General features: G+C 63.8%; 49 protein-coding genes (2 of these 49 running past the window's edge). 18 read left to right on the top strand and 31 right to left on the bottom strand.

Features of this window, described 5'->3' with window-relative positions:
• From ACF8ML_RS03685 to ACF8ML_RS03725, 9 genes are all read right to left on the bottom strand, one after another.
• Positions 1–973, bottom strand: the start of a protein-coding gene (locus ACF8ML_RS03685; protein WP_047326511.1) for a cytochrome c biogenesis protein ResB. Its footprint begins 1,211 nt before the window's first position; the window shows 973 of its 2,184 coding nt (coding positions 1–973); the start codon lies at positions 971–973; its stop codon lies off the left edge, out of view.
• A gap of 139 nt (positions 974–1,112) precedes the next feature.
• Positions 1,113–1,763: a cytochrome c gene (locus ACF8ML_RS03690; protein ID WP_016445530.1), complete on the bottom strand. Its 651-nt coding sequence runs from the start codon at positions 1,761–1,763 to the stop codon at positions 1,113–1,115.
• Between the two features lie 279 nt (positions 1,764–2,042).
• A complete protein-coding gene (locus tag ACF8ML_RS03695; protein ID WP_338499757.1) occupies positions 2,043–2,975 on the bottom strand; it encodes an AraC family transcriptional regulator in 933 nt (310 codons plus the stop codon).
• Positions 2,976–3,037: 62 nt separating this feature from the next.
• The gene (locus ACF8ML_RS03700; RefSeq protein ID WP_392406304.1) at positions 3,038–4,006 is read right to left on the bottom strand and encodes a carbohydrate kinase; all 969 of its coding nucleotides are present in this window, start codon (positions 4,004–4,006) and stop codon (positions 3,038–3,040) included.
• 1 nt (position 4,007) lies between these two features.
• A complete protein-coding gene (gene dalD / locus ACF8ML_RS03705; RefSeq protein WP_047326509.1) occupies positions 4,008–5,447 on the bottom strand; it encodes a D-arabinitol 4-dehydrogenase in 1,440 nt (479 codons plus the stop codon).
• 62 nt (positions 5,448–5,509) lie between these two features.
• On the bottom strand, positions 5,510–6,562 hold the full coding sequence (locus tag ACF8ML_RS03710; protein WP_017403962.1) for an ABC transporter ATP-binding protein: 1,053 nt from the start codon (positions 6,560–6,562) through the stop codon (positions 5,510–5,512).
• 23 nt (positions 6,563–6,585) lie between these two features.
• Entirely contained in the window at positions 6,586–7,407 is an 822-nt protein-coding gene (locus tag ACF8ML_RS03715) for a carbohydrate ABC transporter permease (RefSeq protein ID WP_026062016.1), read from the bottom strand.
• Between the two features lie 4 nt (positions 7,408–7,411).
• Positions 7,412–8,269 carry a carbohydrate ABC transporter permease gene (locus ACF8ML_RS03720; protein ID WP_392406305.1) on the bottom strand — a complete coding sequence of 286 codons (858 nt, stop codon included), beginning with the start codon at positions 8,267–8,269 and terminating at the stop codon, positions 7,412–7,414.
• 35 nt (positions 8,270–8,304) lie between these two features.
• The gene (locus ACF8ML_RS03725) at positions 8,305–9,615 is read right to left on the bottom strand and encodes a sugar ABC transporter substrate-binding protein (RefSeq protein ID WP_017403960.1); all 1,311 of its coding nucleotides are present in this window, start codon (positions 9,613–9,615) and stop codon (positions 8,305–8,307) included.
• Between the two features lie 231 nt (positions 9,616–9,846).
• On the opposite strand from ACF8ML_RS03725, the gene ACF8ML_RS03730 reads away from it, so the two are divergent.
• Positions 9,847–10,749, top strand: a complete 903-nt coding sequence (locus ACF8ML_RS03730) for an SMP-30/gluconolactonase/LRE family protein (RefSeq protein ID WP_392406625.1) — start codon at positions 9,847–9,849, stop codon at positions 10,747–10,749.
• A 23-nt stretch (positions 10,750–10,772) separates the two neighbouring features.
• Here the strand turns inward: ACF8ML_RS03730 and pgi are convergent, their stop codons facing one another.
• Positions 10,773–12,317: a glucose-6-phosphate isomerase gene (pgi, locus tag ACF8ML_RS03735; protein WP_392406306.1), complete on the bottom strand. Its 1,545-nt coding sequence runs from the start codon at positions 12,315–12,317 to the stop codon at positions 10,773–10,775.
• A gap of 154 nt (positions 12,318–12,471) precedes the next feature.
• On the opposite strand from pgi, the gene zwf reads away from it, so the two are divergent.
• From zwf to ACF8ML_RS03750, 3 genes are all read left to right on the top strand, one after another.
• Positions 12,472–13,926 (top strand): glucose-6-phosphate dehydrogenase, encoded by a 1,455-nt coding sequence (gene zwf, locus ACF8ML_RS03740; protein WP_016445520.1) that lies wholly within the window; start codon positions 12,472–12,474, stop codon positions 13,924–13,926.
• A 217-nt stretch (positions 13,927–14,143) separates the two neighbouring features.
• On the top strand, positions 14,144–14,905 hold the full coding sequence (yihA, locus tag ACF8ML_RS03745; RefSeq protein WP_017403957.1) for a ribosome biogenesis GTP-binding protein YihA/YsxC: 762 nt from the start codon (positions 14,144–14,146) through the stop codon (positions 14,903–14,905).
• A gap of 45 nt (positions 14,906–14,950) precedes the next feature.
• Positions 14,951–15,862: an alpha/beta fold hydrolase gene (locus ACF8ML_RS03750; RefSeq protein ID WP_046238834.1), complete on the top strand. Its 912-nt coding sequence runs from the start codon at positions 14,951–14,953 to the stop codon at positions 15,860–15,862.
• Here ACF8ML_RS03750 and ACF8ML_RS03755 read toward each other — a convergent pair.
• On the bottom strand, positions 15,856–16,722 hold the full coding sequence (locus tag ACF8ML_RS03755) for a lysophospholipid acyltransferase family protein (RefSeq protein WP_034364842.1): 867 nt from the start codon (positions 16,720–16,722) through the stop codon (positions 15,856–15,858). The two genes, ACF8ML_RS03750 and ACF8ML_RS03755, sit on opposite strands and share 7 nt — an antisense overlap.
• Positions 16,719–17,570, bottom strand: a complete 852-nt coding sequence (locus ACF8ML_RS03760; protein WP_082145194.1) for a lysophospholipid acyltransferase family protein — start codon at positions 17,568–17,570, stop codon at positions 16,719–16,721. Before ACF8ML_RS03760 ends, ACF8ML_RS03755 begins: the two co-directional genes overlap by 4 nt.
• A gap of 135 nt (positions 17,571–17,705) precedes the next feature.
• Between ACF8ML_RS03760 and metK the strand changes: the two genes are divergently transcribed.
• From metK to ACF8ML_RS03775, 3 genes are all read left to right on the top strand, one after another.
• A complete protein-coding gene (gene metK, locus ACF8ML_RS03765) occupies positions 17,706–18,887 on the top strand; it encodes a methionine adenosyltransferase (RefSeq protein ID WP_017403953.1) in 1,182 nt (393 codons plus the stop codon).
• A 235-nt stretch (positions 18,888–19,122) separates the two neighbouring features.
• Entirely contained in the window at positions 19,123–21,117 is a 1,995-nt protein-coding gene (locus ACF8ML_RS03770; RefSeq protein WP_047326501.1) for a tetratricopeptide repeat protein, read from the top strand.
• Between the two features lie 66 nt (positions 21,118–21,183).
• Positions 21,184–22,983 (top strand): glycosyltransferase, encoded by a 1,800-nt coding sequence (locus ACF8ML_RS03775; protein ID WP_392406311.1) that lies wholly within the window; start codon positions 21,184–21,186, stop codon positions 22,981–22,983.
• A gap of 3 nt (positions 22,984–22,986) precedes the next feature.
• Here the strand turns inward: ACF8ML_RS03775 and ACF8ML_RS03780 are convergent, their stop codons facing one another.
• From ACF8ML_RS03780 to ACF8ML_RS03825, 10 genes are all read right to left on the bottom strand, one after another.
• Positions 22,987–24,162: a glycosyltransferase family 1 protein gene (locus tag ACF8ML_RS03780; RefSeq protein ID WP_047326748.1), complete on the bottom strand. Its 1,176-nt coding sequence runs from the start codon at positions 24,160–24,162 to the stop codon at positions 22,987–22,989.
• A gap of 87 nt (positions 24,163–24,249) precedes the next feature.
• Positions 24,250–25,506: a glycosyltransferase gene (locus tag ACF8ML_RS03785; protein WP_082145192.1), complete on the bottom strand. Its 1,257-nt coding sequence runs from the start codon at positions 25,504–25,506 to the stop codon at positions 24,250–24,252.
• Positions 25,503–26,552, bottom strand: a complete 1,050-nt coding sequence (gene wecB, locus ACF8ML_RS03790; protein ID WP_310044579.1) for a non-hydrolyzing UDP-N-acetylglucosamine 2-epimerase — start codon at positions 26,550–26,552, stop codon at positions 25,503–25,505. Before wecB ends, ACF8ML_RS03785 begins: the two co-directional genes overlap by 4 nt.
• The gene (locus ACF8ML_RS03795) at positions 26,521–27,453 is read right to left on the bottom strand and encodes a methyltransferase domain-containing protein (RefSeq protein WP_392406314.1); all 933 of its coding nucleotides are present in this window, start codon (positions 27,451–27,453) and stop codon (positions 26,521–26,523) included. Before ACF8ML_RS03795 ends, wecB begins: the two co-directional genes overlap by 32 nt.
• Before the next feature lie 38 nt (positions 27,454–27,491).
• Positions 27,492–28,577: a hypothetical protein gene (locus ACF8ML_RS03800; protein WP_152683531.1), complete on the bottom strand. Its 1,086-nt coding sequence runs from the start codon at positions 28,575–28,577 to the stop codon at positions 27,492–27,494.
• Complete coding sequence (locus ACF8ML_RS03805) at positions 28,564–32,148, bottom strand: methyltransferase domain-containing protein (RefSeq protein ID WP_392406315.1); 3,585 nt, start codon at positions 32,146–32,148, stop codon at positions 28,564–28,566. The genes ACF8ML_RS03800 and ACF8ML_RS03805 overlap by 14 nt, the downstream gene beginning before the upstream one ends.
• A complete protein-coding gene (locus ACF8ML_RS03810; protein WP_047326496.1) occupies positions 32,129–33,538 on the bottom strand; it encodes an ABC transporter ATP-binding protein in 1,410 nt (469 codons plus the stop codon). The genes ACF8ML_RS03805 and ACF8ML_RS03810 overlap by 20 nt, the downstream gene beginning before the upstream one ends.
• On the bottom strand, positions 33,528–34,355 hold the full coding sequence (locus ACF8ML_RS03815; protein ID WP_047326495.1) for an ABC transporter permease: 828 nt from the start codon (positions 34,353–34,355) through the stop codon (positions 33,528–33,530). The genes ACF8ML_RS03810 and ACF8ML_RS03815 overlap by 11 nt, the downstream gene beginning before the upstream one ends.
• Before the next feature lie 55 nt (positions 34,356–34,410).
• A complete protein-coding gene (locus ACF8ML_RS03820; protein ID WP_047326494.1) occupies positions 34,411–35,856 on the bottom strand; it encodes a mannose-1-phosphate guanylyltransferase/mannose-6-phosphate isomerase in 1,446 nt (481 codons plus the stop codon).
• Complete coding sequence (locus ACF8ML_RS03825; RefSeq protein WP_047326747.1) at positions 35,853–36,221, bottom strand: DUF2304 domain-containing protein; 369 nt, start codon at positions 36,219–36,221, stop codon at positions 35,853–35,855. Before ACF8ML_RS03825 ends, ACF8ML_RS03820 begins: the two co-directional genes overlap by 4 nt.
• Positions 36,222–36,540: 319 nt before the next feature.
• On the opposite strand from ACF8ML_RS03825, the gene ACF8ML_RS03830 reads away from it, so the two are divergent.
• From ACF8ML_RS03830 to ACF8ML_RS03850, 5 genes are all read left to right on the top strand, one after another.
• Positions 36,541–37,374 (top strand): cysteine hydrolase, encoded by an 834-nt coding sequence (locus tag ACF8ML_RS03830; protein ID WP_047326493.1) that lies wholly within the window; start codon positions 36,541–36,543, stop codon positions 37,372–37,374.
• A 54-nt stretch (positions 37,375–37,428) separates the two neighbouring features.
• Positions 37,429–38,628 carry a nicotinate phosphoribosyltransferase gene (gene pncB, locus ACF8ML_RS03835; RefSeq protein WP_047326492.1) on the top strand — a complete coding sequence of 400 codons (1,200 nt, stop codon included), beginning with the start codon at positions 37,429–37,431 and terminating at the stop codon, positions 38,626–38,628.
• 29 nt (positions 38,629–38,657) lie between these two features.
• Positions 38,658–40,358, top strand: coding sequence for an NAD+ synthase (locus ACF8ML_RS03840; RefSeq protein WP_047326491.1), 1,701 nt, complete (start codon positions 38,658–38,660; stop codon positions 40,356–40,358).
• Positions 40,359–40,404: 46 nt separating this feature from the next.
• Positions 40,405–41,523 (top strand): bifunctional nicotinamide-nucleotide adenylyltransferase/Nudix hydroxylase, encoded by a 1,119-nt coding sequence (locus ACF8ML_RS03845; protein WP_047326746.1) that lies wholly within the window; start codon positions 40,405–40,407, stop codon positions 41,521–41,523.
• Between the two features lie 72 nt (positions 41,524–41,595).
• Positions 41,596–42,087: a GNAT family N-acetyltransferase gene (locus ACF8ML_RS03850; RefSeq protein WP_047326490.1), complete on the top strand. Its 492-nt coding sequence runs from the start codon at positions 41,596–41,598 to the stop codon at positions 42,085–42,087.
• Between the two features lie 20 nt (positions 42,088–42,107).
• Here ACF8ML_RS03850 and ACF8ML_RS03855 read toward each other — a convergent pair whose 3' ends face one another.
• From ACF8ML_RS03855 to ACF8ML_RS03885, 7 genes are all read right to left on the bottom strand, one after another.
• Positions 42,108–43,046, bottom strand: a complete 939-nt coding sequence (locus tag ACF8ML_RS03855; RefSeq protein ID WP_013800726.1) for a CysB family HTH-type transcriptional regulator — start codon at positions 43,044–43,046, stop codon at positions 42,108–42,110.
• Between the two features lie 88 nt (positions 43,047–43,134).
• Positions 43,135–43,623: a VOC family protein gene (locus tag ACF8ML_RS03860; protein ID WP_012207409.1), complete on the bottom strand. Its 489-nt coding sequence runs from the start codon at positions 43,621–43,623 to the stop codon at positions 43,135–43,137.
• 111 nt (positions 43,624–43,734) lie between these two features.
• Entirely contained in the window at positions 43,735–44,400 is a 666-nt protein-coding gene (locus ACF8ML_RS03865; protein WP_013800725.1) for a methionine ABC transporter permease, read from the bottom strand.
• On the bottom strand, positions 44,378–45,514 hold the full coding sequence (locus ACF8ML_RS03870) for a methionine ABC transporter ATP-binding protein (RefSeq protein WP_392406318.1): 1,137 nt from the start codon (positions 45,512–45,514) through the stop codon (positions 44,378–44,380). Before ACF8ML_RS03870 ends, ACF8ML_RS03865 begins: the two co-directional genes overlap by 23 nt.
• Before the next feature lie 13 nt (positions 45,515–45,527).
• A complete protein-coding gene (locus tag ACF8ML_RS03875; RefSeq protein WP_012207412.1) occupies positions 45,528–46,340 on the bottom strand; it encodes a MetQ/NlpA family ABC transporter substrate-binding protein in 813 nt (270 codons plus the stop codon).
• Positions 46,341–46,387: 47 nt separating this feature from the next.
• Positions 46,388–47,491, bottom strand: a complete 1,104-nt coding sequence (locus ACF8ML_RS03880; protein ID WP_392406319.1) for an isopenicillin N synthase family dioxygenase — start codon at positions 47,489–47,491, stop codon at positions 46,388–46,390.
• Between the two features lie 35 nt (positions 47,492–47,526).
• Positions 47,527–48,942, bottom strand: coding sequence for an O-acetylhomoserine aminocarboxypropyltransferase/cysteine synthase family protein (locus ACF8ML_RS03885; RefSeq protein ID WP_392406320.1), 1,416 nt, complete (start codon positions 48,940–48,942; stop codon positions 47,527–47,529).
• A 218-nt stretch (positions 48,943–49,160) separates the two neighbouring features.
• On the opposite strand from ACF8ML_RS03885, the gene ACF8ML_RS03890 reads away from it, so the two are divergent.
• From ACF8ML_RS03890 to ACF8ML_RS03905, 4 genes are read left to right on the top strand one after another with little or no spacing between them, the layout of a single operon-like run.
• On the top strand, positions 49,161–50,267 hold the full coding sequence (locus ACF8ML_RS03890; RefSeq protein ID WP_392406321.1) for an ABC transporter substrate-binding protein: 1,107 nt from the start codon (positions 49,161–49,163) through the stop codon (positions 50,265–50,267).
• Positions 50,264–51,319 carry an ABC transporter permease gene (locus ACF8ML_RS03895; protein WP_244387837.1) on the top strand — a complete coding sequence of 352 codons (1,056 nt, stop codon included), beginning with the start codon at positions 50,264–50,266 and terminating at the stop codon, positions 51,317–51,319. Before ACF8ML_RS03890 ends, ACF8ML_RS03895 begins: the two co-directional genes overlap by 4 nt.
• Entirely contained in the window at positions 51,313–52,119 is an 807-nt protein-coding gene (locus tag ACF8ML_RS03900) for an ABC transporter ATP-binding protein (protein ID WP_392406323.1), read from the top strand. Before ACF8ML_RS03895 ends, ACF8ML_RS03900 begins: the two co-directional genes overlap by 7 nt.
• A gap of 12 nt (positions 52,120–52,131) precedes the next feature.
• Entirely contained in the window at positions 52,132–53,334 is a 1,203-nt protein-coding gene (locus ACF8ML_RS03905) for a c-type cytochrome (RefSeq protein WP_392406324.1), read from the top strand.
• 45 nt (positions 53,335–53,379) lie between these two features.
• Here the strand turns inward: ACF8ML_RS03905 and ACF8ML_RS03910 are convergent, their stop codons facing one another.
• Both ACF8ML_RS03910 and ACF8ML_RS03915 read right to left on the bottom strand, forming a co-directional pair.
• Positions 53,380–53,661 carry a type II toxin-antitoxin system RelE/ParE family toxin gene (locus ACF8ML_RS03910; protein WP_133073906.1) on the bottom strand — a complete coding sequence of 94 codons (282 nt, stop codon included), beginning with the start codon at positions 53,659–53,661 and terminating at the stop codon, positions 53,380–53,382.
• A complete protein-coding gene (locus tag ACF8ML_RS03915) occupies positions 53,658–53,939 on the bottom strand; it encodes a hypothetical protein (RefSeq protein ID WP_016445493.1) in 282 nt (93 codons plus the stop codon). Before ACF8ML_RS03915 ends, ACF8ML_RS03910 begins: the two co-directional genes overlap by 4 nt.
• A gap of 252 nt (positions 53,940–54,191) precedes the next feature.
• On the opposite strand from ACF8ML_RS03915, the gene ACF8ML_RS03920 reads away from it, so the two are divergent.
• Both ACF8ML_RS03920 and ACF8ML_RS03925 read left to right on the top strand, forming a co-directional pair.
• Positions 54,192–54,665, top strand: coding sequence for a (2Fe-2S)-binding protein (locus ACF8ML_RS03920; protein ID WP_016450919.1), 474 nt, complete (start codon positions 54,192–54,194; stop codon positions 54,663–54,665).
• A gap of 14 nt (positions 54,666–54,679) precedes the next feature.
• Positions 54,680–56,750: the 5' portion of a molybdopterin cofactor-binding domain-containing protein gene (locus ACF8ML_RS03925; protein ID WP_392406327.1), read on the top strand. It continues 197 nt past the right edge of the window; 2,071 of the gene's 2,268 nt are visible here — the first part of the coding sequence; its start codon is at positions 54,680–54,682; its stop codon lies beyond the right edge, outside the window.

Consider the following 56,750-nt stretch of genomic DNA (forward strand, 5'->3'; position numbering starts at 1 on the left):
TGGACTGGTAGATCTCGATGCCGCGGTAGCTGGCCGGGTGGTTGACCTCGATGCGCTTTTCCAGCTTCTCGCCCGTGGCCTTGTCGTGGATGACGACCTCGCTGGCAAACAGCTTGGGCATGCCCGTGGAGTAGTACTCGACGATGAACTTCTTGAGCTCCACCGCAAAGGGCAGCTCCTGCAGCAGCACGCCATCGGACTGCGACAGGATGGCCGTGCCCGCCGTGCCGCCCTCGGTCACCAGCAGGTTGCCGCGGAAGGTGGGGTTGCGTTCGCTCAGCCGGTGCTGCTCGGACACCTCGGAGATCAGGCCACCGCCGGTATAAGGTGTTTTGCCTCCCAGCCACATCTGCGCACGCACGATAAGGTCACCGTCGAACAGCCCCCCCAGGCAGATCAGCACGATGGCGCCATGGGCGGCGATGTAGCCCAGCTTGTGGGCCGCGCCCGCCTTGGCCGCCAGCATCCAGCCCGTGCCGGGACCGGCCGCCGTATCGCGCTGCTGCAGCCGCACCTTCCAGCCGCCCGACACCAGCTGCTGGCCCAGGCGCCTGGCGGCTTCCTCGGTGCTGCCGGGCACCACATTCTGCGCACGGTGGCTGAAGGCCTTGAGGCTTTGCTCTCGAACGTTTTCCTTGAAATTGCGCAGATCGGCCAGGTATTTGGGCGCATGGCGTGCCACGCACAGCGAGGTGCTGATCACCAGAAAGGCCAGGATCAGCAGGAACCACCAGGCGCTGTAGACCGCATTGAGCTTGAGCGCAAGAAACAGCTGGGCCCAGAACGGTCCGAACTGGTTGACGTAGTTGCCCACCGGCTCATGCTGCTTGAGCACGGTGCCGATCACCGAGGCAATGCAGATGACCGTCAGCAGCGAGATCGCAAAGCGCATCGATGCCAGCAGCTCCAGCATCGCGCGCGCGGCCTGCGGGCGGGGGGAGGCAAGAGCAGCACCGGAAGAGTTGTCTGACATGAAGAGCGAAAAACCAAAACCCGAATGAAAAAAGCGGGACCATCTGCATTCATGCGATGGACCCGCCTGGCTTGGGGCGTCTATAGGGCAATAGGTTCCCGGTGATTACCCTGGGAACCGCATCGGTTCCGGGAGCACATCAACGCAGGCCAGCGATGTAGTCTGCCACGGCCTTGATTTCGCGATCGTTAAGCTTGGCAGCAACCTGCGTCATCTGAATGCTATTGCCGCGCTTGCCGTCACGGAAGGCCGTGAGCTGGGTGGTGGTGTAGTCGGCGTGCTGGCCGGCCAGACGCGGGTACTGGGCCGGGATGCCGGCGCCGTTGGGGCTGTGGCAGCCTGCGCAGGCGGCGATGTTGCGCTCCTGGATGCCACCACGGTAGATGCGCTCGCCCATGGCCACCAGGTCCTTGTCCTTGGCAAAGCCGTCCTTGGGCTTTTGCGCATGCAGCCAGGCGGCGATGTTCTTCATGTCAGGCTCGCTGAGCATGCTGGCAAAGCCCTTCATCACCGGGTCCTTGCGCTTGTCGTCCTTGAACTCCAGCAACTGCTTGACCAGGTACTCGGGATGCTGGCCGGCCAGCTTGGGCTGGATGGGCACCGTCGAATTGCCGTCGGCCGCATGGCATGCCGCGCAGACGGCGGTGTAGCTGGCCTCGCCCTTCGCCAGATCGGCCTTGGCCGCCTTCGGCTGAGCCGGGGCAGCAGGTGCCTCGCCAGCGGAGAAAGCGGGAAAGGCGGGGGCTGCAGCAAGAATGGCAGCCGTCAGCAAAGAGGCAAGCAACTTCATATCGAGGGCGTGGTTCTGTTGTTGAAAGCGCAAAATTCGGCGGATTCTACAATGGGGCCCCCTGTGATTGATATCGTCAGGAACCCTGCTTTCGCCCCTGCGCGCAGAGGAAGACACATTCCTTGATCGTGGTCACAAACTGGCCACGGATCCGATGCGGAACATGTGTTTTTCGCAACCCAGCATATCGATCTGTGCCAGCGCGGCAATAAGGGCTCTACCCATGTGGCGCGCAATACCACACCCCTTCTTTCCCGGATTCCAGGTCCCTCGCCCGCCTCAGCCCGCGCCGAAGCGGCTTTCGGCCTGCCTGCGGAATTCCGAGGGCGTCATCCCCTTGATTTCAAGGAAGCGCCGGTTGAAGTTGGCCAGATTGCTGAAGCCGACCTGAAAACAGATATCGGCGATGAAGCAATCGGTCTGCATGAGCAGATGGCAGGCACTGTTGATGCGCACGCGGCTGACAAAGTCGGTGAAGCTGTTGCCTGTGGCACGGCGAAAGAAACGGCTGAAGCGGCTTTCGCTCATGCCCAGTTCGGCCGCCACGTCCGCCAGGCTCAGCGGCTCGTTCACGCGCGCCATGATGCGGTTGACCACCTCGTTGATCTGGTCCACCTGGGCCTCGGCCTGCACGCCCTGCATCTGCACGGCCGACAGCAGCCGGTAGTCCGTGCATTCGGAAAGATCGGACAGCAGATCACAAAAGGCCGCGAAGCGGCGCATGCCGCGCGCACCCCGGACCCCCTCCCAGTGCACGCGCGCTGCCTCGGCCATGCCGAAGAACTCGATGCCGTGGCGCGCGCGGTCCAGCAGCTGCAGTACCTCGCGCATCTCGGGGATCTGCTCGGCCGCAAGGGCAATGGGATCGTGGTTGAACAGGATGACGAGATCGCGTTCGGGCGCGCCGGCCTCGGGCACGTCGAACGATATCCAGTTGTGCGGCAGGCGCGGCCCGCACAGCACGAGGTGGCCCGGCTCGAACGGCCCTATCCAGTCACCCACGAAGGCACGGCCCGAGGTGTGGGTGATGAGATGCAGTTCGTACTCGTCATGGAAATGCCAGCGCACCAGCGGACTCGGGAAACCATGTGCCAGGCAGCGCACCAGGCCACTGCCCTCCACGTCTTCATAGCCCAGGGCGGGCGTGCGGACAAAGTCGCGCTCCAGTTCGGGATGGCGCTGGCGCGGCGGGCGGCGGCGTGTGCTGGGCATGGCAGTCGGTCAATCAGGGACGATGGAGACGGGCACAGGGCGCACGGTAACACCGGCGGCCGCTACGCCCTGTGGTGCTGCTGCGCCTGCGCAGCATGCAGGCCCGCAAGCGCGGCATCCAGCTCCGCACGCCAGGGCGGCTGGGCGCCGGCGCGCGTGCAATTGAGCGCGGCAGCCGTGGCCGCAAAGCGCAGCACCTCGCGCCACGCGGCATCTGGCAGGGACTTCAACTGCTGCGCCTGCTCCACGCCGCGCTCGAGCAACGCCACGGACAGTGCCGCGCCAAAGGTGTCGCCCGCGCCGATGGTGTCCGCCAGCGGCACTGCAGGCGGGCGCACCGACAGCGGAGCGCGGTCTGCGCGCAGCAAGGTGGCGCCCTCGGCCCCCTGCGTGAGCACCACGGCCCTGGGCCCACGCGACAGCCAGCTCCCGGCAGCCTCCAGCACCGGCTGACCGGGCGCGATGAAGGCCGCATCCTCGTCGCTGAGCTTGACCAGGTCGGCCAGGGCCAGCCAGTCCAGGCAGTCGCGCCGGAAGGCCTGCGCATCGCGGATCAGCGTGGGACGCACATTGGGGTCGAAGACGATGAGGCGCCGACCGCGCTGCGCGGCCACCAGATCCAGGATGCGCGGCCCCGCCGGCGCATGCAGCAGCGCGATGGAGCCGAACTGCAGGATGCGGCATTCGTCCGGCAACTTCGGCAGCTCGGCAGGCGCCCACAGCGTGTCGGCCGTGCCCTGCATGTAGAAGGCATAGCGGTTGGTGTGTTCGCCGCGCTCCACAAAGGCCAGCGTGCTGGGCGCGCTGCAGCGCTGCACCAGGCGCATGTCCACGCCGTTGCGCTGCAGGTGCGCGAACAGGCGCTCGCCAAATAGGTCCTCCGAGAGCTGCGAGACAAGGCCCGTGGCCTGCCCCAGCCGTGCCGCCGCGATGGCGCCATTGGCGGGCGCCCCGCCCTCATGGCCCTGGAAGGCCAGGCCACCCGTGGCGGTGAAATCGATCAGGGCCTCGCCCACGATGGCTATGCGCATGTCAGCTCCGCCTTGTGCATGTTTCGGTTCTGTCCACAAATGCCCGTACCCGCTCCGAGGCCCGGCGCACCGACTCCACCAGCTGCGGATGGCCTGCCACCTCGCCCCACAGCAGCGGCTCGGCGCACAGCGAGGCCACGGGATCGGGCGCCGCGCAGATGGCATGCGCCACCGCCGGGTCCATGGCCTGGTCCTGGTACGCATAGGGCAGTGTGCCCCGGTGCCAGCGCTGCAGGAAGGCCAGGAACAGCGCTGGCAGCATGGCCGCGGCATCGATGGCGGCGTTGTCCTCCAGCCGCTCGCGCAGCGTGGGCGCGATGAAGCCGGGGATCTTGGCAAACCCATCGGCCGCCACGCGCTGGTTGGTGTCGCGCAGGGCCGCATTGCCAAAGCGCTCCAGCACCGTGTCACGGTAGGCCGGCAGGTCCAGCGGGCTGGGCCGGCCCGGTGCGCAAAGGCAGGCGATCACATCCCGGGTCACGTAGTCCCAGGCCATCTGGCGTATCGCGGGCACGGCACAGCCTTCGTGGATATGCTCCAGGCCCGCCAGCGTCCCGGCCCAGGCGATGCAGCTGTGGCTGGCGTTGAGGATGCGGATCTTGGCCTCTTCGTAAGGCGCCACCGAGGGTACCAGCTCCACGCCCACGGTCTGCCAGGCGGGGCGCCCGGCAATGAAGCGGTCCTCGATCACCCATTGCGTGAAGCGCTCGGCCATCACCGCGGCCTCGTCGTCGCGGCCAGTGGCGGCCAGCACGCGCGCGCGCAGCTCCGGTGGCGGGCGGGGAGTGATGCGATCGACCATGGCGTTGGGGCAGCTGGTATGCCGCTGTGCCCAGTCGGCCAGCCCATGCAACTGTGCCTGGCGCATGAAGGCCAGCAGGCCGGCGCGCAGGCGGTCGCCGTTGTGGCGCAGGTTGTCGCAGCTCAGCAGCGTGACGGGGCCGGCATCGGTGGCGCGGCGCGCCTGCAGGATGGCGCAGAGCACGCCATAGAGGGTGGTCCCCGCCTCGCCCCGGCGTGCGCGCTCCAGGTCCTGCGCCAGATCGGTATGCGCGGCGTCGAGCGCTCCCTGACCATCCAGGCAGTAACCGGCCTCGGTGACCGTGAAGGAGATGATGCGGGTGGCCGGCCAGGCGCCCCGCTGCACGACGGCGGCCAGCCCGGGCGCGTACGGAATCACCTCGCTCAAGGCATCCATCCACTGGTAGTGCACCGTGCCGTTGGGCGCAATCGTCTCCAGCGTGTAGGCACCGCCTTGTCGCACCAGGGCCTCCAGCGTCTGCGCCATGTCAGGGCGCAGGTTGGCGCCCACCAGCGCCCACTGCGTGTCGCCCGCATCCATCAATCGCTGCTGGTAGGCAGCCTGGTGCGCGCGATGGAAAGAGCCCAGTCCCAGGTGCAGCACCGTGGGGCGGGAAAGGGAGGGGGCAGTCGCGTTCATGGTGTCCCGGACAAAGGGATGGGAAGAGACGGAAAGAAGAAGGCAGGGCTCGGCCGCCAGGCTCAGCAGGCCGCCAGCGCACGGCCATCGCGGTCGAACAGATGGAGCATGCAGCCCGGGTCGAGGGACACCCTCACCCCATCGCCCACGGCCAGCGGCATGCGCTCGGTCTGGCGCGCCACCAGCGGCACGCCGGCCACGTCCACATGGACCAGCGTGTCGGCACCCAAGGCTTCGATCAGGTCCACGCGCCCCTGGACGCCAGCCCCATCACCGGAACCTGCATCTGCCCGGGACAGGCGCAGCGCCTCGGGGCGTATGCCCAGCGTGCCGTCCGGCGGCAAGCGCCCCTGCGTGCTGGCCGACAGGCCCGGCACGGCATGGGCCGCCAGCAGGTTCATCGGCGGCATGCCGATGAACTGCGCGACAAAGCGGTTGGCCGGGCGGTCATAGAGCTCCAGAGGAGAGCCCACCTGCTCGATGGCGCCGTCGCGCATCACCACCACGCGGTCGGCCAGGGTCATGGCCTCCACCTGGTCGTGCGTCACATAGATGGTGGTGGCGCCCAATGCACGGTGCAGCTTGAGGATTTCCACGCGCGTGTTGCCGCGCAGCGCCGCATCCAGATTGGACAGCGGCTCGTCGAACAGGAAGACCTTGGGCTCGCGCACGATGGCGCGTCCGATGGCCACGCGCTGGCGCTGCCCGCCCGACAGCTCGCCCGGGCGGCGCTCCAGGCAGGCCGTGAGATTGAGCGTTTCTGCCGCCCGGCCGACCTTGCGCAATATCTCCTTGCGCGGCACGCCCGCCAGGCGCAGCGCAAAGGACATGTTGTCGTACACGCTCATGTGCGGGTACAGCGCATAGCTCTGGAACACCATGGCCAGATCGCGCCGGCCCGAGGGCGCGTGCGTGATGTCGCGCCCATCGAGCAGCAGATGGCCCGCGCTGACGGACTCCAGCCCCGCGATCAGGCGCAGCAGCGTGGATTTTCCGCAGCCCGAGGGGCCGACGAAGACGATGAACTCGCCGCGCTCGATGGCGAGGTCCACGCCACGGATGATGTGCGCCTCGCCAAAGCTCTTGCGCATGTCTTGCAGTTGCAGATAGGCCATGGTTTTCTTGGTTTGAAGAGCAGCTACTTGACGGCGCCGAAGGTCATGCCCTGCACCAGTTGCTTCTGGCTGAACCAGCCGAACACCACGATGGGCGCGATGGCCAAAAGCGAGGCGGCCGAAAGACGGGCCCAGAACAGCCCCTCGGGGCTGGAGTAGGAGGCGATCAGCGTGGCCAGCGTGCCGGCGCGCGCGCTGCTGAGGTTGAGCGACCAGAAGGCCTCGTTCCAGCTCAGCACCAGACACAGCAGGCCCGTGGAGGCAATGCCGCCCAGCGCCAGCGGCAGCACCACATGGCGGAACTCGGCCCACAGGCCGGCGCCATCCATGCGCGCGGCTTCGAGGATCTCGTGCGGGATGTCCTTGAACGCGCTGTAGAGCATCCACACCATGATGGGCAGGTTGGACAGCGTGAAGACCACGGTCAGCACCGTGAGCGTGTCCAGCAGGCCGGCGCCCTGGGCCAGCACGTAGATGGGCAGCAATGCGCCCACGGCGGGCATCATCTTGGTGGACAGCATCCACATCAGCACATCGCGTGTGCGCCGCGTGCGAAAGAAGGCCATCGAGTAGGCGGCGGGCACGGCGATGGCCAGGCCCGCCAGGGTGGACCCCAGGCTGGTGACCAAGGAGTTGCGTGCGTGCAGCAGGTAGTTGCTGCGCTGCTGCACCTCGCCGAAGTTGGCCAGCGTGGGCTCGAACACGAACAGCGGCGGCACGGCAATGGCCTGCAGCTCGGTCTTGAACGCGGTCAGGAACAGCCAGCCCAGCGGAAAGAACAGCAGCAGCGCCAGCGCCCAGGCCGCGGCGGCACGCAAGGCGGTGGAAAGTGAAGGGGCCGTCATGCGCTCAGTCCAGGCTCTTGCCGACGATGCGGATCAGGAAGACGGCAACGATGTTGGCCAGCACCACGGCGAACAATGCCCCCGCAGAGGCCACGCCCACGTCGAAATGCATCAGCGACTGCTTGTAGATGAGATAGGTGAGGTTGGTGCTCTCGTTGCCCGGGCCGCCCGCCGTGGTGATGGCGATCTCCGCAAACACGCCCAGCAGGAAGATCATCTCGATCATCACCACCACCGCCATCGGTCGGGCCAGATGGGGCAGCGTGAGGTGGTGGAAACGTTGCAGGGCATTGGCGCCGTCCATGCGCGCCGCCTCCATCTGCTCGCGGTCCAGCGACTGCAGCGAGGTGATGAAGATCAGGCAGGCAAAAGGCAGCCACTGCCAGGACACCATGACGACCACGGACAGCAGCGGCACCTCGGTCAGCCAGTCCACAGGCTCCAGGCCCAGCGCCCTGCACAGGCTGGCCAGCACGCCGTAGATGGGATTCATCATCATGTGCTTCCACAGCAGCGCGTTGACGGCGGGCATCACGAAGAAGGGCGAGATCAGCAGCACGCGCACCATGCCGCGGCCCGGAAATGGCTCGTTGACCAGCAGCGCCAGCAGCACGCCCAGCACCACGGTGATCGACACCACGCTGGCCAGGAACACCAGGGTCTGGCGCACGGCGGGCATGAAGTCCGGGTCGGTGACGAAGAACTCGTAGTTGCGCAGGCCCACGAAGGGGTGGCCGCCCGGCTGCATGAGGTTGTAGTCGACGAACGAGAAATACACCGTCATCAGCAGCGGCACCAGCATCCAGCACAGCAGCACGGCCATGGCGGGAGCCATGAGCGCGCGGGGCAGCAGGCGCGTCATGGGCGCGGGGCTTGGTCGAAGCATCGAGGCAGCCATCACTTGTAGTAGCCGCTTTTCCTCATCTCGCGGTCCGCCAGGGTCTGCGAGGTCTTGAGCGCCTGCTCCACCGTGGCTTTGCCCGACAGCGCCGCACTGACTTGCTGCCCCACGGCAATGCCTATGGCCTGGAACTCGGGGATGGCCACGTACTGCACGCCGATGTAGGGTGAGCGCGGCTCGGTCGCATCGCTCAGGCTCACGCTGTCGATGGCGCTTTTCTCGGCGCCGGCAAAGTCCGCGACCTTCTGGAACTCGGCGCTCGCATAGGTGGACTGCCGCGTGCCCGTGGGAACGGCGCGCCAGCCATGCTCGCGCGCCACCAGCTGCACATACTCCTTGGAAGTGGCCCATTTGATGAAGGCCTGGGCCGCATCCACCTTCCTGGAGCTGGCGGGGATGGCCAGGTTCCAGGTCCACAGCCACGTCGCCCCCTTGGGCGTGGAGGCCACGGGAGCGGCCGCATACGCCACCTTGCCGGCCACCTTGGACTGTCGTGGATCGCCCACGAACGAGGCCGCAATGCTGGCATCGACCCAGGCCGCGCACTTGCCCTCGTTGAACAGCGCCAGGTTCTCGTTGAAGCTGTTGGCCGATGCGCCGGGCGGCCCGTAGGCCTTCAGCAGCTCCACATAGAAACCCACGGCCTTCTTCCAGGCCGGTGTGTCCAGCTGCGGCTTCCATTGCATGTCGAACCACTGGCCACCGTGGGTGTTGACCATGGTGGTGACCAGGGCCATGTTGTCACCCCAGCCCGGCTTGCCGCGCAGGCAGATGCCGTAGACGCCAGCCTTGGGATCATGGGCCTTGGCGGCAAATTCCCGCACCTGCTCCCAGCTCGGCTGCGCGGGCATGGTGAAACCCGCCTTTTCGGCCAGATCACGGCGGTACATGAGCATCGATGCCTCGCCATAGAACGGCAGGGCGTGGAGCCTGCCCTCGTGCGACAGGCCCTTGCGGATGGAAGGCAGCAAGTCGTCTGCGTCATAGGCGGCATCGGTGGCAATCGGCAGCAGCCAGCCATTCCTCGACCAGATCGGCACCTCGTACAGGCCCACCGTCATCACGTCGAACTGGCCGCCCTTGGTGGCGATGTCGGTGGTCACGCGCTGGCGCAGCATGCCCTCTTCCAGCGTGACCCATTTGAGCGTGATGCCGGGATGGGCCTGCTCGAAGCGGGCAGAGAGTTTCTGCATCTCGATCATGTGGCCGTTGTTCACGGTCGCAATCACGAGTTCGGTGTCGGCCTGTGCGCCGGCGGCCGATGCGGCCACCGCCAGCGCCGCGCCCGCCCTGAGCAAGCTGTGCATGTCTGTCTCCTTCGCAATGAATGCTGTGGTCTTCGCGGTCCATCCCTGCCGCTGGTGACCGATTGTGGGGACAGGCCTGCGGGTGCATTGGTACGGGCAGCCCGGCCGCTGATACTTCTATGCACATGCCTGGCTAGAGATATCCCTGATCTGCGCAACACACTATCTGCGAGCAGCGGTCTGGCGGGAGCCGCTCCTAGAATGCTGGCCATGACTTCCAGCGAGCAGACCATGGCCATGCAGATCGCCCAGGTTCCTCCCAGCGCCCTGGGCGAATCGCCCTTCTGGCACCCCGCTGATCGCCGGCTCTACTGGTGCGATATCCAGGGCCTGCGCATCCATGCCTGGGACCCGGCCAGCGGCCAGCAGCAAAGCTGGGCCACGCCCAGCGAGCCCGGCTGCTGCGCGCCCACGGACCAGGGCCGCATCGTCATCGGCCTGCGAGACGGCTTCGGCCTGCTGGATCCGGCCACCGGCCACATCACCATGCTGGCCGGCCTGGACCACGATCCACGCCAGTTCCGCCTGAACGACGGCCGCTGCGACCGAGCCGGCCGCTTCTGGGCCGGCTCCCTGTTCGCGCCCAAGACCGCGCCCGAGGCGGCACTGTGGTGCCTGCGCGCGTTGGACAACGGCGGCTACGCGGTCCAGCGCATGGCAGGCGACTGCACCACGGCCAACGGGCTGGCCTTCAGCCCCGACGACGCATGGCTGTACTGGGCCGACACGCCCGCACACCGCATAGACCGCTTTGCCTTCGACCTGGACACCGGCACGCTGGGGACCCGCGCACTGTGGAAGGCCTTCGCGCCCCGCACGCAAGGGCGCCTGTACGGCGGCCGGCCCGATGGTGCCTGCGTCGACACCCGGGGCCACTACTGGGTGGCCATGTACGAAGGCGGCTGCGTGCTGCGGCTGGACCCGCAGGGCGAAGTCGTGCAGCGCATCGAGACGCCCGTGCGCTGCCCCACCATGGTCTGCCTGGGCGGAGAAGACCTGCGCACGCTCTACATCACCTCCGCCGCGCACGGCCGCCCCGAGGAAGAACGCCGGGCCGCCGTGCCTGCCGGGGCGCTGATGCATTGCCGCGTCGAGGTGCCAGGGCTGCCGGTCAACTGTTTCCGGGAGGCGTAGAGCGGGGCCAGGCCCTCAGGCCATCAGGCCCGCAGCCGCTGCAGCAGGCCGGCGGTGGAGGCGTCCAGCCCCGCCATGTCGCCATTGCCCAGGCGCAGCTGAAGGTCACGCGCCAGCAGCTTGCCCAGCTCCACCCCCCATTGGTCGAAGCTGTTGATGCCCCACAGCGCGCCGGCCACAAACACGCGGTGCTCCTGCAGCGCAACCAGCGCGCCCAGCGCCGCAGGTGTGAGCGCGTCCAGCAGCAGGAAGCTGCTGGGACGGTTGCCGGGGAAATGGCGGTGCCCGTCGTCGCTGGCGCGCCCCTGCATCAGGGCCTGGGCCTGGGCCAGCGCGTTGGCCAGCAACTGTTCCTGGTGGCCTGGCAAGGTGTGCGAAGCCTGCTTCACCGCAATGATCTCCAGCGGCGCGATGTCGCTGCCCTGGTGCAGCATCTGGAAGAAGGCATGCTGCCCATCCGTGCCGGGCTCACCCCAGAGCACGGGTGCCGAGCCCAGCGCCAGCGGCCGGCCCTGCCGGTCCACGCGCTTGCCGTTGCTCTCCATCTCCAGTTGCTGCAGATAGGCCGGCAGGCGCCGCAGGCCTGCGTGGTAGGGCGCGATGCAGCGGCTGCCAAAGCCCAGCAGATTGCGGTACCAGACGTCGAGCAGGCCCAGGCGCACGGGCAGATTGGCCTGCAGCGGCGACGTGCGGAAATGCATGTCCATGGCGTGCGCACCGGCCAGCATGGCGCGAAACGCGGCAGCGCCTACGGCAACGGCCACCGGCAGTCCGATGGACGACCACAGCGAATAGCGCCCGCCCACCCAGTCCCAGAAGCCGAAGGTGGTGGTGATGCCCATCTGCGCCGCCGCAGCGGCATGGGTGGTCAGCGCGACGAAATGGCGGGACACCTCGCTGCCGCCGTTTGCGTGGAACCAGTCGAGTGCGCTGCGCGCATTGGTCAGCGTCTCCTGCGTGTTGAACACCTTGGAGGCCACGATGAACAGCGTGCTGCGCGGCTGCAGGCCCACGAGCACGGCCTGCAGCGCGTGGCCATCCACATTCGAGACGAAGTGCATGCGCCGGCGCGCATCGCCCAGGCCTTGCAGCGCCTGGACCGCCATCTGCGGACCCAGACCCGATCCGCCTATGCCCATGCACACCACGTCGGTGATGTCCTCGTCCGCACGTACGCGCTCGGCATAGGCCAGCATGGCATCCAGCGTCTCATGCACCTGGGCCAGCGCCCAGGCCAGGCCCGGCGGCGCATTGCCGGGCGGATGGCGCAGCAGCGTGTGCAGCGCCGCACGCCCCTCGGTGGAGTTGACGGCCTCGCCCGCGAACATGGCGTCGCGCTGGCGCTCCACCTCGCAATCGCGGGCCAGCTGCAGCAGCAGGTCTTCGGCCTGCGCGTCCCACAGATTCTTGGACAGGTCCGCAAAGCAGTGCGGAGCCTCCTGGCTGAAGCGCGCGAACCGGGCGGGGTCAGAGGCGAAGGCACCGCGCAGGTCGAAATCGGGCATCACGGCCCGGGCGTGGTTTTGCAAAAGAGGCCAGGCGAGGGCGTGATCGCAACGGATAAGCATGGGGTTCACCAACAGGGCTGCTTGCAGAGAAGTAATCAAATTACAACAATCATCATCTGAAGTTTCAATCAAATGACGTGGTGCCTCTATAATTTATTCGATTTCCTCAAAAATTGGTAACTCAGTTACCAAAATATTCACCTCGGGAGGCAACATGGGTTTCGATCTGGTCTTGTTTGGCGGCACGGGCGATCTGGCATGGCGCAAGCTCATGCCGGCGCTGTTCCAGGCGTTTCGTCACGGCACCCTGCCCGAGGGCGGCCGCATCCTGTGCGTGGCCCGCGATGACCTGAGCGACGACCAGTACCGCGCCCTCATCCAGTCGCGCTTTGACGGCGTCGAGCTGTCCAAGCGCCCCAGCCCCGAGGAATTCGCCCGCTTCGCAGACCTGCTGCACTACCTGCGCATGGACCTGTCGCAGCCCGCCGACTACGGGAAGCTGGCACAGGCGCTGGCCGCGCGCGACGCAGAAACGGTGGTGATGTACGTGGCCACCGCCCCCAGCCTGTTCACCACGGTCTGCGAGCAGATCGCCGCCGTGGGCCTGAACGGCCCGCGCACCCGCGTGGTGCTGGAAAAGCCGCTGGGCCACGACCTGGCCTCCAACCAGGCCATCAATGCCACGCTGCGCAAGGTGCTGCGCGAAGAGCAGGTGTTCCGCATAGACCACTACCTGGGCAAGCCCTCTGTGCAGAACCTTCTGGCGCTGCGCTTTGGCAATGCGCTGTTCGAGCCGCTGTGGCGGCGCGAGACCATTGCCAACATCCAGATCACCATCGCCGAGGAACTGGGCGTGGAAAGCCGGGGCGCGTTCTACGACCAGACCGGCGCGCTGCGCGACATGGTGCAAAACCATGCGCTGCAGCTGCTGTGCGCCATCGGCATGGAGCCGCCGATCAACGCATCGGCCCATGCCATCCGCGACGAAAAGCTCAAGGTGCTGCAGTCGCTCAGGCCCTGGACGCCGGAAACCCTGAGCCAGCACGTGGTGCGCGGCCAGTACCTGGCCGGCGCCAGCCAGGGCCAGCCCGTGCCGGCCTACCAGCAGGAAAAAGGCGTGGCGGCGGGCAGCCAGACCGAGACCTTCGTCGCCCTGCGCACCGAGATCTGCAACTGGCGCTGGGCCGGCGTGCCCTTCTACATCCGCACCGGCAAGCGGCTGGCAGGAAGGGACGCGCGCATCGTCGTGAACTTCCGGCCCGTGCCCCACCCGATCTTCCGCTCACCCCTGTCCGAAGCCAATCGCCTGGTGATCAATCTGCAGCCCAAGGACGGGCTGGAGCTGCACCTGCTGGCACAGGGCGCCACCCAGCAGCAGGCCGAGCCTTCGCTGGCCCCCGTGCACCTGAACCTGGACTTCGACCAGCGCTTCGGTGCCAAGCGCGTGGGCGCCTACGAGCGCCTGCTGCTGGACGTGATCGCCGGCAGGCTGAACCTCTTTGTGCGCAGCGACGAGCAGGAGCAGGCCTGGCGCTGGGTGGAACCCATCCTCCAGCACTGGCGCAGCGACACCTCGGGGCCGCGCGGCTATGCGGCGGGCAGCTGGGGGCCCAGCGCAGCCAGCGCCATGATTGCGAGGGATGGCTTTTGCTGGAGCGAAGAGGTTTAGGCTCCCCCTGAGGCGCTTCGCGCCTTCCCCCTCTCTGCCCGCTTCGCGGGGAGGGGGATGACAGCTTCGCGGCGGGGCGGCCCTTGCTCGCTGTCTCCGACTTTGGAGTGCGCCAGTTTCATGCGCCACGCTTTGTCAGCACCGTTGCCTATAGCCCGCTGGGCGCGCCGGTTCCATGGGGGAACCTACAATGAGGCCCCGAGAGACTGACCACACCATGAACCCTGCTGCGCCGGCTGGCGATGCCGCCCCCACTTCCTCCCTGATCGATCCCAAGCTGGCCATGGGCTGGATGCACACGGCGCGCTTTTTGACGACAGCTGCGCAATTGCACCATCTTCCCAAGGTCGATGTGCCCGAGATCGCGTTCGTGGGCCGCTCCAACGCCGGCAAGTCCACCTGCATCAATACGCTGACGCAGCAAAAGCAGCTGGCCTTCGCCTCCAAGAAGCCTGGCCGCACACAGCACATCAACCTGTTTTCCCTGGGCAAGCAGGGCGTGACCGACGCCGTGCTGGCCGACCTGCCCGGCTACGGCTATGCCGCCGTCTCGCGCACGGACAAGCAGCGCTGGCAGCGCGTGATGCTGAACTATCTGGTCAGCCGCGAAAGCCTGTCGGCCATCGTGCTGCTGTGCGATCCGCGCCTGGGCCTGACGGAGCTGGACGAAGCCCTGCTCGACGCCATGCGCCCGCGCGTGCAGGAAGGCCTGAAATTCCTCGTGCTGCTGACCAAGGCCGACAAGCTCACGCGCGCCGAGCAGGCCAAGGTGCTGTCCATCACGCGGCTCAACGCCGGTGGTGGCGAAGTGCGCATGTTCTCCGCGCTCAAGAAGCAGGGCGTGGACGAGGTGGCCCAGCTGCTGTGGCACTGGAGCCATCCCGAAGGCCTGAATCCGCCGGCGGCCACGGACGGGCCCGCCGACGTCGCGAACGTCGCAACTGCGACGCCCGCCGCGACCGACAGCCCCCAAGATTAGCGCCTGGAGGCGCTCGTGTAGCCAGCGCCCCGCAAGGAGCGCAACATGGTGAACACCTGCATTCGCGAGCTGCCTCACGGCATCCATCTGCACTGCCGCGTCAGCGGCGAACCCGGCCAGCCACTGCTGCTGTTCCTGCACGGCTTTCCTGAAGGCAGCTTCATCTGGGAAGGCATGCTGGAGCAGTTCGGCACGCAATGGCGTTGCGTCGCACCCGATCTGCGAGGCTTTGGCCGTTCCAGCCAGCCGGCCGGTGTGGAGCAGTACAAGGCCAAGCACCTGCTGCAGGATCTGGCGGCGCTGATCGCCATCGAAAGCCCTGGCGCACCCGCAGCCTGCGTGATCGCCCACGACTGGGGCGGTGCCCTGGCCTGGGGCCTGGCCAACCGCCATCCCGGGCTGATGCAGCGGCTGATGATCCTCAACGCCCCGCATCCGGGCGCCTTTCTGCGCGAGTTGCTGCACAACCCCGTGCAGCAGGCCGCAAGCCAGTACATGCATTTTCTGCGCCGACCTGATGCGCCCGCCCTGCTGGCCGAGAACGACTGGCAGCGCATGCTGGGCTTTTTCCGCACGCCGCAGGGCGAGTTGCCCGGATGGCTCACGCCGCAGTTGCAGCAGCGCTACCGCGAGCACTGGGACCTGGGAGTGCAAGGCTCCTGCCACTACTACGGCGCCAGTCCCCTGGTGCCGCCCCGGCCCGAAGATCCGGACTCAGCCGACGCACTGCGCAACCTGAGGCTGCCGCCCGAGATGCTGGACATCGGCGTGCCCACGCATGTGCTCTGGGGCGACAGCGACCCGGCGCTGCAGCCTGCCCTGGTCGAAGGCCTGGAGCCGTGGGTGCCGCGCCTGACGGTGCAGCACCTGGCCGGCACCTCGCACTGGGTCGTGCACGAGCAGCCCGATGCGGTGCGGCAAGCGCTGGAGCAGTTCCTGTCCCGCCCCCTTCAGTAGACCGAGGGCTCGCCCTCGGGCCGGGTCTTGAAGCGCCTGTGCACCCAGTAGTACTGGTCGGGCATGGTGCGGATGGCCGCCTCCAGCTCACGGTTCATGCGGGCCGTATCGGCCTCGACATCGTCGGTGGGGAAATCCGTCCAGGCCGGCGTGATCTCGGCCACGTAGCCCGTGGGCGTCATGCGCGTGTACATGCCCAGCACCTTGGCCCGGCCCAGGCGCGCGAAGCGCGACAGCGAGGGAATGGTGGCCGCGTTCACGCCGAAGAAAGGCACGAAGACCGAGTCGTTGCGACCGAAGTCCATGTCGGGCAAAAGGTACAGCAAACCGCCCTTGCGCAGGCTGGAGATGATGGGCTTGACCCCGTCGGCGCGGTTGAGCATGCGCACGTCGCCAAAGCGCTGGCGCCCCGACATGAACCACTCATCGACCGCCGGGTCCGGATGGGTGGAGAAGATCGAGGTGAAGGGCCGGGTGGTGTGCAGCGGCAAGGCCAGCCCTCCCGCGTCCATGCTGTAGAAATGCGGCGCGAACAGGATGGTCGGGGTGTCGCCATCGAGCTCATGCACGGCACCCTGCAGCTTCACGCGCTCGGCCACCACCTCGCGCGGCGCCGCCCACAGCCAGCTGCGGTCCAGCCAGGTCTGGCAAAAGACGATGAAGTTGCGGCGCGCCAGATCCACGCGCTGCGCCTCGGTCAGCTCGGGAAAGCACATCGCCAGATTGCGCAGCGCCACCCTGCGGCGCGGCGCGGCCAGCACGAACAGCACGCGCCCCAGAAACGCACCCAGCCCCCGCAGCCACGGCAGCGGCATCCACGCCAGCGACCGCATCAGCCACACGCCGATGCGCCCGCTCATGCACCCACCTCGCCGGCAGCTGCTTCACGGCGCGGCTGCTTGTAGCGCGCATAGCCCCACAGGTACTGCTGCGGGCATTGGCGGATGGTGTGTTCCATCGCCTCGTTGATCTGCTGCACCGCAGCTTCCAGATTCTCGGACAAGGGCACGGGCAACTCCTCAAGATACAGCGCATAGCCCCGCCCCCAGGACAAGCGCTCACAACGGGCCACGATCACCGCGGCCCCCGTCTGCAACGCCAGGCGCGCCGCCAGCGTCATCGTATAGGCATCACGGCCGAAGAACGGCGACCAGACGCCCTGCCCCTCGGGCGGAACCTGGTCGGGCAGCAGCCCCACGGCCATGCCCTTGCGCAACGCCTTGATCATCTGGCGCACGCCAGCCAGCGTGGTCGGCACGGCCTGCACGCCGGGGCGGTTGCGCGCCGTCTCCATGACGCGGGCCAGCCAGGGCTGGCGCGCGGGCCGGTAAAGAATGGTGATCGCGCCATGCTCGGCCGACCATTGCCGTGCCGCATGCTGCACCGACAGCTCGAAGCAGCCCAGGTGGGGCGTCAGAAAGATGATGCCGCGCCCGGCAGCGTAGGCCCGGCGCACGCATTCCTCGTTGTGCATCTGGCAGCTCGGCTGCCTGCCCATCCACATGCGCGGCAGCTCCGCCACCATGCGCCCCGCGTGCCCCACGGCCGGCGCCACGGCGCCGAAGCCGTAGCCGGCCTGGCGGGCATTGGCCAGAAAGCGGCGCCGGTACGTGCCGGAGGCCACGAAAGCCACCCAGCCCATGAGCGCGCCAAGGGGGTGCAATAGCCACAAAGGCAGTGCAGCAAACAGTCGGAACAAGGAAGGCATTAAAATGTGCGGGTCGCTGAGTTAACTGAGCAACTTGCAGAGCGACGTAAAACAAGTCTGCTAAAGCGTTCGCCAGGGCTCCTGCAGCTTGGGCAACGCCCATCAAAAAAAGCTGCAACCAAGGAGTTTATTCACATGGCGAACGATTTTCTTTTCACCTCGGAATCCGTCTCTGAAGGCCATCCGGACAAGGTGGCCGACCAGATCTCTGACGCGATCCTGGACGCCATTTTCGCCCAAGACCCGTACAGCCGCGTAGCGGCCGAGACACTGACCAACACGGGCCTGGTGGTTTTGGCAGGTGAGATCACCACGGGCGCCAACGTCGACTACATCCAGGTCGCACGCGACACCATCAAGCGCATCGGCTACGACAACACCGACTACGGCATCGACTACAAGGGCTGCGCCGTGCTCGTGGCCTACGACAAGCAGAGCCAGGACATCGCCCAGGGCGTGGACAAGGCCAGCGATGACGAGCTCAACACCGGCGCCGGCGACCAGGGCCTGATGTTCGGCTACGCCTGCGACGAGACACCCGAGCTGATGCCCGCGCCCATCTACTACGCGCACCGCCTCGTCGAGCGCCAGGCACAGTTGCGCAAGGACGGCCGCCTGCCCTTCCTGCGTCCTGACGCCAAGAGCCAGGTGACCATGCGCTACGTGGACGGCAAGCCCCACAGCATCGACACCGTGGTGCTGTCCACCCAGCACAGCCCCGACCAGTCGGAATCGGCCACCAGGATGAAGTCCAGCTTCACCGAAGCCATCATCGAGGAAATCATCAAGCCCGTGCTGCCCTCCGAGTGGCTGCAGGACACCAAGTACCTGATCAACCCCACGGGCCGCTTCGTCGTGGGCGGCCCCCAGGGTGACTGCGGCCTGACCGGCCGCAAGATCATCGTCGACACCTACGGCGGTGCCTGCCCCCACGGCGGCGGCGCCTTCAGCGGCAAAGACCCAACCAAGGTGGACCGCAGCGCCGCCTACGCCGCGCGCTACGTGGCCAAGAACATCGTGGCCGCCGGCCTGGCGCGCCAGTGCCAGATCCAGGTGGCCTACGCCATCGGCGTGGCACGCCCGATGAACATCACGGTCTACACCGAAGGCACGGGCGTCATCCCCGACGCCGAGATCGCCAAGCTGGTGGCCGCCCACTTCGACCTGCGTCCCAAGGGCATCATCCAGATGCTGGACCTGCTGCGCCCCATCTACAGCAAGACCGCTGCCTATGGCCACTTCGGCCGTGAAGAGCCCGAGTTCACCTGGGAGCGGACGGACAAGGCAGCGGCGCTGCGTGCTGCGGCTGGCCTGTAAGCAAAATGCCAGGGGCGTCCACGCCCATCTGATGGCCTCCCGGCCCCATGCCGCGCCTGACGCAGCATGGGGCTTTTTTCATCTCGGTCCTTCTCACAACACTCACGTCAAACCGGCGCAGCAGGCTGCGGTAGCGGGTTGCTCGGCTGGTAAACTGCCTGCGCTCTTCCCAAGAGCGGCCATTTCCCGGCCCACCATTCCAAGTTCCGCCACATCCGAGACAAGACAAGAAGCAATGGCTGCCCCCTCCAAAGCGATTTACTGGTTCAGTGCCCTTCTTTTGCTGGCCATATTGGGGGTGTATCTGCCCGGCCTGAACAACGGGCTGCTGTTCGACGATATGCGTCTGACGGATGGAACGATTTTCGGCAACTATGGCAGCCTGTTGAACTTCAAGCAGCGCACGCTGTCGTATGGCAGCTTCGTCTGGATCGAACAGATTTTCGGAGACGGCTGGTGGAAGCAGCGCGTCTTCAATATCGCCTTGCATCTCGCGACCGTGGCGGCTCTCTATGCATTGTTCAAGGCACTGCTGACACAGACGCGCTTTCCGCACGACATCGAGGAGCAACCCCACTTCCACGCGTCGCGCGATGCAGCCCTGCAACTGGGCTTGGTCCTTTTCGCGCTCAACCCTGTCGCGGTCTACGCCGTTGGATACTTGGTGCAGCGATCCATCGTCATGGCAACCCTCTTTGCCGTTATGGCATGCTGGGCCTTTGTGCGCGGGCTTCAGGGCGGGCGAGTCCTCTGGCATATCGCGGCATTGATCTGCTATGTGCTCGCCATCCTGTCCAAGGAGCATGCCTTTCTGACGGTCGCCATGGTGGTGCCGCTCTATATCTTTGTGCAGCGCCCCGGCCTGAAGGCTGCCATGGTCATTGTGGGAATGGCCTTGCTGCTGCTGGCCGTTGCCTCGGCGGCAGTCTTTCATTTCTTCGGCAGTCTGGTGGGCCAGATTTTCGACGAGCAATCCCAAGGCTATGCAAGGCAATTGGAAGCCCTTCGGCCCGGGATCACCTCACAGATCTATCCCCTGAGCATCCTCAATGAAGCGGCCCTGTTTTTTGCCTATGGCTTTCTGTGGATCGTTCCCTATGTGGGCTGGATGTCCATCGACCTGAGACCGGCATTTCCTCTCGGCTTCGGCTCGATCTGGCACCTAGCCGGCGCGCTCGGTTACCTGGCCCTGCTGGCCTGCTCAATCTGGGCCGTGCTTAGGCGTCCCGGTGTCATTGGCTTGGTCGCGCTCTGCCTCCTGTTTCCCCTGCTCTGGTATGCGACCGAATTCGCCACGGTCTGGCTGCAGGACCCCTTCGTTCTGTATCGCAGCTATCTGTGGGCTGTGGCCATCCCGGGATTGGCGGCCATTGCGCTGACGGGGGTCAAGCCACGCACCATCTACATCGTCGGCATCGTCATCGGCATTGTGTTTGGGGCTCTGTCTTTTGAGCGGGTGCTGTCCCTCCAGGACGCCGGTACTTCCTGGGCGGATGCCGCCGAAAAGATCGACAAGAAAGCCCCGGCCAATGCCGTGGGCCGTGGCCGCGCCTTTCTCAACCTGGGTACCGCACGCGCAGACAAAGGCCTGCTGGACCAGGCAGTACAGGATTTCGCCACGGCCAATGTCCTGGGGGACCTGGGTGGCAATGCACTATTCAACATGGGGGCCATTCTTTCCCAGCAAAGGAAGTTCACGGAAGCCTTGAATGCCTTTGATGCAGCGCAGTCCAAGGGCTTCAAGGGACAGGCTTTGCATTATCAGAAGGCCGAGGCCATGATGGCCATGGGCCAGTTGCGCCCCGCATTCGAAGCCTACTCGCTCGCGCTGAATGAGCCTTCCGAGGACAGCGACAACGCCAAGCAGATGGAGCAGGCCATGCGCCTCAAGCGCGCGGAGGCCGCCATAGGCCTTCAGCAATACGCCATCGCCGCCGATGACTTCCGCCGTCTGCTGCAGGCATCGCCGAACGCTCCCCGCCCGACCGTGGGAATGGGGCTGGCCCTTGTTGGCCAGGGCGACAGCGCGCAAGCCAAACAGTTGCTGGACGCCCTGATCTCCCACAGCCCCAGCGCGCCGGCCTACTATGGCCGGGCCATGGCCCACCGCGGTCTCGGCCATCTGCCCGAGGCGCTCAAGGATCTGGATCAGGCCATTCGCCTGGAGCCACAGAATCCGCAGTACCGACAGATCCGCAATCAACTGACCCCGGCGCCCGCAGCGAAGTAGGCAGCCCGCACGATGGCGCTCCGCATCCTCCACGTTGGCAAATTCTTTCCCCCCTACAGGGGCGGAATGGAAGTCTTTCTCGCCGACCTGGTCCATGAGCAGCGACGACAGGGCATAGATGCCCATGCTCTGGTCCATGGCGATCCACTGCCGGATGATCCCTCCTGGCTGGAACGTGTCCCCGTCCAGTTCAATCTGGTGTATGCGCCGATGGCCATCGGCTTTCGGCGCGCGCTGGGCCGCGCCATCGAACGCGTCCAACCCGACGTGCTGCACCTGCACCTGCCTAACAATTCAGCGTTGTGGGCACTCACGCTGCCGATAGCCAGGCGTGTGCCCTGGGTGATCCACTGGCACTCGGATGTGGTGGTGTCCAACATCAAATGGTCGGTGGCCCTGGCCTACATGCTGTACCGCCCTTTCGAGCAGGCCCTGCTGGAGCGGGCCCAACAGGTATTCGCCACTTCGCCACCCTATCTCAAGGCCAGCAACGCCTTGCGCGCCTGGCGCGGCAAATGTGAGATCGTCCCGCTGGGCCTGGACCTTCGAAATATTCCTCCTCCTGCGGCGCTGTCACCCAGCCAGGGCTGGCGCTCAGACACGAGACTGCGCCTGCTCTCCGTAGGCCGGCTCACTTACTACAAAGGTTTTGAAACACTGATCCGTGCCGTGTCAACCATGCCTGGCGTGGAGTTGTTGATCGCGGGAGAAGGCGAGCTGCGCACATCGCTGGAGGCACTGATCCGCCAATGCACGCCTGAAGGCAGACCCACATCCGTGCGACTGACGGGTGCCGTCTCCGACGGGGAAAAGCATGCGCTGTTCGCCAGCTGCGATATCTTTTGCCTTGCTTCACGCGAACGCACGGAAGCTTTCGGCATCGTCTTGCTGGAGGCCATGCTGCATGGCAAGCCCTGTATCGTGACCGACCTCCCAGGCTCGGGCATGCCCTGGGTGGTTGCGCACGCACACGCCGGCCTGCATGTTCCCTTCGAGGACCAGGATGCGTGGCGCAGCAGCATCGCGCGCCTGCAGCACAATACCGCTCTGCGACAGCGGCTGGGCCAGTCGGGGCACAAGGCCTTGCACCGTTTCTTCAGCATCGGCCCCTGCGAGCAAAGCGTGGCACGCCACTACCGCAGCCTGGCACCGGATACCCGCCCTACCAAGCCACGCCAGGATCTGCTGGTCGTCATCTCCACACGCAACAACGAGACCGAGATCGGGCATCTGATACGCCGTGTACATGCGCTGGTGAAGGCCTCGGTTCTAGTCGTGGACAACCGCAGCACCGATGCGACCTGCCATGAAGCAGAAGAATGCGGGGCCCGGGTGCTGCGCCCATTGCTGGCCATGACCAATTGGGGCAGTTTGCAGACCGGACTGCGCTATGCACTGACCCATGGCTTCCAGACTGTCGTCACCATCGACGCCGAAGGCAGATATGAAGTCGAGGAGCTGCCCGCCCTGTTGGCGCAACGTGAACAGGCAGACATGGTCGTTGCCTATTTTTCCGAGCGCAACAGCCTAGTACGACGCATCGCGTGGCAGTGGCTTCGCTGGCTGACCGGCTTTGGCCTGCGGGACTTCGTTTCCGGCTTCCGCCTATACAACCGACAGGCCCTGGAGACGGCAACCTCCACGCAAGCCACGATGCTGGACTACCAGGACATAGGAACCTTGCTGCTCATGCGCCGGCAAGGCCTGCGGATAGGAGAAGTGGCCCTGCCACTACATACGGCAAGAGTGAATCGTTCCAAGATCTTCAGATCATGGGGCAATGCCGTCCGCTATGCCGCAGTCTCTTCCCTGTTGAGCATTGCCCATGGCAGAGCTAGGCTAAGACCGCTTCGCCCGCCGCGCTAGCCGTCACACCAGTTGCGCGACCTGGGCATAGATGCCTACCGTACGCTCTGCGCACTTCTCCCAGGAAAACTGCGTGGATCGCGCCAGCCCCAGCGCCCTGGCCTGCTCCTGCCATCTTTCATCAGCAAGACATACCTCCAGGCCATGCGAGATCTCCTCCAGATCGAGAGGATCTACCAACCAAGCCGCGCCACCCGCGACTTCCGGCATGCAGGACACCCTGGATGTCAGCACCGGCGTGCCACTGGCCAAAGCTTCGACAATGGGCAGGCCAAAGCCCTCATAGAGCGATGGATAGGCCATCAATCGTGCCCCAGCATACAAGGCAGGGAGCCAGGATTGGTCAACGTAGGAAATATAGCGTGCCCACCCTTGCGCCTGTGCCTTCTCAATGCATGCATGAATAGAATCTGAATTCCATCCCCTGGCCCCGGCAATCACCAATGGCCAATCGCTTCTCATTCTCTTCGGCAGCATTCCATAAGCCTGAACGAGGCGCTCCACATTTTTTCTAGGCTCCACGGTCCCCACAAAAAGGCTATATTCCCCAGCCCTCAGGCCCAAGGCCGTCATGGCCGGCTCCAGCATTTTTGAGGAGTGAGGAAGAAAATCACTCCCTGCGGCCAAATGAATGGCCGTGACTTGCTCCGGCAGCATCAAACCGTGTGCCAGGACTTCCTGCCGGACTGTTTCGGATACGGTGATGACATGATTGGCCCGTCCCAGACTGTCGCCCAGGGCCATATTCATATATTCCACCCGAGCCCGTGGATGGAACTGTGGGCATATGATGTGGGAAAGATCATGAACGGTACTCACCGTCCTTCCCTTGAAGGGAGGAACGATATAGTTGGGAGAGTGATAAACAGATTTCTCGTTACCACGCAGTCGCCATTCAAAAATCGCAGGTGCCAATCTCTCATAGATACGCACGGCTATCCGGCTTCCTGCAAGCCTGTCGCGCAAAGCCGCCTTCTTCCTGTTGAGAGCGATGGACACATGGTCCGATGTCTCCATCGCCCCCAAGGGATCACTGACCCAACGCCCAGAGGAAAAATAGCGCAACCTCTCGATATCCTCATGGTGTCTCACCCGCCTTGCCAGCTCGTAGGTATACCGGCCGATACCAGTCAACGGAGGGCGGAGGGCATCAGCCGCAAATATAACGTCGAGCTTCATGCACATATCCCATTGAGCAAAGCCTCTGCCCCTGGGAGATAAAAAGTGGCATCATCGGGCTCCATTTCCATGGCATTCAGCATCTTTCTACAAAATTTTCTGCAACAGTCTTTTGCATTCAACAGCCCGACGACTCCAGGAATGGTCCTGAATGAGAGACTCCTTTCTACACTCCATCAGCTTTCCGGGGTCATTCATCCATTGCAGGCACATATGGCGCAGCACCCTTTCTATTTCCTGGTGGCTGTTCTTCACAACAACCCCCGCACCCGTGCTCTCGATCAATTCCGCACCGGGATCGGAAAATTCTCCCGTCTGGATATGCAATATTGGCTTTTTTGAACCAAGATACTCATAGACCTTACCTGGGATCTGATAACTTTGCACATTACCAATATTCACAAGAACATCTGCCTGTTGCTGCAATTCAAGGCATTCAAAATGACTTCTTTGTCCCAGGAATTTCACACCGTCCACATCATGAAACAGGTCTTCAAATGCAGAATTATTGCCAGCAATAATAAAAGATATATCCAGATCTTTCATTAGTGAAAGCGCCTTTGCCAGCTCGACCGGGTTTCTAAAATCTCTGTAAAAATTACCCGTGAACACAAGAAGGAACCGGCGACCACTTGGGCGATCAATGAAATCCGTCTGCTCGGACGGAAAACCCTGCGGTAGCACGGATATTTTTTCTCCAATGCCTTCACCATGTCTCTGCTTCAGCAGATTCGAAACGCTGTCGCCTGTCACCCAAATGGAAGTGGCGCAAGAGACCACTTTTCTCTCGACTATCGAGTCCACTGCACGCCTCCAGCGCGGCGAATATGGAGTCAGCAGGGGATCACCCAAGTCCACGACCCAAGGAATATTAAAGCGACGGGCATGACATCCGACAAATATATCAACCGCCGGTTCATGGGAGCTTATCACCACATCAAAATCTTCCGTCCTCAGCAACTTCCTCATTTTTCGAAGGGCGAACGGATACCATTCAGATCTGACATCAGGGTACAAGACGGCATCCAGAACCGATCGCACCAACCGATAGGCACGAAAAGCCCATGAAGCATGAGATGACTTTATCCCAGTGACATCTTCAGGCCTTCCATGCCTTTTACTCGCAAGCCTTTGACTCAACCCAATGAATGGCCCAGGCCAAACGCGATGAATGGCTATTCGCCCATCAAGATCCATTGGAAATGCATGCTCAGCAGATATGTCCGGGCATATGACATGAACATTCACCCCTAACTTGGCCAGCTCATTGGATAGATAAAACCATCTCAGAGCCTGGGCAGCCAATATTGGCGGAAACTCATATGCAACAAGCAGAATCTTCACAAAATCTGCTCTCTTAAAACAGAAACTATTCTTGCAGCGGCCTTCCCATCACCATACGGAGAAACGCCTCTCGCCATCTCCTTATAGGCCATTCCATCCTGCAGCAGTCGTTGCGTCTGTTGCACGATGTATTCAGTATCTGCCCCCACCAACTTCACGACACCTTCAGAAATTGCCTCAGGACGCTCTGTTTCCTCACGCAGCACGAGCACCGGCTTTCCCAATGCAGGCGCCTCTTCCTGGACGCCCCCGGAATCGGTCAGAATCAGATAGGATCTCTTCATTGCCGCGACAAAAGGCGCATAATCCAATGGCTCACAAAGCATGAAATTTGACTCATCCTTCAGGAACTCATGGGCTGCACCCTTAACATTGGGGTTTGGATGCACCGGGTAAAGAAACTGGACTTCTGGATTCTGGCGTGCAAGGGTTTTCAATGCCTGGCAGATGCGACGCAATGGCTCCCCAAAATTCTCCCTGCGATGTGAGGTAACCAAGACCAGACGCTTTTCCGGATCCATGGGCACGCCAATGTCCAGATCCTTTGCAGCGGCCATCAGCAAAGCATCGATGACGGTGTTGCCTGTCACAGTGATGCTGCTGTCTGCTATTCCATCCCTCAGGAGATTCTGGCGTGAACCTTGCGTAGGCGCAAAATGCCAGCGCGCAAGCTTTCCCGCAATCACACGATTTGCCTCTTCCGGAAATGGATTCTGTACATCCCATGTCCGCAGCCCTGCCTCGACGTGGCCTATTGATATTCTGCGATAGAAACAGGCAAGTGAAACTGCCATCACAGTCGTAGTATCTCCTTGCACCAGTACGACATCGGGATCTACAGACTCCAGCACCTCATCCATCTGAACGAGCAGACGTCCGGTCAATTCCGCCAATGTCTGATTTGGTCTCATGATATTCATATCGATATCTGGCTTGATATCGAAAAAATCAAGAACCTGATCCAGCATCTGGCGATGCTGGGCGGTTGCTAGCACTCGCACCTCGGCCCAAGGCTCATTTCTTAGTGCGCGGATCACCGGAGCCATCTTGATTGCCTCTGGACGAGTACCAACGACGCAGCATATTTTTTTTCGACTCGAGCGCATGCAGCAATCCCCTTTTTGGAGTAATAGTGTCTCGCGACAATGAATAAAAATCCTTGACGGAATCCCAACTGGTGTACTCTCGACCCGCGCGGAGAACGACAACAAACTCACCAAACTGGTGGCTCATCCTGGCCTCCAGAACATCGAAATCAATCAATCCCATCGCACATAGCGGGGCAAATACCTTGGCTATCACATCTTCGAACTGGAAAACATGGGAATGAACACCTGGATGCCATCCATCAAGTGCTTTCCTCAAAGAATCAATACTCAATCTCTCTTCAACAACATTTTCCGCATTGATATAACCCTTGTCGTACAACATCGCCGATTCCAAGGCATGAAATGCCTTCGCAGGAAATTCCGGCTGCAAGTGCTGAAAAATCAGATAAGCCAGACTTGTGTCACTACGGAATTTGTCGAAACTATAGCGCTTGTCCGGCAGAACAATCATGCAGTGACCACCGTGCTTTAGGAGTTTTCGCAATGTCTGGAAATAACCGATAAAACCAACTACATGTTCAGCCACATGGGCTGCGATGATCATGTCGAACTCGTCAGTGATCACATTGCAATAATTCTCATCCTTGCAGACATAGTCCACATGTATCACTGAATCCGGATTTTCCCCAATGCGGATTGCATGCTGTCTCAGCTCGTCGGTATCGTAGCAATCCAGTGTTTTCAAATCAGCCTCTGCTTTTCCGAGCGTTGGCCTGATAAATGGCCCTATTTCCAGAACGGAGATGGGATTATTCAGATAAGGGATAATAACCTCTCGCCTGAACTCCTCAAGGCTCCCATACCCCCCATCCATCCTTCCGGTGCCTTGCATGTGCATTCCATTTCCTCCTGCCAGATAAAAGTATTCAGCCTGATCTAGGCAGCCAATCGGGAGCGAAGATCGGAAGCACCGGCCAGAAACATCTCCCTCATTGCCCGCACCACTTGCTTGTTCTTTTTTTGCATCATTTCCCTGGAGACTCTATCTGGAAAAAATCCCGACTCGAACTCATTCTCTGTCACATACGCATACCCCAATTCGAGAAAATCCCCCAGCATGGGAGAGCGAACGATGGGGATCAAGCCAACCTCCATATACTCGTAGAGTTTGGTTGGGCAGGCCACCCTATTCACAGCGGAGTCATCACGGAGCACCAGACCAAAGTCATGATTCATATACTCCTGCACCAAATTTTCCTTTGGGCAAAATCTGAATTTCGGGTTCTTTGGCAGCGGCTTCTTTTTTGCGTCTTTCTCGATAGTCTTCCAATCCTGTGAAAGAAATTGAAAATCAGCCAAGCCATGAGCCACAGCAGCAAGCTCCAGCATGGCATCTACATTCTGCCAAACCTGTATACCTCCTGCATATACAACCCGGACGGGTAGTTCACTTTCGCCCTTGGGATCACCCACGTTGGCTGGAAAATGCATTTCCTCAACAATCGGCAAGACAATCACCTTTGGATTGATCAGCGGATACTTCTCCCGATAGTGCTTTTGCATTGCCCGTGTCACCATCACGCAGGCTTTTGCCTTTCGGAGAACATCCTGCTCAATGGCTTCGTATTTTTCTACCAGTTCAGGACGCCCAAGCATCGCCTCCTCTTCCGGAACGATTCCATGAAAATCAACAATGCACTTCCCGGAGTCCAACCATGGCACAATGAACTCGGCAAGGTGAATGGTATGTATATATACAGTATTCACCGACTCATAAATACTGTCCAAGACCCCCGTGTAGTCGGGACTGCCTGGTGAAATGCAGATCTCCCACGCGTTCTCTTCCACCTTGGAAAAACTGGCTTCCGGGGAATTGTTGTGCGATATATGTATATAGAGTCGTGCACGCTGCTTGATAATTTCGTCCACAGCGCCAATCCGGCTCATCCAGCCCTCTTTCACCCTCTTTCTCGATGGAAATGGAGCGACTATTGCGATCTCTATATCTTCAAACATATTCACGAGATTTTCTCATCGATTGCAGCAGGCTAATGTACTTCCCAACTGTGCTGTCGATCGAGTATTCGGCAAATTGTTCGGCAGCATTCAGGGCCTTCCCCAGATACTCAGGGTATTCATCCAATACCTTCAATGTGGCTTCAGTAAGCGAATCGACCACAGAGTCGGGCATCGCTGTCAGGAATACGTCCACATTCCTGACATCAAGCTCCTTCTGGGAAAGCGCACAGGCCTGTGCGATATGAACGTGCCCATAAGCCTCCTGCAACTCCTGCGCGGCACCTGTCGCGGACAGAATTGCGGGAAGGCCAAAGAAGGACAATTCAAGCGTGGCGATGCTAAAGCCTTCCAAGACGGAAGGAAGAATGCCAACATGGGTCGATGCCATCAGCTTGGACAGATCACGCCTGGACAATGCGCCAGCAAGCGTCACAGACCCGGAAACCCCCAATCGCTCGATGTCTTCATTCAATTTTGAGAAAATATCCGGATAACCATCCATGGATCCCGCCATCACAAGTCGTGCATCTGGATATTTTTGCTTTATCCGGGCAAACGATTTCACAATCAGCCTATGGTTCTTCTGCGGGTGAAGATTTGCAATATGCAACAACACAGGAGCACTTCTTGTCTCCAGCCTGTTTTTTCGCAGCAAATCCAAAGGCGGCCGAATCAAATCCAGATTATTCAGTCCATTGTTTATGAGCGATAACCTTGCAGCATCGATGCCCAACTCCTCCGTGGAGAATTTTGCAACAAATCCGGATACTGCAATGAAATGACAAATATCATTTCTCCGCATATCCGCAATAGACCTGTTGCCTCTTTGCCAATAATATGCATTGTGAATCACTTCAAGCACGGGAATGCCAGCTTCTCGGAATGAATCCAGAGAAAAGTAGCAATGATGGGTAATAGCTACCGCATTGACGGACTTGGCAAGGGCTGATCTCAGAGCTTCTGTGTTCTGGTGCAGTTCCATGACGTCGATGCCGTGCGATCTCGCTTCTGCAGCACTTCGCCCGCCATCCTTTGCCACCAGAATCTTGCATTGAATTCCGGCCTGACGAAAATTCAGACACAGGTCAATCACGACTCGCTCGACACCACCATCATGAAATGCATCGACAAGCATTATCACCTGCGGCGTCGAGCCGGCTGGACACGCCTTGACCGAATCAAGATTCACGAATCCAATCGATGCCTCAGACGGAGCCTTCCCCTCCGGAGGCTTGACATGTGGCTCGAGCCTACTTGCGAGGGAAATAGACAGCTTATCCCGCAAAAACCCAAATGTATGCCGAATGGCGCCCCCCAAACCCAGCTCAGACCTGACTTCAGCAAACTGGCTATAGCGCCATAGTGTATTTTTAACGACCCGCTCCAACCCTCCTTCCTTGCCCCCTTCCGCCGTTCGCAGGTTGAATACACCGGCCATCCTCTCGACCTCGAACTTCTTGCGGTCACTCAAAAGTCGATTGGAATATTCATAGTATTCATTACCCCAATTCTTGTAATGAATGATCTGTCGCTCAAAAAAACCAGTTGATTCCCTGAAGAGCAAGTGTGGCGACAGATCTGCCTTGTCCAGCGCAGACAGGAGATATGCAGCTCGGGCTGCCTTGTCAAAAAGTTGAGACATCTCTGCCAGACCGAATGGCAAAGGCCCCAACTGTTCGCCTGTGATGTTTACCCATGATCCGGATGAGAGGCGCTGGCACTCGTCGATCGAGCGCAACAGATACTGTTTTGCAGCAGGCAGATCACGTTTTTGGAGAGCAAATCTTGCCAGACAGAACAATGCATCCAATGTCTTGTTTCCAAGTATCGGGCTGTAGGGCAATACATCTATCTTGGCGCATTCCGAATAAAAGAAAGATGCATCGCCAGTTCGACCCTGCTTTCGGGCTAACTCCCCTGCGGCGAACAACAAAGATACTTGCCAACGAATATGATGGGCCGTCGGCAGCGAAATTGAGGCATATCTGCGCACGTCCTCCTCAAGAGCCTTGACCGCGGTTTCTGGCGTCTCTGGCTGCTCGATATGAAAATAGATTCGACCACACAACGCCGCACCATAATCCACCGACTCAGGATCGTAAGAGGCCAGGACACGTTCTTGCATGTCTGCAAGTCGCTCCTTGGAGCCCATGCGCATGCCGATCGTTACCATCCCCTTCAACAGCCAGGGATTCTGATAGTCACGAGCAAAGGCTGCTACATTGAAACTTGGATCTTCTGGTAATCTCCATGCTGTTTCTTCGTATGGAATGCCTTTACCCTCAAGAGGATCAGCCATCCCCAGCAAAAGCACCCACTCAGACTCTTGCTCAGGTGTTACATCGGCCGGAACATTGACCCACTTGCGGCTTCCATTTGGACATTTAAGCGCACCTCCTGCTGTTTGCAGGAACCCTTGCTCCAGCAGAAAGAGCTGCCCTACCTCAGCAACCAGGCGATCCCAGGTATAGACATGAAAATGATGCGGATTGGGGTCCTTGCCGGTTTCATCAACCCAGTTGTTTGGAGCACAGACCATGACCCTTCCTGAAGGTTTGAGCACGCGCTTCAATTCCCGAAGGTATGCCATCGGTTCTGGAACATGCTCGATCGTCTCGAAAGCAGCAATAAAGTCAATGCTATTGTCAGGAATGGAGCTCAGCGCCTGGGCATCGCCGCACCTGAACTCCACCCTCCCCTGCTGCCCATAGTTGGCTTGCGCATAGGCAATTCCGAAATCACTGAGGTCCACGCCAATGACTGATCTGGCTTTGGATACGTTATAGAGAATATGGCTCCCATAACCCAAACCACATGCCACATCAAGGACCTGGTCTCCAGGGCGGATGAAATCGCATGCCTTGTAATAGCGAATGCAGTGGGCATCGGATCTTCTTCCAGTCACCCGCAGCATGTCATTGTGAAGCATTTTTTCTTCTTCAAGCACGGAAAGATCGAACTCCACTAGTGCCTTGGCCGGTATTTTTTCCAGAATGACGAATACCTGCCACCCATCCTTATTAAGCGCTTCGTAATCGTTGACGTAATAATAAAGAGGATGCTTGCGGAATCCCGCCTCGAAACACCGATCCTCCCACCAGGCGCGCCCCTCGATTGTCAGATGCCAATGGCCATCACGGTCTGGTGTGGTTGCTATCTGCAGGAAAACATATCGCGAAGAAACACGATACATCTCACGCAGCGCTGCCGGAACATCTTCCGGAGCCAGGTGTTCAAGACAATCTGTCGAAACAACAGCATTGAAATGTTCATCAGGAAATGGAATCGACAGGACCGAACCTTCGAAGAATCGATTCTTCCATCGTGCATTTGCACGCTCCACCACCACAGATGAAATATCCATGCCTACCACATCGATATCCAGCGAAAGAAGCTCTTCAATCAGATATCCCTCTCCACAACCGATATCAATGGCAGATCCATATCCACAGGTTTCTGCAATCAATCGAGCTGTTTTTTTCAGATCACTGCTGCGCTCGCCGACTCGATCAGAACGCTGCCAATAGCCATCATAGAGAGTCTTGTAGTCAAGTTCATTCTTGTTCTGCATCATCCCACCTCGCCTTCATGCACAAATCTGTCAGTCCACCAAAAAAATACTCATTCTTACGCATCAACACCTGAAAGAAAGCAGCCTCGTCCTTCCAATGGAGAATCCGCTGCGCCCCATAGTCCGGACTCTCTTCATGAGATATCGCTGCCTGGATTTCATAAAGATTCGTCCCTAATCGGCAATAAAATTCCAGCCATACGATAAACTTTTCATCAGCGTTGAATCTTCTACTCCAAAATATCAGCTCATCCGAGCCGCTTGCCATGATCCGCATATCTTGATTCAAGGTCCCCCAAGAATATATCTTTATCCCCTCACGATTGCGAACCCTTACGGCAACATTCAGATTCGTTGCTTCAATTCTGGAAAGGCACTCCATCCGAATACGAATAAGATCTCCCGGATAGAACACGCTCCCCGGATTTCCATCGCTATCAAACAGTGTCGTTGTCAATATCTCGACGCCACCATCTCCAAACGACAGATCATCTGTTGGCCCAGACGGGGATCCATGCTCAACTCCACTTTCCGAAAGAAACGCACCAGATGATGAATCAATGGAATCCGCCCCCACCCTGGAAGTCTTCAGCTGAATATCTTTCATGGCCTGGATGAAGTAGGCAGACTCTTCCTCATGCATCAGCCTTCTGTAATCCAGCAGCACCTGGGATGAAGCGCCAGAAGAGACACATGTACCTCTTTTTAGCAGGATTGCCCGTTCCGTCAGCGTTCGCACTGCCTCCTGATCATGTGAAACAAAGAGCAAGGTAACGCCATCTGCGCGCAGTTTCTCGATACGACGAAAGCAGCGCTTTTGGAAAAGTGCGTCCCCTACAGCAAGCGCCTCATCGACAATCAGAATATCTGGCTCAAGCTGCACTTGAACGGCGAAAGCCAGGCGCACCAGCATCCCGCTGGAGTAGGTTTTGACCGGCTGATCAAGAAATCCGCCTATATCCGCAAATGCCGCAATACTATCGAACCGTACATTGACCTCGTCACGGCTCATTCCCAGCATCAGGGCATTCAAATACACATTTTCTCGGCCCGTGAACTCTGGGTTGAACCCTGATCCAAGCTCAAGCAGTGCTGCAACCCGTCCGAATGTTTCAACATTGCCCTGCGTCGGATCAAGCGTTCCTGTAATAATTTGAAGCAGCGTGCTTTTTCCACCGCCATTGCGCCCAACAATACCGAACGCCTCGCCCTTCCTGACTTCAAAATCAATGTCCCTGAGAGCCCAGAATTCGCGATAGTAATTCCTCTGCGGCATTCCTGCAATTTTCTGCAGCCTGGGGAGGACTATTTGCTTCAACCTGTCACGAGGCTGGTCATAGATTTGATAGCACTTGCTCAGCCCATCAACCTTGATCGCAATATCAGATGACATCGGCAAAACCTTTCCGCATCTTCTGAAACCAGGCAAATCCGGCCCAGGCAATCGCGGCTGCGACACACATTTGCAATGACCAATTCAACCAATCAACCCCACGACCCCAGATCATTGCACCCCGAGCCTGCTCCAAAATATCTGCAAGCGGATTCAAACGGACGATGGCCTGATATTTTTCAGGCAGCGTGGAAACCGGGTAGAAAACAGGGGACAGGAACATTATCACCGTGGTGATCACCCCCACGACATGCACGATATCACGCAGATAGACACTCAACGATGCCAGTATCCACGAAAAACCCATAATCAGAAGAATCAAAGGAAGAAGAATGATTGGCAGATACAGCATGCTCAGCGGAGGAGTTCCGAAAAATATGAGATAAAAAGCCATCCAGACAGATGCACTGATAATAAAATGAAAAAGTGCAGTACCCAGTGCAACGAGAGGCAGCACTTCAAGCGGAAAAATTATTTTCTTGACATAATTGACGTTGTTGACGACCAGCAATGGCGCACGCCCTATGCATTCGGAAAATATATTGAAAACCATCAAGCCAGAAAACAGAATCATTGCAAATTCCGTTTTCGAGTCAGTCCCCCCAGACCAGCGCGCCTTGAAAACCACGCTGAACACGAACGTATAGACGATCAACATCAGCAGCGGGTTGAAGAAAGACCACAACAAGCCCAGCGTTGCACCTCGATAGCGGCCAAATATATCCCTCTCTATCAAGCTGAATATCAAGCTGCGATTGACGGCAATAGATTTAAGTAGCTCCAGCGGCGACACCGATCGAGCAGCATGAGGATTCATCCGATATCCTTTGTATTATTCTTCATCAATCTCCGGCCATCCATTTCGATGGTCGTCAGCCCCGGCCATAGACATCATCGAAACGCACGATGTCATCCTCGCCCAGATAATCACCGGACTGCACTTCAATGATTTCCAATGGCTCCAGACCTGGATTTCTCAATCGATGGAGATGCCGTACGGGGATGTAGGTGGATTCGTTTTCACGCAGTTGAAAGCTGCGCTCGCCATGCGTGACCTCGGCCACGCCCTTGACCACGACCCAGTGCTCTGCCCGATGCTGGTGCATCTGCAGACTCAGGCTGGCGCCGGGGTTGACGACGATGCGCTTCACCTGGAATCGCTCACCACCATCGATGCGGTCGTACCAGCCCCAAGGGCGGTGCACCTTGCGATGCGATGAAGCCATCTGGCGGTTTTGCGCCTTCAATTCGGCAACGACTTTCTTGACATCCTGTGCTCGGCGTTTGTCCGCCACCAAGACGGCATCGGCCGTTTCAACCACGATGATGTTGTCCAGGCCCACCGTGGCGACAAGGCAGGTCTCCGAGAACAACAAGCTGTTTTGGGTATCAATCGCCAGGGTCTGACCGGCATGGGCATTGCCTCGGGCATCGTGAGGCAGCACCTCCCACAAGGCGTCCCAGGCGCCGAGGTCGGACCAGTCTGCATCCAGGGGCACCACATGGGCTGGGATTCCCAAGTCCAGGCGGCCCGGCAGATGCTCCATGACTGCATAGTCGATCGAGTCGGAAGGGCAATCGCTAAAAGCCTCGCTTTGAGGTCGGATGAAGTCCAGATCGCGGCTGCTGTGCTCGACGGCAGTCTGGCATGCCCGCAGCATCTGCGGCTGCAACGCGGCCATGGCCTTGAGCCATTGTCCTGCCCTGACCATGAACAACCCGCTGTTCCACAGGTAATTTCCACTTTCCAGATATGCCCGGGCCACATCCAGACCGGGCTTCTCTTCGAAGCGCCGGATGGCAAAAGCGTCGAAACCTTCCACTGCCAGGGACTTCTGGATATAGCCATACCCTGTCTCCGGTCGATCCGCCACGACACCGAAAGTCACCATAGACCCCTGCCGAGCCAGTTGCCAGGCAGTGTTCAGGGCGTGGTGCAGCCGCTCCAGGTCACGGATGACATGGTCGGCCGGCATGGCAAGCAGAACATCGTCGGCATCGGCTACCAGGGCGGCGAGTGTCAGTGCGGGCGCCGTATTGCGCCCCACGGGCTCCAGCACGACCCTGGCCCCATGGAACCCAGCCTCCTGCAATTGCTGGGCCGCCAAGAATCGATGCTCGCTATTGCACACCACGATCGGCGAGGCCCTTGGAATGTGGGGTGCCAGACCGTCGAGCCGCCTGACGGTGTCCTGCAACAGAGAAATGCCCGTCCCTTTCACTGCAAGAAACTGCTTGGGATAGGCTTCGCGCGAAAGAGGCCACAGGCGGGTACCGGAGCCGCCGCACAAGATGACGGGAAGCAGGGCGGATATCATGGGGTCGGGGGTTCGGACGGGGCCCGGAGGAGGTCCGCAGCATCCGCCTCGAGCATCGCGAGCCGCTGATTGAGCCGCCGTACATCACGCTCGATGCGGGTGTTGACCATGTCGGCATGCAAGGCCTTGATGAGCAGGACGATGCTGGCCAGCAGCAGCAGCATGGCCGGTGGATAGCTGATGCCCAGCACCGCTGCCAGGCGGTTGATCATCCCGGGCCAGACGCCCAGCACGACGGCAGCCACGGCAACGACCACCCAGAACAGGCCGTGCATGAGGTAGAGATGGTCGCGCCGGATCAGGTACAGGATCAGCGCGGCCAACCCTATGCCCATGAAAGTCGTTGTTACCTGAAGGGATGCCATATTGATAATCAAAAGCTACCGAATGAACCCATTCGGTTGATGCAGGGCACGCCTGAAAACAGCGCAATGGCGGTCTGAAACAGGCCAAGCCGCCAACGAAATACGTAAAACCTCCCATTGTAGGTTCCGCATCATGTTCCGAAGTCGCTTCCCCCTCTCGTTTCGCCCTGGCCTTGACAGGGATGTGGCGCCGTATTTCACAGCCCCTGCAGAAGCGGAAGGATCAAGCCTTGGTGACAGGCGACGCTCCTGCAGCACTACACTGAAGCATTGACCTGATGCACCGACCACGCACTGTTGCTTGCGTGCACCCTCATATATGCCATCTTCCACCACCCAGCTCCTGGTCATAGACCCCCAGAACGACTTCTGCGATCTGCCTGAGGACTGGTGTCCTGGCCGGCAACGTCCCAGCCTTCCCGTGGCGGGCGCTCATGCCGACATGCAGCGGCTTGCCGGTTGGATACGGCGCGAGGGGGCGAAGGTGGACGCCGTCACGGTGACGCTGGACTCGCACCAGCGCTACGACATCGCCCATCCGGCTTTCTGGCAACAGGGCAATGGCGACGACAGCGGCGATGTGGCGCCGTTCACCGCGATCACGGCGGCGCAGGTGCGGGCGGGGGTGTTCCGGCCGCGCAACGCCGAGGCGCTGCAGCGCAGCCTGGACTATCTGGATGCACTCGAAGCCAACAGCCGCTACACGCTGATGGTCTGGCCCGTGCACTGCGAGGTGGGCAGCTGGGGCCACGGTATCCATGCCGATGTGCTGGCGGCCTGCGGCGACTGGCAGCAGCAGCGCCAGCGCGCCGTGTACAACGTTTTCAAGGGGCTCAATCCCTGGACCGAGCACTACAGCGCGCTGCTGGCCGAGGTCCCCGACCCGGCCGATCCGGCGACCTTGCTGAATACGGCCTTGCTGGAGCGGCTGGCCCAGGCAGAAATGCTGGTGGTCGCGGGCGAGGCGAGCAGTCACTGCGTGCGCTCCACGGTCGAGCATCTGGTCGAGCACCTTCCCCATCCTGAGCGCATCGTGCTGATGCACGACGCCATGAGCCCGGTGCCGGGCTTCGAGTCCGCGCACCATGATTTCCTTGCAGCCATGCAGGCCCGCGGATTGCGGCTGGCCTCCAGCCAAGAACTCCACCTGTAGGGGCCGGACCGCCTTCCCGCGCAGCCTCCTTTCCTGTTTCCCCAGCATCGCACCATGGCTCCCATCATCACCAGCCTGCTCGACACCGATCTCTACAAATTCACGATGTGGCAGGCCATGCTGCACCGCAATCCCCAGACCGAGGCCGAGTACGAATTCGTCTGCCGCACGAAGACGGCCTTCCCGCTGGCCGAGCTGCTGCCCGAGGTGGAGCGCGAGCTGGACGCCCTGTGCGCGCTGCGCTTCACTCCCGAAGACCTGGCCTACCTGGGCGGGCTGCGCTTCATGAAGAGCGACTTCATCGACTTTCTGCGCATCTTCCAGTTCCAGCGCGCCTTCATCCGTGCCTGGGCCGATGGCGACACCCTGCACATCGAGGCCAAAGGCCCCCAGGTCCATGTGATGGGCTTCGAGATCTATGTGCTGGCCATCGTCAACGAGCTGTATTTCCGGCGCTTCGACGCCGAGGCGGCGCTGGCCGAAGGCCGCAGACGCCTGGCCGGCAAGATCGAGCGCCTGCGCCACCTGGCCTGCGAGGCCAGGCTGCGCAACCCGTTCGAGCTGTTCGACTTCGGCGTGCGCCGGCGCTTCTCGGGCGCCTGGCAGCGCGAGGTGGTCCAGGCCTTTGCCACGCAGACGGCGCAGTGGTTCAAGGGCACGTCCAACGTGCTGCTGGCTCGCGACTTCGGCATCGTGCCCATAGGCACCATGGCCCATGAGTACCTGCAGAGCTACCAGGCCCAGGGCGTGCGCCTGCGCGACTTCCAGATTGCCGCGCTGGAGGACTGGGTGCAGGAGTACCGGGGCGACCTGGGCGTGGCCCTGACCGACACCGTGGGCATGGATGCCTTCCTGGCCGATTTCGACATGTACTTCGCCAAGCTCTTCGACGGGCTGCGGCACGACTCGGGCGACCCGTATGCCTGGGGCGAGAAGGCCATCGCCCACTACCAGAAGCTGCGCATAGACCCGCAGGCCAAGCGCCTGGTGTTCTCCGACGGGCTGGACCTGGACACGGCCCTGGCCCTGTACCAGCGCTTTGCCGACCGCATACAGCTGGGCTTCGGCATCGGCACGCGGCTGACCAACGACATGGGGCTGGAGACCATCAACATCGTGATGAAGCTCACCCACGCCAACGGCCAGCCCGTGGCCAAGATCTCGGACTCGCCGGGCAAGACGCTGTGCAACGACGAAACCTATCTGGCCTATTTGCGCCAGGTCTTCGGCCTGGCCCAGCCTGTCGCCGCCTGACACCGCCTGACACCGCCAAGGCTCCATTCATGCTGCGCATCACCATCGCCCAACTCAACCCCACCGTCGGCGACATCGCCGGCAACGTGGCCCGCATGGCCGAGGCCGCTGCCCGCGCCGCGCACGCGCAGGCCGACCTGCTGGTCTTTCCCGAGCTGTCGCTGTGCGGCTACTACCCTGGCGACCTGCTGGACGAGCCCGCCTTTCGCGAGCGCCTGGAGCAAGGCTTGCATCAGCTGCTGCAGGCCACGCGCCAGTGGCCGCAATTGCACTGGGTCATCGGCGCGCCCACGCGCGCCAGCGGGCCGGGCAAGCCGCTGCACAACAGCCTGCTGGTGCTCAAGGACGGCGCGGTGCGCCTGCGCTACGACAAGCAGCTGCTGCCCACCTACAACATCTTCGACGAGCGCCGCCACTTCGAGCCCGGCCCCGATGCGGCGAAGGTGCTGCGCATAGGCCAGGCCCAGGTGGGCTTTCTGGTGTGCGAGGACGGCTGGAACGACGCCGGTGCCGACTACGCCACCAACCCCTTCGCGCGCATGGCCGACGCCGCGCCCGACCTGGTGGTCAGCATCAACGCCAGCCCCAGCCACCTGGGCAAGCGCGAACAGCGCCACGAGATCTTCGGCCAGGCTGCCATGCGCCACGGCCTGCCCATCCTCTACGTGAACCAGATCGGCGGCCAGGACCAGATCGTGTTCGACGGCGCTTCCTTCGCGGTGGAGCCCGGGCGCGGCGTGGTCTTCGAGGCCGAGCGCTTCGTGGAGGACCTGCGCACGCTGCAGTTCGGCGACGGACGCTTCCTCGACGCGGCCGGCCAGCCCTGCATGAGCGTGCCGGCCGCAGGCCTGCCCACCATGGAGTTCTACCGCCGCCAGATCGTGCTGGGCCTGCGCGACTATGCGCGCCGCTGCGGCTTCACGCGCGCCGTCGTCGGCAGCTCGGGCGGCATAGACAGCGCGCTGACCCTGGCCCTGGCGGCCGAGGCCCTGGGCGCGGACAACGTGGTGGCCGTCACCATGCCCTCGCGCTTTTCGTCGAGCGGCTCGGTCGATGACTCGGTGATCCTGTGCCGCAACCTGGGCATCACGCTGCATGAGCACCCGATACGCGAGCTGGTCGACGGCTATGCGCGCCAGTTCGAGTCCAGCTTCGGCCAGCCGCTGCAGGGCCTGCCGCTGGAGAACCTGCAGGCACGCATCCGCGGCACCACGCTGATGGAGTACTCCAACGCCTTCGGCCACCTGCTGCTGACCACGGGCAACAAATCCGAGATCTCGGTGGGCTACTGCACGCTGTATGGCGACACCAACGGCGGCCTGGGCCTGCTGGGCGATCTCTACAAGACCGAGGTCTTCGAGCTGTCTCGCCACATCAACCACAGTGCGGGCCGCGAGCTGATTCCCCAGGCCATCATCGACAAGCCGCCCTCGGCCGAGCTGGCGCCCGACCAGAAGGACGAGGACAGCCTGCCGCCCTATGCGGTGCTGGACGAAATCCTCAAATACGCCATCGAGGGCCGGCACCTGTCCACCGCCGAGTACGGCACGGCCGAGCGTTTTGTGACCCAGCTGCTGGGCCAACCCGGCGGTGCCGAGCTGGTTGACCGCGTCAAGCGCATGATCTTCCGCAGCGAGTACAAGCGCCGGCAGGCCCCGCCCATACTGCGCGTGCGCCCGCGCGCCTTCGGCACCGGCCGCCAGATGCCCATTGCCGCCCACTACGAATGAAGCCAGAGTGAAGCCACCGAGCCTGTTTATGCAAGAGACTGCCGCCATGGACGCCCCCCCCGAAACCCCGGCCACCAGCGAGCGCGTGCACACCGCCGTGCTGATCGGGCGCTTCCAGCCGCTGCACAACGGCCACATGGCCCTGCTGCGCGCGGCGCTGGAGCGTGCCGAGCAGATCGTCGTCGTGCTGGGCAGCGCCTGGCAGGCGCCCAATCCCAAGAACCCCTTCAGCTGGCAGGAACGCGCGCAGATGCTGCGCGAGGCGCTGCCGCCGGCCGACGCGGCCCGCCTGCACTGCGTGCCCGTGCGCGACTACTACAACGAGCCGCTGTGGGTACAGGCCGTGCAGCAGGCCGTGCAGTCCTGCGTGCCCGAAGGCGCCAGCGTGGCCCTGGTCGGCCATTTCAAGGACGCGACCAGCGGCTACCTGGCGCGCTTTCCGCGCTGGCAGCTGATCAGCCTGCCGCGCCTGGGCCAGTTCGACGCAACGCCGCTGCGCGACATCTACTTCGGCGAATCCGGCGTGGACTTCGAGGCCCTGGCCGCCCAGGTGCCACCCGCCACCCTGCAGTTCCTGCGCCAATGGGCCACCACGCCCGTCCATGCGCAGATGTGCGAGGAATGGCGCATGCTGGCCCGGTACCGCCAGGCCTGGGCTGCGGCGCCCTACCCGCCCGTCTTCGTGACCGTGGACGCACTGCTGCGCTGCCGCGTGCCGCACGAAGACGCGCAACAGGACCACATCCTGCTGATACGCCGCGGCCATGCCCCGGGCCTGGGCCTGTGGGCGCTGCCGGGCGGCTTCCTGGAGCCGCGCGACACGCTGTGGCAGTCCTGCCTGCGCGAGCTGCGCGAGGAGACCTGCTCCACGCTCAGCGAGGCCGACCTGCAGGCGGCCCTGCAGTCCGTGCAGGTCTTCGACCATCCCGACCGCAGCCTGCGCGGGCGCACCATCACCCATGTGCACTACCTGGACCTGGGCGTGCTGCCCTCGCTGCCGCCCGTGCAGGGCGGCGACGATGCGGCACTGGCGCGCTGGGTGGCCGTCTGCGACCTGCCCGCCATGGAAAGCGCGTTCTTCGAGGACCATTTCCAGATCCTGCGCCAGTTCCTGCCCCTTCCGGTGCAACAGCCCCTGGCGGACACGGGCGTGAAAATCGGCTAAAACCGGAGATTGCGGCGCCATCTTGCGCCGCAATACCGTTTTTCCGGGCTTCCCGTGTTCCCCCGCGTTTGAATGACTACCACCCTACAGATCCGACCCGCCACCCCCGATGACGCCGAGCTCATCGTCCGCTTCGTGCGCGAACTCGCCGTCTATGAAAAAGCCGAGCATGAAGTCCTGGCCACGCCAGAGCATGTGAAGCGCACCCTGTTCAGCGACAACCCCGCCGTCTTCGGCCTGATCTGCCTGCATGGCGACCAGCCCGTGGGCTTTGCGGTCTACTTCTTCAACTACTCGACCTGGCAGGGCCGCCACGGCCTGTACCTCGAAGACCTCTACGTCACGCCCGAGGCGCGCGGCCTGGGCGCTGGCACGGCGCTGCTGCGCCGCCTGGCGCAGATCGCCGTCGAGAAGGACTGCGGCCGCTTCGAGTGGAGCGTGCTCGACTGGAACCTGCCCTCCATCGAGTTCTACGACCGCCTGGGCGCCCTGCCCCAGACCGAGTGGATCCGCTATCGCGTGACCGGCGACACCCTGCTGGAGATGGCGCGCGAGCCGGGCTGAGGCCGGCTCCCTTTGTCTGCCTACTCGGGCTCCACGCCCTGGCGCACGGCCTGCTCGACCACCTCGCGCGTCAGCGTGGGCACGAAGGTCTCGATGAAGGCATAGGCATAGCCGCGCAGCCAGGCGCCCTTGCGCAGGCCCAGCCGCGTGGTGTTGACCTCGAACAGGTGGCCGGCGTCCAGCGTGCGCAGCCCCTGGTCGCGCTCGGCATCCAGCGCCACCGAGGCGACGATGCCCACGCCCATGTCCAGCTCCACATAGGTCTTGATCACGTCGGCGTCCATGGCCGTGAGCACCACGTCGGGCTCCAGTCCTTCGCGCGCAAAGGCCTCGTCGATGTGGGCGCGGCCCGTATAGCCCTGCTCGTAGGTGATGATGGGAAAGCGCGACAGCGCCTCCAGCGTCAGCGCCTGCTGCGACTGCAGCAGCGGGTGGCCGGGCGGCACGACCACGCCGTGCGTCCAGCGGTAGCAGGGCAGCGCGACCAGGCCTTCATAGCCGGCCAGCGCCTCGGTGGCCACGCCGATGTCGGCCTCGCCGCTGCGCAGCATCTGCGCCACCTGTTCGGGCGAGCCCTGGTGCAGGTGCAGGCGCACCTGCGGATAGCGCTGGCGGAAGTCGCGCACCACATGGGGCAGCGCATAGCGGGCCTGGGAGTGGGTGGCGGCAATCGACAGCCGGCCCTGCTCGCTGGCGCTGAAGTCGGCGCCCACGCGGCGCAGGTTGTCGGCCTCCAGCATCAGGCGCTCGACGATGGGCAGCAGCGCCTCGCCGGGCGGCGTCAGCCCGGTCAGCCGCTTGCCTGCGCGGATGAAGATCTCCACGCCCAGCTCTTCCTCCAGCTCGCGGATCTGACGGCTCACGCCGGGCTGGGAGGTGTGCAGCGTGTGGGCCACCTCGGTCAGGCTGTAGCCGCGGCGCACGGTTTCGCGCACATAGCGCAGTTGCTGGAAGTTCATGGGCAAGGCTCCGCCCGGGGCCGGTGCGGCCCGGGCCTGTGGAAGGCAAAAGCAGAAAGGAAAGAGAGAGGGGGACGGCGAGAGGCTTTCAGGCCGAACAGGCCACGGCCGGCTCATCCGGGGCATCGGCCGCTGCCTCGCGGGGCAGCTCCAGCAGCTCGATCAGATTGCCTGCGGGGTCGCGCGCATAGCAGCGCCGGCCCTCGCTCACGGGCGCCACCTCCAGCGCCAGGCCGCCGTGCACCAGCAACTGCTGGCGCAGCGCATCCACGTCGCTGACCGTCAGCGCCAGGTGCACCAGATTGCCCGCCGCGCGCTCGGTGCCGCCGGACTGCCCCTTGTAGGGCACCAGATCAATGCGCTGCCCGCCGGCCAGAAAGCTCAGGCCCGGACGCCCGGCAACGGTCAGGGCAGACAGGCCCAGCACTTCGCCATAAAAGCGCTCCATGGCCGCCTGGGCGCGCGCCGGGAAGGACAGCTGGACATGGTGGACGCCACAGACGATGGCCACGCCCGGCTTCATGGCAGTGCGGCCGGCAAGAGGGGAAGGCCAGGCGGGGCGTGTGGTGTGGGTCATCGAAGCGTCTCGGAAAAGAATCAGCAGCCCGAATGCTGCTGCAGGCCATTGTCGAGACAAGTCGAAAAAACCAAAAATAATAAAAATTCAGTCTGTTATTTCCAAATCATCTCAAGAGATCGAACGCCGGTGGTCGGCACGGCGCGCCAGCCATTCGCCGCCGAACTGCAGCACCGACACCAGGGCCACCAGGATGACGATGACCTCGAACATCACGCGCGTCTCATAGCGCTCGTAGCCGTAGCGGATGGCCAGGTCGCCCAGGCCGCCCGCCCCCACGGCGCCCGCCATGGCCGAGGCATTGACCATGGCGATCACGCTCACGGTCATGCCGCCGATCAGGCCCGGCAGCGCCTCGGGCAGCAGCACCTGGCGCACGATCTGCGGGCGGCGCAGGCCCATGGCACGCGCCGCCTCCACCAGGCCGCCGTCCACTTCGCCCAGGCTCACCTGGGCGATGCGCGCAAAGAACGGAATCAGGTTGGCCGACAGCGGCACCACCGCCGCCCAGGTGCCCAGCGTGGTACCCACGATGGCGCGCGTTACCGGCAGCAAGGCCACCAGCAGGATGATGAAGGGAATGGCCCGGCCGATGTTCACCGCCGCCGACAGGCCCCGGTACAGCCGCGGCCTGGCATAGAGCCCGCCCGGCGCCGTGGTGTGCAGCACGATGGCCAGCGCCAGCCCGGCAACGATGGCGATCAGCGAGGACGCGCCCGCCATCAGCAGGGTTTCCAGAAAGGCCTGCAGGTATTTATCGAGCGGGGGCAGGGACATGGCCAAGCAGTTGCAGTGAATCGGCGCCCAGCGCCTGTTGAAGGGAAGACAGCGCGGCCGGCGAGAGCGGGGAGAGTGCCGACGGCAGATCCTGCACCGGCACGCCCACCAGCAGGCGGCCCTGCGAACGCCCGCGCATGCAGTCCAGCCCGCCCTGCAGCAAGCGGGCACGCGGGCCCAGCGCCTGGAGCTGCGCCAGCGGCAGGCCCTGCTGGCTGCCGCCGTCGGCCCATCCGATGGCCAGCACGGCGACGGCCTCCGGGCCATCGGCCGCCGCCACCAGTTCCAGGTCGGCCGCCAAGGCCTGCCGCAGCGGCCGCAACAGCGCACGCGCTGCCTCCGAGCGCGGTGCCGCAAACAGCTGCCAGACCTCGCCGATCTCCTGCAGCCGGCCCTGATCCAGCACCAGCACGCGGTCGCAGACCTCGCGGATCACGGCCATGTCGTGCGTGATGAGCACGATGGTCAGCCGCAGCTTGCGGTTGATCTCGCGCAGCAGCTCCAGGATGGACTGCGTGGTCTCGGGGTCCAGGGCAGAGGTGGCCTCGTCGCACAGCAGGATTTCGGGCTCGTGCACCAGCGCGCGCGCAATGCCCACGCGCTGCTTTTGCCCGCCCGAGAGCTGGGCCGGATAGGCGCCGCTCTTGTCCGCCAGCCCCACCAGGGCCAGCAGCTCGTCCACCCGCGCGCGCACGAGCGCGGGCCGCCAGCCTGCGGCCTGCAGCGGCAGGGCCACGTTCTCGTACACCGTGCGCGAGGACAGGAGGTTGAAGTGCTGGAAGATCATGCCGATGCGCCGGCGCAGCGCCACCAGCGCGTCCTCGTCCAGCGTGGCGACATCGGTGCCATCCACCAGCACGCGGCCGCTGCTGGGCCGCTCCAGCGCATTGATGGTGCGCAGCAGCGTGGATTTGCCGGCACCGCTGCGGCCGATGATGCCGAACACCTCGGCACGCGCCACCTCGAAGCTCAGCGCCTGCAGTGCGTGCACGGGCTCGCCCGCGCTCCTTCCCGTGCCCGGGTAGTGCTTGCGCACGCCCTCGAAGACGATGTGCGGCCGCTGCAGCGCATCGCTTGCATGGGGCTCGCCGGCCGCCGCCTGTTCCACCTTCATTGCCTTACACGCCTCAGAAGGCCGGCAGCACCGAGCCCTGGTACCTGCTCACGATGAACTGGCGCACGGGCTCGGACTGGTAAGCGCGCAGCAGGGCCGCGACCCAGGGTGCAGCGCGGTCGCGCTCGTGCACGGCAATGATGTTCACGTAGGGATTGCGCTCGCGCCTTTCGACGGCAATGCCGTCGCGCGTGGCGATGAGCCCGGCCTGGTAGGCAAAGCTGTTGACGATGGCCGAGGCATCGAGATCGTCCAGCGAGCGCGCCAGCACCACCGAAGCGGCCTCCACCAGCTGCACCTTCTTCTGGTAGCTGGCGATGTCGGCCAGGCCCGCCGTGCCCTTGAAGGGGTCGAAGCCCTCGCGCAGCTTCAGGATGCCCTGGTCCTGCAGCACCACCAGCGCGCGCGTCTGGTTGCTGGGATCGTTGGGAATGCCCAGGCGCGCGCCAGCGGGCAGGTCGGCCAGGCGTTTGTGCTTTTTCGAATAGAAGGCGATGGGCGAGATGTAGGTGTCGCCCGCCGCCACCAGCCGGTAGCCGCGCTGCTGGTTCTGGTCGCGCAGGAACGGCACATGCTGGAAGGAGTTGGCCTCGATGTCGCCGTTGTTCAGCGCCTCGTTGGGGCTGGCCGCGCCGCTGATGACCACGGGCTTGACCTGCAGACCCTGCTCGCGTGCCACGCGGGTCACCACTTCCCAGATTTCCTCGTCCACGCCGCCGCGCACGCCCACGCGCAGCGGGCCGGCCTGCGCGGCCCGGATGGCGCCTGACATCGCCGCCACCGAGGCCCCCGCCGCCAGTCCCCGCAGAAATACTCGCTTGTCCATCGCACAGTCCTTTCAAGAATCAACAGGCACCGATCAATAGGAATCGATCAATAGGCACCGGGGTGCAACTCACGGCCGGCCGCGCGGGCCTGGGCCTGCAGGCGGGCGAAATGCTCGGGATAGAAGCGCTGGGCCACATCCAGGTGGGAGCGCACGCGGCCCTTGAGCGCGTTCTCGCCCACATGGCTGAACAGCGGGTTGTCCGGGTCGCTCTGCGGCCCCGTGGCCAGCACGGCCAGCTCGGGCGGCAGGGTCAGCAGCGGCACCTGGCCCAGGTCCAGGCGCGGCGCCAGGAAGTAGGCGATGGAGTAGCGCTGCACGCCCGCGCGCGGCACCAGCACGCGATGCACGTTGGCGCGCAGATAGCCGTTGGTGGCCAGCTCCAGCATCTCGCCGATGTTGATGACGAAGGCCCCGTCGCGCGGCGGCACATTGACCCAGCCGGCCGGCGTCTCCACCTGCAGCCCGCCCACCTCGTCCTGCAGCAGCAGGGTCAGCAGGCCGCCGTCCTTGTGTGCGCCCACGCCCTGGCCTGCTGCGCCCAGCTCGCTGCCCGGGTAGTGGATGATCTTGATGCGGTGCGCAGGCAGGCCGCTGACCAGGGCGTCCAACGCGCCCTCGGGCAGCTGCAGCGCGGCCACGAAGTGGCGCAGCAGCTCCAGCGCCACGCCATGCGCTGCCGCCTGCCAGGCCAGCACCTCCTCGCGGAACCCGGGCAGGGCCTGCGGCCACTGGTTGGGGCCTTGCAGCCCCTTCCAGTCCGGCACGCCGGGGCCTGCGGGAATCTCGGGCGACTCCTCGCCCAGGTCGATCTGCTCGCGCTGGTCAGGCCGCTGGCGCGTGATCTCCATGCCCACGGCCGTATAGCCCCGGAAGTGCCGCGTGTTGGCAATGGCCAGCGCCTGCTTGTCGGCCAGCGGCTGCGCAAAGAATTCGCGCGCGCGCCGCTGTATGCCCTGCCATGCTTCTCGGCCTATGCCGTGCCCTTCCAGGTAGAAGAAGCCGGTGTCGCGCGCCGTGCGCGCCAGCTGGCGCAGCGCCTGGGCCTGCGTGGCCGGGTCGCGCAGGGCCTGCAGATCGATGACGGGCAGGGCCGGGGTTGCCGCTGTGGCGGCGGGCGCTTCGAGGGTGGATGCTGTCAAGGTGCTCATGCTGTGCTGCCAGGGAAGTGGGAAGGAAGGGGCGCTCAGGCCGCCAGACGCTGATCGCGGTCTTGCTCGTGGTCTTGTTCGCGGTCTTGTCCGCGTTCGGCAGCCAACACCGCATGGCCCTGCGCCTGCTCCAGCGCCTGCGCCAGGTCGGCCAGCAGGTCCTGCGGGTGCTCTATGCCGATGGACAGGCGCACCAGCCCCGGCGCAATGCCCACGCGCGCCAGCTCCTCGTCGCTGAGCAGGCTGTGCGTGGTCTCGGCAGGAATGGCGGCCAGCGACTTGCTGTCGCCGATGTTGACCAGGCGCAGGAACAGGCGCAGCGCGTCATAGAAGGCGCGCGCCGCCGGGCGGCCGCCGCGCAGCTCGAAGCCCAGCAGCGCCGGCACATGCCCGCCGCGCAGCTGGCGCAGGGCCAGCGCGTGGTCGGCGTGGCCGCTCTGGCTGGCGTGGTGTATGCGCTCCACCAGCGGATGGCGTTGCAGGAAATCGATCACGGCCAGCGTGTTGCGGCTGGCGCGCTCCCGGCGCAGGCCCAGCGTCTCCAGGCCTTGCAGCAGCAGGAAGGCGCTGTGCGGCGCCAGCGCCGCGCCGCAGTTGCGCAGCAGCACGGCACGGGCCCGCGCGATGAAGGCGCGGTCGGGAAATTTCTCGGTGAAGACAAAGCCCTGGTAGGCCGGCTCGGGCGCGCTGAACTGCGGGTAGCGCCCCGCGTGCGCCACCCAATCGAAGCGGCCGCTGTCCACGATCAGCCCGCCCAGCACATTGCCGTGTCCGCCGATGGCCTTGGTGGCCGAATGCACGACGATGTCGGCGCCCCAGTCGAAGGGCCGCAGCAGCAGCGGCGAAGCCACGGTGTTGTCCACCACCAGCGCCACGCCCGCCGCATGGCTGATGTCGGCCAGCTGGCGCAGGTCGGCAATGCCGCCCGATGGATTGCCCACGGACTCCACGAACACGGCCTTGGTGCGCGGCCCTATCGCCCGGCGCAACGCCTGGAAATCATCCTTGGCCACGGCCGTGCTCTGCACGCCGCGCGAGGCCAGCACATGGGCGATGAAGTTGTGCGTGCCGCCATACAGCTGCGAGGCCACGACCACATGGTCGCCCGCACTGGCCAGCGTGGCCAGCGCCACATCGATGGCGGCCATGCCCGAGGCCAGGGCCAGCGCGGCCACGCCGCCTTCGAGAGCCGCAATGCGCTGCTCCAGCACCGCCAGCGTGGGGTTGGCCGTGCGCGAGTACACATCGCCCTCCTCCACCAGGCCGAACAGGTTGGCGCCGTGCTGGGCGCTGTCGAACACGAAGGAGGTGCTCTGGTAGATGGGCACGGCCGCGCTGCGCTGCTGCTCGCGCCCCCGGTAGCCGGCGTGCAAGGCCTGGGTGTCCTGCTGCCACAGCGCATCGCTGGCTGCGTCGTGCGGGGCGGACTCGGTGCCGGTCGCTGAGGTCATGCATGGACTCCGTATGAGTGGTCGATGCAGCCCATTATTCGAAGCCCGCACCCTGCGCACTACGAAGAAAAACGCGTTCGCTTATTCGGTTTGCGCATGTCGCCGGGCCGCGCCCTTCCTAGTTGCCACGCACATATGGATGCGCGTTTTGCGTCGTTGGAAACACGGCACTCAGCGGACAGCATCGGCAGTCCCGAAACTGCTTTGGAGGGAGTTCCATGACCCGCAAGACCCAGACCGAGATCGACAGGACCCAGGACAGCCGCTGCGCCCATGGCGCAGATTGCGGTGCATTCGGGGCGCTCGATGCTCCCGAGGCATCCGAGCCCTCGCTCTCGCGCCGCACCCTGATCCGCGCCGGCGCCGCAGCCGGCGCGCTGGGCTCGGCCGCCTGGTTCAGCGGCCGCGCCGGGGCGCAGCCGCGCCAGAAGATCACCTTTGCCTGGAGCCAGGCCAGCTTCTGCCATTCGCCCATTCCCGTGGCGCTGGAGCGCGGCTTCTTCGAGCGCAACGGCCTGGACGTGGAGCTGCTGAACTGGGGCGGTTCGGCCGACCAGTTGCTGGAGGCGCTGGCCACGGGCAAGGCCGATGCAGGCGCGGGCCTGATCCACCGCTGGATCAAGCCGCTGGAGGCGGGGCTGGATGTCAAGCTCATCGGCAGCGTGCACGGCGGCTGCCTGCGCCTGGTGGGACTGAAGTCGGCCGGCGTCACGCTGGACCCCAGCACGCTCAAGGGCAAGACCATCGGCGTGGCCGATCTCAACAGCCCGGCCAAGCAGTTCTATTCCATCCACCTGGCCAAGCGCGGCCTGGATGTGGACAAGGACATCGAATGGCGCGTCTACCCGGCCGACCTGCTGGATGTGGCCGCCAAGAAGGGCGAGATCCAGGCCATTGCCGACGGCGACCCCAATCTCTACCTGATCGAGAAACGCAACCCCGGCACCTTCCTCGAACTGGGCAACAGCGCCAAGAACGAGTACGCCGAAAGCATTTGCTGCGTGATCGGCGCAGGCGCAAAGTTCGCCCGGGCCAACAAGCCCGCAGCGGCCAGCGTGGTGCGCGCGCTGACCCAGGCCTCGGACTACATCGCCGAGAACCCCAACGAAACGGCGAAGATCTTTGCCAAGTACTCGCCCAAGGTGCCCGTCGAGGACCTGCAACGCCTGCTGGCTGAGCTGACCTTCAAGCACCATCCGCACGGCAAGCCGCTGCGCGACGAGGTCCAGGCCTTTGCGACCGACTTCCGCACGGCCGGCGTGCTCAAGAAGCAGACCGACCCTGGCCGCTTTGCCAGCCACATCACGCTGGACGTCCTCGCATGAGCACCGCAAGACCACGCTGGCGCCTGGGCGCCACGGATGCCGCACCCGGCCTGGAACGGGAACAGGCGCAGGGCACGCGCAAGCCCGGCCCCTGGCGCACCGGCCTGCTGGCCGCCGCCGCCTGGGCCGGCCTGGGCATGCTGACCCTGCTGTGGCCCAACAAGGAGATCGGCTTCAGCGAATGGGCATTCACGCAGGAATTCGGCATTGCCGCCCTGGCCGTGGCCCTTTTGCTGCTGGCATCGGCCGTGCTGCCTGTGCGACCCGTACGGGCAGCACGGCGCATCGACCGCTGGCTGCGCCCGGCCGGTGCCTGGCTGGTGGCCGCGCCGCTGCTGCTGGCGCTGTGGGAGACGCTGACGGCCAAGCTCGGCGCGCTGCCGCCGCCGTTCTTCGCGCCACCGCAAAGCCTGATCGACGTGGTCCATGAGGACTGGCAGCGCCTGGGCCTGTCCACGCTGTATTCGCTGCGGCTGCTGCTCAACGGCATCGTGTTCGGCGCGGTGATCGGCTTTCTCACGGGCGTGTGGATAGGCTGGTCGCGCATCGCAGGCTACTGGGTGCATCCGCTGCTGCGCTTCCTGGGGCCGGTGCCGGCCTCGGCCCTGCTGCCGCTGGCCTTTTTCTTCGCGCCGTCGAGCTACTCGGCAGCCGTGTTCCTGGTGGCGCTGGCCACGTTCTTTCCGGTGGCCGTGCTGACCTGGTCGGGCGTGGCATCGGTCAGCAAGAGCTACTACGACGTGGCGCGCACGCTGGGCGCATCGCCCTGGTTCCTGGTGCTGCGCGTGGCCATCCCGGCCGCCCTGCCCCAGGTCTTCGTGGGCCTGTTCATGGGGCTGGGCGCCTCGTTCTCGGTGCTGATCACGGCCGAGATGATGGGCGTGAAGGCCGGCCTGGGCTGGTATCTGCAGTGGGCCCAGGGCTGGGCAGCCTACGCCAACATGTACACGGCGCTGCTGGTCATGGCCGTGCTGTGCTCAGGCCTGATCACGCTGCTGTTCACCGTGCGCGACCGCACGCTGTCGTGGCAGAAGGGAACCGTCAAATGGTGATTGCCGCAGAACACGCCGCCAACGCCGCAGCCACGCCCGCCATCGCCGGGGCGGCCCTAGCCGGGGCGGCCATCGATGTGCAGGCCGTCAGCCACTGGTTCGGCCAGGGGCAGGGCGCGCTGCAGGTGCTCGACGAGGTCAGCCTGCAGGTGCGGCCCGGCGAGTTCGTCGCCCTGCTGGGTCCCAGCGGCTGCGGCAAGTCCACGCTGCTGCGCCTGGTGGCCGGGCTGGACGCGCCCACGGCCGGCGCCGTGGCGCAGGACGGCACGGCCATCACCGAGCCCGATCCCTCGCGCATCGTCGTCTTCCAGGACCCCACGCTGTTTCCCTGGCGCACGGTGCGCGGCAACGTGGCCCTGGGCCTGCAGGCACGCGGACTGCTGGACAGCCAGGCACACCGCATCGACGAGGCCCTGCGCCTGGTGGGACTGGAGGATTTCGCGGATAGCCATCCCCACCAGCTGTCGGGCGGCATGGCCCAGCGCGCGGCCCTGGCGCGCGCCCTGGTCAACGACCCGCGCCTGCTGATCCTGGACGAGCCGCTGGGCAAGCTCGACTCGCTGACACGGCTGGCCATGCAAAGCGAGATCCTCAAGATCTGGCAGCGCGCAGGCTTTTCCGTGCTGCTGGTCACCCACGATGTGGAAGAGGCCCTCTTCCTGGCCCACCGCGTGTTGGTCTTCAGCCAGCGGCCCGCCCGCATCGTGGCCGAGATCGATGTGGACCTGCCCTACCCGCGCCAGCGCGGCCACGCCCGCCTGTCCGAGCTGCGCCACCTGGGCCTGGACCAGACCTGGTAGCGCCCGCCTCCGATGCAACGCAGCGACTCCCCCGACTGGCTCAACCCCTTGATCGGCGCCATGCAGCAGGCCCAGGTCGGCCTGCTGCAGCTGCTGCACGGCCTGGGCCTGGCCGGCACGGTGGATGGGCAGCCCGCCTGGCCCTGGGCCCTGCGCCTGTCCGGCGAAAACCTGGTGATCGACCTGGGCCAGGCCCGGGGCCTGCTGTGGTCGCTGGCGGCCGTGGCCACCGCCATCGTTTTGCTGGTGCTGGCCCTGGCGCTGGCCCTGGTGCTGCGCCGCATCCGCCTGCCGGCCCTGGTGCTGACCGCGCTGGCCGCGCTCGCCCTGCTGCTGGCCCCCTGGCCGCGTGCCGACTTGATCCTGGTGCCCGCGCATGCCACCAGCTTCCATGCCTCGCCCACGGGCTTCAGCGTGGAGAGCATTGCGCGCGGCGGCGCCGTCTATGCCCAGCACTGCACGGCCTGCCACGGTGCCGATGGCCGGGGCCACGGCCCGCTGGCCGCCAGCCAGCCGGTCTGGCCCCCCAACTTCACCAGCCCGTTGCTGTGGCGCCGCGCCGATGGGGAATTGCTCTGGGCCATTCTTCATGACCGCCGCCCGGTGGAGTCTGGCGACGGCGCACGGGCACACGGCCAAGCCGACCGGCTGTCCAGCGACGACGCCTGGGCCCTGATCGACTTCATGAAGGCCCGCGCCGCAGGCCAGATGCTGCAGATCGCCGGCAGTTGGCCCTATCCCGTGGGACTTCCCGACATGGCCGTGCAGTGCGCAGGCCAGCCCGCACGCCGCCTGAGCACCTGGCAAAGCCGCCAGCAGCGGCTGAGGGTGGTGGCAGGCAGCGGCCCGGTGCAGGAAGACCCGCGCCTGGTCAGCCTGCAGCTTTCACCCGATGGCGGCAACCGCGCCGCCAGCGCCCTGGACTGCACCGTCAACGACCCGCGCGCCTGGCAGGCCATGGCCCTGCTCAGCGGCTCGGAGCAGCTGCAGGGCATGCAGTGGCTGGGCGACCGCAGCGGCTGGCTGCGCGCGCTATCGCGTCCGGGCGCCCAGGGCTGGTCGGAGGACGACCTGGTCTGCCGCACGGACACGGCGGCCAAGACCACCTCCGGCGCTGGCGCTGGCGCTGGCGCCGTGGCCGACGGCCTGGGCGCGCTGATTGCACGCATGGACGCCGAGCCCGTGCGGTTCATCAAGGGTGGGTTTGTGCATTGAGTTGTGCATTGATCAGGGCCATCCCGGCCTGGCATGCAGTTATCGTCACCGCGCTGGCGGCCACTGGCGCGCGGTGTGCACCAGGGACAGCACCCAGACCGTCGTGCCATTGATCTCATAGACAAGGCGGTAGCTTCCATGGGGAATCAGCTCGCGCGTGCCGGCAATCCTGCCCGTTTTGCCCATCTTGGGATACGCGGCCAACCGAGCCGCTGCGTCGCTGAAAAGCAGGTCCATGCGCAAGGCTGCGCGAGGATTGTCAGCTGCGATGTAGTCCCAGATATCGGCGCGATCCTGCTGCGCCTGCGGCGTCCAGATGACTTTCACGCACGGTCTGCCGCAACCTGACGGCGCCGGGCAGCGAACTCGGCCTCGACTTCCTCATTCGAGCGGCCAAGTCCAGCGCGCATGGAGGCACGTCCCTCCTCGACCTTGCGCTGAAGATAGCCGTCATATTCGCGGGCCTTGCGGCGCTGCTCAATGTAGCCGCGCATCAACTCCCGCATGACCTGAGATGCGGGCCGGTCCTCGCCTGCGGCTTCGGCCATGAAGTCTTCGCGCAGCTCGGCTTCCAGTTTCATGGTGAAAACGGCTTCCTTGGGCATGATCCACTCCTGTGAAGATACCAACAAAGTATATACAACGTCAGTACCAAACACTCCAGAAACTCAACCGCTCCGCCCCATTCGCAACTTGCACTTGCCAATGCATCAATCAAATCAGGACTAGTTGCAAGCAAGGCCTCTTTCTATATTCGCGCCTCGACGGCGCCCGGCTTCCATGGGCCGCAGCTGCGCACGACACTACTGCGGGGACCCCACCCCTGCCTGACTGACCCACAACAAGGAGAGACTGCGATGACCGATCTCACCATCAACGGCAAGACCGTTTCCATGGACCTGGACCCCGAGACGCCCATTCTGTGGGCCCTGCGCGACACGCTGGAGATGACCGGCACCAAGTTCGGCTGCGGCGCGGCGCTGTGCGGCGCCTGCACGGTGCACATGAATGGCCAGGCCATACGTTCCTGCGTGACGCCGATCTCGGCGGCCGCGGGCCAGAAGATCACCACCATCGAGGCCATGACCTCGGGCTCCGACCGCGTGGGCACCGCCGTGCGCGATGCCTGGGTGCGCCACGACGTGGCCCAGTGCGGCTACTGCCAGAGCGGGCAGATCATGAGCGCCACGGCCTTCCTCAAGTCGCTGCCCAAGGGCAAGAAGCCCAGCGGCGAGGAGATAGACGCGGCCATGGCCGGCAACATCTGCCGCTGTGGAACCTATGCACGCATCCGCGCGGCCGTGGCCGATGCCGCGCGCACCCTGGGCTGAACGGAGAACGCCGCATGCTGACCACCTTCAACCCCGCCGAACTGCCGCGCGCCCTGCAGCACATCCTGGACCGTGACGAGGCCGCTGCCGCCATCGCCGACGCGCCCACCCTTGCACAGATCCCCCGCCGCAGCTTCCTCAAGATCGCCGGGGCCGGTTCGCTGGCCCTGGGCGTGTTTCCCGCCATGGCGCAGGCGCCGGGCAAGGGCGAGGCCGCCGGCCTCAAGCCCACCGAGCAGCCCGCCTCCTTCGTGGAGATCTCGCCCAGCGGCGAAGTCACCGTGGCCATCAACCGCCTGGAGTTCGGCCAGGGCGTGCACACCGCCCTGCCCCTGGTGCTGGCCGAGGAGCTGGACGCCGACTGGAGCAAGGTCCGCGCCCGCCTGGGCGGCAACGATGCGGCCTATGCCGACCCGCGCTACGGCATCCAGATGACGGGCGGCTCCACCGCCCTCAAGCACAGCTACACCCAGTACCGCGAGCTGGGCGCCCGTGCGCGCGCCATGCTGGTGGCGGCCGCCGCCGCGCAGTGGAAGGTGGACGCCGCCACACTGCGCACGCGCGAGGGCTTCGTGCTCGGCCCCAATGGCAAGAAGCTGTCGTATGGCGAGCTGGCCCAGGCCGCCATGGCCCAGCCCGTGCCGGCCACCGTCGTGCTGAAGAATCCCAAGGACTTCCGGCTGATCGGCAAGCCCACGGGCCGCATCGACGCCCGGGCCAAGAGCAGCGGCCAGCAGAGCTTCGGCATCGACATGCACCTGCCGGGCCAGCTGACGGCGGTGATTGCACATCCGCCCGTGTTCAAGGCACAACTGGCCTCGCTGGACGACGCTGCGGCGCGTGCCGTGCCCGGCGTCAAGGCCGTGCTGCGCGTGCCCGTGGACGGCGGCGGCGAAGGCGTGGCCGTGATCGCCACCGGCTACTGGCCTGCGCGCAAGGGCCGCGAGGCGCTGAAGGCGCAATGGAACACCGACGCCGTGGAGAAGGTGGACAGCGAACGCCAGCTGGCCCAGTACCGCGAACTGGCCGCGCAGCCCGGCGCGCGCCACTTCGACGCCGATATCTCGGCGCTGGACAAGGCGCCGCGCCATATCGAGGCCGAGTTCAGCTTCCCCTACCTGGCCCATGCGCCCATGGAGCCGCTCAACTGCACGGTGCAGATGGGCGAGACCGGCGAGGCCGGAGCCGACCTCTACCTGGGCACGCAGTTCGCGGGCGTGGACGGCATGGCCGCCGCGCGCGTGCTGGGCCTCAAGCCCGAGCAGGTGCGCGTGCATGTGCAGATGGCCGGCGGCGGCTTTGGCCGCCGGGGCGTGGGCACCAGCGACTATGTGGTCGAGGCCTGCCAGGTGGCGCTGGCCGCGCGCCGCGCCGGCCTGAGCGCCCCCGTGCGCATGGTCTGGAGCCGCGAGGACGACATCAAGGGCGGCTACTACCGCCCCATGCACCTGCACCGCGCCAGGATCGGCTTCGACGAACGCGGCAAGGTGCTGGCCTGGGACCACGCCATCGTGGGCCAGTCCATCACGGCGGGCACCATGTTCGAGGGCGGCATGATCAAGAACGGCATCGACGCCACGGCCGTGGAAGGCATGCGCGAGCCCTATCCGCTGCCCATGCGCCTGACCGTGCACCACCCCAAGGTCAACGTGCCCGTGCTGTGGTGGCGCAGCGTGGGATCGACCCACACGGCCTTCGTCATGGAAACGCTGATCGACGAGATCGCGCGCAGCAGCCGCCAGGACCCCGTGGCCTACCGCATGCAGATGTTCGGCGACAAGCACCCGCGCCATCGCCTGGCCCTGCAGCTGGCCGTGGACAAGAGCGGCTACGGCAAGCGCCAACTGCGCGCGGGCCGGGCCTGGGGCGTGGCCGTGCACGAGTCCTTCGACACGGTGGTGGCCTATGTGGTGGAGGCCTCGGTCAAGGACGGCCGCCCGGTGCTGCACAAGGCCACGGCCGGCGTGCACTGCAACCTGGCCGTGAACCCGCGCACCATCGAGGCGCAGGTGCAGGGCGCGGCGCTGATGGGCCTGTCCATGTGCCTGCCCGGCGCGGCGATCACGCTCAAGGACGGCGTGGTGG

Origin of the sequence: Delftia sp. WSY_10, assembly GCF_043104705.1 — a bacterium.
GTDB classification, from domain to species: domain Bacteria; phylum Pseudomonadota; class Gammaproteobacteria; order Burkholderiales; family Burkholderiaceae_C; genus Comamonas; species Comamonas tsuruhatensis.

Excerpts from the sequence above, each read along its gene's own strand:
- ACF8ML_RS03820 (WP_047326494.1), bottom strand. The coding sequence starts at position 35,856 with ATGATATCCGCCCTGCTTCCCGTCATCTTGTGCGGCGGCTCCGGTACC.
- ACF8ML_RS03720 (WP_392406305.1), bottom strand. The coding sequence starts at position 8,269 with ATGACGCGCCTGCTGCCCCGCGCGCTCATGGCTCCCGCCATGGCCGTG.
- ACF8ML_RS03770 (WP_047326501.1), top strand. The coding sequence starts at position 19,123 with ATGGCTGCCCCCTCCAAAGCGATTTACTGGTTCAGTGCCCTTCTTTTG.
- ACF8ML_RS03815 (WP_047326495.1), bottom strand. The coding sequence starts at position 34,355 with ATGAATCCTCATGCTGCTCGATCGGTGTCGCCGCTGGAGCTACTTAAA.
- ACF8ML_RS03830 (WP_047326493.1), top strand. The coding sequence starts at position 36,541 with ATGCCATCTTCCACCACCCAGCTCCTGGTCATAGACCCCCAGAACGAC.
- ACF8ML_RS03890 (WP_392406321.1), top strand. The coding sequence starts at position 49,161 with ATGACCCGCAAGACCCAGACCGAGATCGACAGGACCCAGGACAGCCGC.
- pncB (WP_047326492.1), top strand. The coding sequence starts at position 37,429 with ATGGCTCCCATCATCACCAGCCTGCTCGACACCGATCTCTACAAATTC.
- ACF8ML_RS03875 (WP_012207412.1), bottom strand. The coding sequence starts at position 46,340 with ATGGACAAGCGAGTATTTCTGCGGGGACTGGCGGCGGGGGCCTCGGTG.
- ACF8ML_RS03760 (WP_082145194.1), bottom strand. The coding sequence starts at position 17,570 with ATGCCTTCCTTGTTCCGACTGTTTGCTGCACTGCCTTTGTGGCTATTG.
- ACF8ML_RS03775 (WP_392406311.1), top strand. The coding sequence starts at position 21,184 with ATGGAAGTCTTTCTCGCCGACCTGGTCCATGAGCAGCGACGACAGGGC.
- ACF8ML_RS03825 (WP_047326747.1), bottom strand. The coding sequence starts at position 36,221 with ATGGCATCCCTTCAGGTAACAACGACTTTCATGGGCATAGGGTTGGCC.
- ACF8ML_RS03870 (WP_392406318.1), bottom strand. The coding sequence starts at position 45,514 with ATGAAGGTGGAACAGGCGGCGGCCGGCGAGCCCCATGCAAGCGATGCG.
- ACF8ML_RS03860 (WP_012207409.1), bottom strand. The coding sequence starts at position 43,623 with ATGACCCACACCACACGCCCCGCCTGGCCTTCCCCTCTTGCCGGCCGC.
- pgi (WP_392406306.1), bottom strand. The coding sequence starts at position 12,317 with ATGCTTATCCGTTGCGATCACGCCCTCGCCTGGCCTCTTTTGCAAAAC.
- ACF8ML_RS03725 (WP_017403960.1), bottom strand. The coding sequence starts at position 9,615 with ATGCACAGCTTGCTCAGGGCGGGCGCGGCGCTGGCGGTGGCCGCATCG.
- ACF8ML_RS03920 (WP_016450919.1), top strand. The coding sequence starts at position 54,192 with ATGACCGATCTCACCATCAACGGCAAGACCGTTTCCATGGACCTGGAC.
- dalD (WP_047326509.1), bottom strand. The coding sequence starts at position 5,447 with ATGAACGCGACTGCCCCCTCCCTTTCCCGCCCCACGGTGCTGCACCTG.
- ACF8ML_RS03880 (WP_392406319.1), bottom strand. The coding sequence starts at position 47,491 with ATGAGCACCTTGACAGCATCCACCCTCGAAGCGCCCGCCGCCACAGCG.
- ACF8ML_RS03915 (WP_016445493.1), bottom strand. The coding sequence starts at position 53,939 with ATGCCCAAGGAAGCCGTTTTCACCATGAAACTGGAAGCCGAGCTGCGC.
- ACF8ML_RS03750 (WP_046238834.1), top strand. The coding sequence starts at position 14,951 with ATGGTGAACACCTGCATTCGCGAGCTGCCTCACGGCATCCATCTGCAC.
- wecB (WP_310044579.1), bottom strand. The coding sequence starts at position 26,552 with ATGGCTCCGGTGATCCGCGCACTAAGAAATGAGCCTTGGGCCGAGGTG.
- ACF8ML_RS03895 (WP_244387837.1), top strand. The coding sequence starts at position 50,264 with ATGAGCACCGCAAGACCACGCTGGCGCCTGGGCGCCACGGATGCCGCA.
- ACF8ML_RS03710 (WP_017403962.1), bottom strand. The coding sequence starts at position 6,562 with ATGGCCTATCTGCAACTGCAAGACATGCGCAAGAGCTTTGGCGAGGCG.
- ACF8ML_RS03805 (WP_392406315.1), bottom strand. The coding sequence starts at position 32,148 with ATGATGCAGAACAAGAATGAACTTGACTACAAGACTCTCTATGATGGC.
- ACF8ML_RS03695 (WP_338499757.1), bottom strand. The coding sequence starts at position 2,975 with ATGCCCAGCACACGCCGCCGCCCGCCGCGCCAGCGCCATCCCGAACTG.
- ACF8ML_RS03690 (WP_016445530.1), bottom strand. The coding sequence starts at position 1,763 with ATGAAGTTGCTTGCCTCTTTGCTGACGGCTGCCATTCTTGCTGCAGCC.
- yihA (WP_017403957.1), top strand. The coding sequence starts at position 14,144 with ATGAACCCTGCTGCGCCGGCTGGCGATGCCGCCCCCACTTCCTCCCTG.
- ACF8ML_RS03845 (WP_047326746.1), top strand. The coding sequence starts at position 40,405 with ATGGACGCCCCCCCCGAAACCCCGGCCACCAGCGAGCGCGTGCACACC.
- ACF8ML_RS03780 (WP_047326748.1), bottom strand. The coding sequence starts at position 24,162 with ATGAAGCTCGACGTTATATTTGCGGCTGATGCCCTCCGCCCTCCGTTG.
- ACF8ML_RS03855 (WP_013800726.1), bottom strand. The coding sequence starts at position 43,046 with ATGAACTTCCAGCAACTGCGCTATGTGCGCGAAACCGTGCGCCGCGGC.
- zwf (WP_016445520.1), top strand. The coding sequence starts at position 12,472 with ATGGGTTTCGATCTGGTCTTGTTTGGCGGCACGGGCGATCTGGCATGG.
- ACF8ML_RS03755 (WP_034364842.1), bottom strand. The coding sequence starts at position 16,722 with ATGAGCGGGCGCATCGGCGTGTGGCTGATGCGGTCGCTGGCGTGGATG.
- metK (WP_017403953.1), top strand. The coding sequence starts at position 17,706 with ATGGCGAACGATTTTCTTTTCACCTCGGAATCCGTCTCTGAAGGCCAT.
- ACF8ML_RS03850 (WP_047326490.1), top strand. The coding sequence starts at position 41,596 with ATGACTACCACCCTACAGATCCGACCCGCCACCCCCGATGACGCCGAG.
- ACF8ML_RS03905 (WP_392406324.1), top strand. The coding sequence starts at position 52,132 with ATGCAACGCAGCGACTCCCCCGACTGGCTCAACCCCTTGATCGGCGCC.
- ACF8ML_RS03795 (WP_392406314.1), bottom strand. The coding sequence starts at position 27,453 with ATGCACATGCAAGGCACCGGAAGGATGGATGGGGGGTATGGGAGCCTT.
- ACF8ML_RS03885 (WP_392406320.1), bottom strand. The coding sequence starts at position 48,942 with ATGACCTCAGCGACCGGCACCGAGTCCGCCCCGCACGACGCAGCCAGC.
- ACF8ML_RS03865 (WP_013800725.1), bottom strand. The coding sequence starts at position 44,400 with ATGTCCCTGCCCCCGCTCGATAAATACCTGCAGGCCTTTCTGGAAACC.
- ACF8ML_RS03700 (WP_392406304.1), bottom strand. The coding sequence starts at position 4,006 with ATGCGCATAGCCATCGTGGGCGAGGCCCTGATCGATTTCACCGCCACG.
- ACF8ML_RS03715 (WP_026062016.1), bottom strand. The coding sequence starts at position 7,407 with ATGACGGCCCCTTCACTTTCCACCGCCTTGCGTGCCGCCGCGGCCTGG.
- ACF8ML_RS03900 (WP_392406323.1), top strand. The coding sequence starts at position 51,313 with ATGGTGATTGCCGCAGAACACGCCGCCAACGCCGCAGCCACGCCCGCC.
- ACF8ML_RS03810 (WP_047326496.1), bottom strand. The coding sequence starts at position 33,538 with ATGTCATCTGATATTGCGATCAAGGTTGATGGGCTGAGCAAGTGCTAT.
- ACF8ML_RS03730 (WP_392406625.1), top strand. The coding sequence starts at position 9,847 with ATGGCCATGCAGATCGCCCAGGTTCCTCCCAGCGCCCTGGGCGAATCG.
- ACF8ML_RS03840 (WP_047326491.1), top strand. The coding sequence starts at position 38,658 with ATGCTGCGCATCACCATCGCCCAACTCAACCCCACCGTCGGCGACATC.